The organism is Verrucomicrobiia bacterium (genome assembly GCA_023953615.1).
Lineage (GTDB): Bacteria > Verrucomicrobiota > Verrucomicrobiia > Limisphaerales > JADLHS01 > JADLHS01.
Genome location: JAMLJH010000001.1, coordinates 1441788 through 1499458 on the forward strand (window position 1 = coordinate 1441788; position 57671 = coordinate 1499458).

At 56.8% G+C, this 57671-nt stretch carries 46 protein-coding genes and 2 pseudogenes (2 of these 48 cut by a window edge); 18 read left to right on the forward strand and 30 right to left on the reverse strand.

The window, feature by feature from the left end; all coding sequences use genetic code 11:
* Positions 1–2416 carry the 3' portion of an alanine--tRNA ligase-related protein gene (locus M9920_06025; GenBank protein MCO5051843.1) on the forward strand. 1178 nt of this gene lie to the left of the window's left edge, so the window shows 2416 of its 3594 coding nt (coding positions 1179–3594); the start codon falls outside the window, past its left edge; the stop codon is at positions 2414–2416.
* Positions 2417–2436: 20 nt separating this feature from the next.
* On the opposite strand, the gene M9920_06030 is transcribed toward M9920_06025, so the two are convergent.
* The gene (locus tag M9920_06030; protein MCO5051844.1) at positions 2437–3636 is read right to left on the reverse strand and encodes an aminotransferase class V-fold PLP-dependent enzyme; all 1200 of its coding nucleotides are present in this window, start codon (positions 3634–3636) and stop codon (positions 2437–2439) included.
* 138 nt (positions 3637–3774) lie between these two features.
* Between M9920_06030 and M9920_06035 the strand changes: the two genes are divergently transcribed.
* Positions 3775–4800, forward strand: coding sequence for a glycoside hydrolase family 5 protein (locus M9920_06035; protein MCO5051845.1), 1026 nt, complete (start codon positions 3775–3777; stop codon positions 4798–4800).
* Positions 4801–4981: 181 nt separating this feature from the next.
* Here M9920_06035 and M9920_06040 read toward each other — a convergent pair whose 3' ends face one another.
* From M9920_06040 to M9920_06050, 3 genes are all read right to left on the reverse strand, one after another.
* On the reverse strand, positions 4982–6835 hold the full coding sequence (locus M9920_06040) for an ankyrin repeat domain-containing protein (protein ID MCO5051846.1): 1854 nt from the start codon (positions 6833–6835) through the stop codon (positions 4982–4984).
* 80 nt (positions 6836–6915) lie between these two features.
* Positions 6916–7251 (reverse strand): DUF5615 family PIN-like protein, encoded by a 336-nt coding sequence (locus M9920_06045; protein ID MCO5051847.1) that lies wholly within the window; start codon positions 7249–7251, stop codon positions 6916–6918.
* Positions 7251–7580, reverse strand: a complete 330-nt coding sequence (locus M9920_06050) for a DUF433 domain-containing protein (protein MCO5051848.1) — start codon at positions 7578–7580, stop codon at positions 7251–7253. The genes M9920_06045 and M9920_06050 overlap by 1 nt, the downstream gene beginning before the upstream one ends.
* A 287-nt stretch (positions 7581–7867) precedes the next feature.
* On the opposite strand from M9920_06050, the pseudogene M9920_06055 reads away from it, so the two are divergent.
* The 3 genes and pseudogenes from M9920_06055 to M9920_06065 all read left to right on the forward strand — a co-directional run bounded on the left by M9920_06055 (position 7868) and on the right by M9920_06065 (position 9366).
* Positions 7868–7954, forward strand: a pseudogene (locus tag M9920_06055) (prepilin-type N-terminal cleavage/methylation domain-containing protein).
* Positions 7940–8530 carry a DUF1559 domain-containing protein gene (locus tag M9920_06060; protein ID MCO5051849.1) on the forward strand — a complete coding sequence of 197 codons (591 nt, stop codon included), beginning with the start codon at positions 7940–7942 and terminating at the stop codon, positions 8528–8530. The pseudogene M9920_06055 and the gene M9920_06060 overlap by 15 nt, the downstream one beginning before the upstream one ends.
* 122 nt (positions 8531–8652) lie before the next feature.
* On the forward strand, positions 8653–9366 hold the full coding sequence (locus M9920_06065) for a hypothetical protein (protein ID MCO5051850.1): 714 nt from the start codon (positions 8653–8655) through the stop codon (positions 9364–9366).
* A 3-nt stretch (positions 9367–9369) separates the two neighbouring features.
* On the opposite strand, the gene M9920_06070 is transcribed toward M9920_06065, so the two are convergent.
* The 4 genes from M9920_06070 to M9920_06085 form a co-directional block, all read right to left on the reverse strand.
* Entirely contained in the window at positions 9370–10437 is a 1068-nt protein-coding gene (locus tag M9920_06070) for a 3-deoxy-7-phosphoheptulonate synthase (protein MCO5051851.1), read from the reverse strand.
* Between the two features lie 128 nt (positions 10438–10565).
* Complete coding sequence (locus tag M9920_06075) at positions 10566–12146, reverse strand: DUF1957 domain-containing protein (GenBank protein ID MCO5051852.1); 1581 nt, start codon at positions 12144–12146, stop codon at positions 10566–10568.
* A gap of 104 nt (positions 12147–12250) precedes the next feature.
* Positions 12251–12997: a DUF4912 domain-containing protein gene (locus M9920_06080; GenBank protein ID MCO5051853.1), complete on the reverse strand. Its 747-nt coding sequence runs from the start codon at positions 12995–12997 to the stop codon at positions 12251–12253.
* A gap of 538 nt (positions 12998–13535) precedes the next feature.
* On the reverse strand, positions 13536–14438 hold the full coding sequence (locus M9920_06085; GenBank protein ID MCO5051854.1) for a LysR substrate-binding domain-containing protein: 903 nt from the start codon (positions 14436–14438) through the stop codon (positions 13536–13538).
* 87 nt (positions 14439–14525) lie between these two features.
* On the opposite strand from M9920_06085, the gene M9920_06090 reads away from it, so the two are divergent.
* The 4 genes from M9920_06090 to M9920_06105 all read left to right on the forward strand — a co-directional run bounded on the left by M9920_06090 (position 14526) and on the right by M9920_06105 (position 16798).
* Positions 14526–15146, forward strand: a complete 621-nt coding sequence (locus M9920_06090) for an NAD(P)-binding domain-containing protein (GenBank protein ID MCO5051855.1) — start codon at positions 14526–14528, stop codon at positions 15144–15146.
* A gap of 33 nt (positions 15147–15179) precedes the next feature.
* Positions 15180–15884: a DUF1080 domain-containing protein gene (locus tag M9920_06095; GenBank protein MCO5051856.1), complete on the forward strand. Its 705-nt coding sequence runs from the start codon at positions 15180–15182 to the stop codon at positions 15882–15884.
* Positions 15885–15915: 31 nt separating this feature from the next.
* Positions 15916–16290 carry a cupin domain-containing protein gene (locus M9920_06100; protein MCO5051857.1) on the forward strand — a complete coding sequence of 125 codons (375 nt, stop codon included), beginning with the start codon at positions 15916–15918 and terminating at the stop codon, positions 16288–16290.
* Between the two features lie 76 nt (positions 16291–16366).
* Positions 16367–16798 (forward strand): DoxX family protein, encoded by a 432-nt coding sequence (locus tag M9920_06105; GenBank protein ID MCO5051858.1) that lies wholly within the window; start codon positions 16367–16369, stop codon positions 16796–16798.
* Between the two features lie 119 nt (positions 16799–16917).
* Here M9920_06105 and M9920_06110 read toward each other — a convergent pair whose 3' ends face one another.
* Entirely contained in the window at positions 16918–18036 is a 1119-nt protein-coding gene (locus tag M9920_06110) for a DNA adenine methylase (GenBank protein MCO5051859.1), read from the reverse strand.
* Between the two features lie 17 nt (positions 18037–18053).
* On the reverse strand, positions 18054–18887 hold the full coding sequence (locus M9920_06115; GenBank protein ID MCO5051860.1) for a hypothetical protein: 834 nt from the start codon (positions 18885–18887) through the stop codon (positions 18054–18056).
* Positions 18888–19342: 455 nt separating this feature from the next.
* Here M9920_06115 and fabD point away from each other — a divergent pair, with 455 nt between their 5' ends.
* Positions 19343–20269 carry an ACP S-malonyltransferase gene (fabD, locus tag M9920_06120; protein MCO5051861.1) on the forward strand — a complete coding sequence of 309 codons (927 nt, stop codon included), beginning with the start codon at positions 19343–19345 and terminating at the stop codon, positions 20267–20269.
* A complete protein-coding gene (locus M9920_06125; protein MCO5051862.1) occupies positions 20270–20986 on the forward strand; it encodes an HAD hydrolase-like protein in 717 nt (238 codons plus the stop codon).
* Positions 20987–21101: 115 nt separating this feature from the next.
* Here the strand turns inward: M9920_06125 and M9920_06130 are convergent, their stop codons facing one another.
* The 7 genes and pseudogenes from M9920_06130 to M9920_06160 form a co-directional block, all read right to left on the reverse strand.
* Positions 21102–22661, reverse strand: coding sequence for a c-type cytochrome (locus M9920_06130; protein MCO5051863.1), 1560 nt, complete (start codon positions 22659–22661; stop codon positions 21102–21104).
* A gap of 526 nt (positions 22662–23187) precedes the next feature.
* Positions 23188–23304: pseudogene (locus M9920_06135) on the reverse strand (prepilin-type N-terminal cleavage/methylation domain-containing protein).
* A 5-nt stretch (positions 23305–23309) separates the two neighbouring features.
* The gene (locus M9920_06140; GenBank protein MCO5051864.1) at positions 23310–24776 is read right to left on the reverse strand and encodes a hypothetical protein; all 1467 of its coding nucleotides are present in this window, start codon (positions 24774–24776) and stop codon (positions 23310–23312) included.
* 83 nt (positions 24777–24859) lie between these two features.
* Positions 24860–25858: an AraC family transcriptional regulator gene (locus M9920_06145; protein MCO5051865.1), complete on the reverse strand. Its 999-nt coding sequence runs from the start codon at positions 25856–25858 to the stop codon at positions 24860–24862.
* Between the two features lie 76 nt (positions 25859–25934).
* Positions 25935–28736, reverse strand: coding sequence for an alkaline phosphatase family protein (locus M9920_06150; GenBank protein ID MCO5051866.1), 2802 nt, complete (start codon positions 28734–28736; stop codon positions 25935–25937).
* A 74-nt stretch (positions 28737–28810) separates the two neighbouring features.
* Positions 28811–29536: a PEP-CTERM sorting domain-containing protein gene (locus M9920_06155; protein ID MCO5051867.1), complete on the reverse strand. Its 726-nt coding sequence runs from the start codon at positions 29534–29536 to the stop codon at positions 28811–28813.
* Between the two features lie 199 nt (positions 29537–29735).
* Positions 29736–30548 (reverse strand): FKBP-type peptidyl-prolyl cis-trans isomerase, encoded by an 813-nt coding sequence (locus M9920_06160; GenBank protein MCO5051868.1) that lies wholly within the window; start codon positions 30546–30548, stop codon positions 29736–29738.
* A 223-nt stretch (positions 30549–30771) separates the two neighbouring features.
* Here M9920_06160 and M9920_06165 point away from each other — a divergent pair, with 223 nt between their 5' ends.
* The gene (locus tag M9920_06165) at positions 30772–31623 is read left to right on the forward strand and encodes a rhomboid family intramembrane serine protease (protein MCO5051869.1); all 852 of its coding nucleotides are present in this window, start codon (positions 30772–30774) and stop codon (positions 31621–31623) included.
* Positions 31624–31625: 2 nt separating this feature from the next.
* Here M9920_06165 and M9920_06170 read toward each other — a convergent pair whose 3' ends face one another.
* From M9920_06170 to M9920_06205, 8 genes are all read right to left on the reverse strand, one after another.
* A complete protein-coding gene (locus tag M9920_06170; protein ID MCO5051870.1) occupies positions 31626–32663 on the reverse strand; it encodes a ketoacyl-ACP synthase III in 1038 nt (345 codons plus the stop codon).
* The gene (plsX, locus tag M9920_06175) at positions 32660–33694 is read right to left on the reverse strand and encodes a phosphate acyltransferase PlsX (GenBank protein MCO5051871.1); all 1035 of its coding nucleotides are present in this window, start codon (positions 33692–33694) and stop codon (positions 32660–32662) included. The genes M9920_06170 and plsX overlap by 4 nt, the downstream gene beginning before the upstream one ends.
* Before the next feature lie 48 nt (positions 33695–33742).
* Positions 33743–33931, reverse strand: a complete 189-nt coding sequence (gene rpmF, locus M9920_06180; protein ID MCO5051872.1) for a 50S ribosomal protein L32 — start codon at positions 33929–33931, stop codon at positions 33743–33745.
* A gap of 2 nt (positions 33932–33933) precedes the next feature.
* A complete protein-coding gene (locus M9920_06185) occupies positions 33934–34425 on the reverse strand; it encodes a YceD family protein (GenBank protein ID MCO5051873.1) in 492 nt (163 codons plus the stop codon).
* 5 nt (positions 34426–34430) lie between these two features.
* Complete coding sequence (coaD, locus tag M9920_06190; protein MCO5051874.1) at positions 34431–34919, reverse strand: pantetheine-phosphate adenylyltransferase; 489 nt, start codon at positions 34917–34919, stop codon at positions 34431–34433.
* 60 nt (positions 34920–34979) lie between these two features.
* A complete protein-coding gene (locus M9920_06195) occupies positions 34980–37238 on the reverse strand; it encodes an adenylate/guanylate cyclase domain-containing protein (protein MCO5051875.1) in 2259 nt (752 codons plus the stop codon).
* 90 nt (positions 37239–37328) lie between these two features.
* Entirely contained in the window at positions 37329–38162 is an 834-nt protein-coding gene (locus tag M9920_06200; GenBank protein MCO5051876.1) for a FecR domain-containing protein, read from the reverse strand.
* A gap of 405 nt (positions 38163–38567) precedes the next feature.
* The gene (locus tag M9920_06205; GenBank protein MCO5051877.1) at positions 38568–39536 is read right to left on the reverse strand and encodes a pepsin/retropepsin-like aspartic protease family protein; all 969 of its coding nucleotides are present in this window, start codon (positions 39534–39536) and stop codon (positions 38568–38570) included.
* Between the two features lie 459 nt (positions 39537–39995).
* Between M9920_06205 and M9920_06210 the strand changes: the two genes are divergently transcribed.
* From M9920_06210 to nadB, 3 genes are all read left to right on the forward strand, one after another.
* The gene (locus M9920_06210; protein MCO5051878.1) at positions 39996–41657 is read left to right on the forward strand and encodes a SurA N-terminal domain-containing protein; all 1662 of its coding nucleotides are present in this window, start codon (positions 39996–39998) and stop codon (positions 41655–41657) included.
* A 50-nt stretch (positions 41658–41707) separates the two neighbouring features.
* Positions 41708–42517, forward strand: coding sequence for an RluA family pseudouridine synthase (locus tag M9920_06215; protein MCO5051879.1), 810 nt, complete (start codon positions 41708–41710; stop codon positions 42515–42517).
* 62 nt (positions 42518–42579) lie between these two features.
* Positions 42580–44181, forward strand: coding sequence for an L-aspartate oxidase (nadB, locus tag M9920_06220; GenBank protein MCO5051880.1), 1602 nt, complete (start codon positions 42580–42582; stop codon positions 44179–44181).
* Positions 44182–44243: 62 nt separating this feature from the next.
* On the opposite strand, the gene M9920_06225 is transcribed toward nadB, so the two are convergent.
* On the reverse strand, positions 44244–45455 hold the full coding sequence (locus tag M9920_06225) for a type II secretion system F family protein (GenBank protein ID MCO5051881.1): 1212 nt from the start codon (positions 45453–45455) through the stop codon (positions 44244–44246).
* A 349-nt stretch (positions 45456–45804) separates the two neighbouring features.
* On the opposite strand from M9920_06225, the gene M9920_06230 reads away from it, so the two are divergent.
* Complete coding sequence (locus tag M9920_06230; protein MCO5051882.1) at positions 45805–47037, forward strand: porin; 1233 nt, start codon at positions 45805–45807, stop codon at positions 47035–47037.
* A gap of 460 nt (positions 47038–47497) precedes the next feature.
* Here the strand turns inward: M9920_06230 and M9920_06235 are convergent, their stop codons facing one another.
* The 4 genes from M9920_06235 to M9920_06250 form a co-directional block, all read right to left on the reverse strand.
* Entirely contained in the window at positions 47498–48475 is a 978-nt protein-coding gene (locus M9920_06235; protein ID MCO5051883.1) for a small ribosomal subunit Rsm22 family protein, read from the reverse strand.
* Positions 48457–49578: an SAM-dependent methyltransferase gene (locus M9920_06240; GenBank protein MCO5051884.1), complete on the reverse strand. Its 1122-nt coding sequence runs from the start codon at positions 49576–49578 to the stop codon at positions 48457–48459. Before M9920_06240 ends, M9920_06235 begins: the two co-directional genes overlap by 19 nt.
* Positions 49579–49748: 170 nt before the next feature.
* On the reverse strand, positions 49749–52826 hold the full coding sequence (locus tag M9920_06245; GenBank protein ID MCO5051885.1) for a DUF748 domain-containing protein: 3078 nt from the start codon (positions 52824–52826) through the stop codon (positions 49749–49751).
* Between the two features lie 98 nt (positions 52827–52924).
* On the reverse strand, positions 52925–54124 hold the full coding sequence (locus M9920_06250) for a bifunctional 3,4-dihydroxy-2-butanone-4-phosphate synthase/GTP cyclohydrolase II (protein ID MCO5051886.1): 1200 nt from the start codon (positions 54122–54124) through the stop codon (positions 52925–52927).
* Between the two features lie 359 nt (positions 54125–54483).
* On the opposite strand from M9920_06250, the gene M9920_06255 reads away from it, so the two are divergent.
* A complete protein-coding gene (locus tag M9920_06255) occupies positions 54484–57369 on the forward strand; it encodes a hypothetical protein (GenBank protein ID MCO5051887.1) in 2886 nt (961 codons plus the stop codon).
* 30 nt (positions 57370–57399) lie between these two features.
* Positions 57400–57671, forward strand: the start of a protein-coding gene (locus M9920_06260) for a PEP-CTERM sorting domain-containing protein (protein ID MCO5051888.1). Its footprint extends 349 nt past the window's final position; 272 of the gene's 621 nt are visible here — the first part of the coding sequence; it begins with the start codon at positions 57400–57402; its stop codon lies beyond the right edge, outside the window.

Here is a 57671-nt window from a genome sequence, read left to right on the forward strand (position 1 = left end):
GCCCGGCAACACGGATCGCAATTACGTCCTGCGCCGCATCCTGCGCCGCGCCGTGCGCTACGGCCGGACCCTCGATTTCCGTGAGCCGTTTTTCTACAAACTCGTGGACGTTCTGGCCGATACCATGGGCGATGTCTTTCCCGAAATTCGCGCCCGGAAGCAACATGTCCAAGCGGTCATTCACACTGAAGAAGAAGCCTTCAACAAGACATTGGATAAAGGCATTGCCCTCTTTAACGAAGAAGTCGAGAAATTAGCGGGAAGCGCCGCCGTCGGTTTGGGTGGAACAGGCTACCAGCCTGTTCCGTCGGGCAACCTGCCCGACGGTGTGCCGGGAGCAACTTACACGAAACGCAACCTGCCGCACTTCGAAAAACCTTGGGCCATTTACGCCGTTAATTTCCAAACTCACGGTGGCAGAGAACTCACCTCTGCAGCTCGAGATATTGCATTCGATTGCATCCTACACTGGCGCGAAAGTCGTTATCGCCTGATTGCCACCTGTGTAATGCCCGATCACGTTCACCTGATCATCCAGCCGGGGATCAAGGAGAGGGCAACAACCGGAGAACCAATCTTTTGGTCATTGACCGAAATTCTTCATTCGATCAAGTCGTTTTCGGCTAAAGAGATCAACAAATTAGATAATACTTCGGGAACGCTTTGGCAGGCCGAGCGCTTCGACCGTTACCTTCGCTCCGATGCCGAGTTGCAAGAGAAGTTTCATTATATTTGTAAAAACCCATGGACAGCCAAAATCGTGGACGAACGGACCCCGTATCGGTGGTTGTGGACGCAGGACATTGAGGCCGCTCAGCCCTACATCCCACCTTCCTCTTTGCCCTACGCTTCGACGACTGGGCAGGTTGCCCAGCCGAACAGGCCAGTGGCCTGTTCCACCCAAACCACCACATCCGCGCCTCCTTCAGATGGAACGAGTAACCTGCCCGCCGCCTCTCCACAAATCTCGGGTGCGTTTGCTTTCCGACTATACGACGAGCAGGGCTTCCCGCTCGATCTCACTGAGTTGATGGCGCGTGAGCGCGGTTTGACCGTGGACACGGCCGGCTTCGAGAAATTGATGGAAGAGCAGCGCGCCCGCGCCCGCGCCGCGCAGAAGAAGGAAGTCATTTCGCTCTCGCAAATCCAAACTACCACGCCCACCAAGTTTGTCGGATATGACACCACTGCGACCAAAGCAAAGGTTTTGGAAGTAGTGATGGAAAAAGGGAAAACCGGACTGATTTTGGATCGGTCTTCTTTTTACGCCGAGATGGGCGGACAGGTCGGCGACACGGGAAATGTCGTCAAGGATTCGTATGGTTTTATCGTCACGAACACGCAGAAGGTTGGCAACACTTGGGTTCACTGGCTTGAGGTCAATGATGCCGATCCAGCGCTTCCTCAAATCGGGAGTGAGGTTGATGTATTAGTGAACCATGACCGTCGTGCCGCCATCCAACGTCACCACACCGTCACGCATCTTTTGCATTGGGCGCTGCATGAAGTCGTCAGCCAAGAGGCGACGCAGAAGGGTTCCTTCGTCGGGCCGGACAAGTTGACCTTCGACTTCAACAGCGCCGCGCTCACCCCCGCGCAGATCGCCGACATCGAACAGCTCGTCAACGAACGCATCCTCGAAAACGCCGGAGTGAGCTGGACGGAAGTGCCGTTTGCCGAAGTGAAATCGCGCCCGGACGTGATGCATCTGTTCGGCGAAAAATACGGCGATACGGTGCGCGTGGTTCAGATCGGGGGCCAGGTGTACAAGCTCGATGGTTACTCGATGGAGCTTTGCGGCGGCACGCACACGCGCGCCACCGGCGAGATCGGTTTGTTCCGCATCGTGGGCGAAAACGCCATTGCCGCCGGCGTGCGCCGCATCGAAGCCGTCGCCGGCCTCACCGCTTACGACGTAATGCGGCGCGATCGCGAGTTGATCAAAACCGTGGCGGGCAAAATCAATTCGCCGATGCACGAGTTGGAAAAGAAGATTGAAGCATTGCTGGCGCAGCAAAAGAAACTGGAAAAAGAAATCAAGACCGCGATGCAACGCAACGCCTCGAACGCGGCGAGCGAACTGTTGGGTCGGGCGCAGACGGTGAACGAAATCCCCTTCATCGCGCACAACCTCGGCACGGCGGATGGCGATTTTTTACAAGCGATTGCCGACGCGCTCAAGGGCCGGTTCAAAGGCGTGGTGGTGCTGGGTGGTTACGGCGAAAATGCCGTTTCCCTCGTGGCGACGGTGACCCCGGAATTCACCGCGAAAATTCAAGCGGGCAAAATCATCCAACGGATCGCGCCCCTCGTCGGCGGCAAAGGCGGCGGCAAACCGGATCACGCGCGCGGCGGGGGCAAAGATGCCAGCCAACTGGACACGGCTTTGGCGCAGGCGAAAAGTTTGCTCGGATAAATCCAATTGCTCCACCCGCATCAAAGCTGCTCCAAAGCGGCGGCGAGATATTCGTAGTCGGCGGGCGAATTGTAAATTTGCGCCGACACGCGCACCCAACGGCGCTGCGGCTCACCGAAGCAATTCACCGGCACTTCGATGCCGAACCGATCGTAAAGCGCCAGTTGCAATTCATCTATCTTGCCGCGACTGCGCCGACCCTGAAACCGCTCGGGCAACGGCACGGCAGCCATGGACCCCAACATCGCTTCCGGCCCCGGCGGCGCGACGTGCCAATGCGCGCATAAAATTCGTCGCGCCTGCACCGCCAGCTCGTGATTGCGCCGGCGCAATTCCGGCCAGCCGCCCGGCAGCAATTGTCCCATCCAACGCAGCGCTTCGGGTACACACCACCACGGCGACGGATCGAATGTGCCGGGCCAATCAAAGCGATCCTGGAAACGGGTAAAACCGGGACGCCGGCGATTATTGCCGTGACTGATCACCGGCGGTTGGATTTGCTCCTGACGATCCGGGCGCACATAAAGAAACGCCGCGCCTTTCGGGGCGCAAACCCATTTGTGCAGGTTCGCCGTGTAGTAAGCGGGGCGCAGCCGACGCAGGTTCAACGGCAACATTCCCGGCGCATGCGCGCCATCCACCAACGTATCCACGCCGCGCGCCGCCAGCACTTGCACCACCTCGTTCACGGGCAGAATCAAACCCGTATTGCTGGTCACATGATCCAGCAACAACAAGCGGGTGCGCCGCGTCACCGCGCGCAAAATCGGGGTGATAATTTGCTCGGCGGATTCCAGCGGAAACGGAACGGGAACCACCATCACCTTCGCCCCGGCCCGCTGCGCCGCGGCCACCAACACGTTGCGACACGCATTGTAATCCAGGCTGGTGGTCAACAACTCGTCGCCCCGCCGCAATCGCAACGAACGCACCACGGCGTTCACGCCGGCGGTCGCATTCGGAAGGAAGACCAAATCCGCCGTATTGGCGCCGAGAAACTGCGCCAACGCCCGCCGCGCCGGCACCAGATGCGCCTCGTAATGTCGCCACAGAAATTGCACCGGCTCGGCTTCAAACGCGCGGCGGAATTGCATTTGCCAATCCAGGATGGGCTTCGGACAGGCGCCGAACGAGCCGTGGTTGAGAAAAACAATTCCGGGTCGAAGTTCCCAGTGACGCCGAAAGCGATTCGGTCGGGGTCGCACAAGTTTGCGCTGCATGGCCCGGCAACTTAACCAGATGCCTCGCTAAAAGCGACTCGTCACTTGGGCACCGGGGTCAGGTCTGCGCTTCGCGTTCCCGTGTCATCAATTTTTGCGATACCCGAAACGGACGAATCCCGTTAAGCTCGACCCGACATGAAAATCGCCAAAGCCCTCTGGCTCGCCGTCGCGCTCAGTTTCGGCCTGAGCAATGTCACCACATCCGCGGCCCCGAATCCGCCTCCCGACGCTTTCGCCTTGGTCAAGCGACTGGGCCGCAGCGTGAACATTTTGGGTTACGACCCGATCTGGCGCTCGCGTGATCAGGCGCGATTCAAAACCGAATACTTCGCAAAACTCAAAGCCGCCGGGTTCGATTCTGTCCGCGTCAATTTACACGCGTTCCGCCACATGAATCCCACCAACGATTGGACCTTGCGCCCCGCCTGGTTCGAGACCTTGGATTGGGCCGTTGCCGAAGCGCAACGTCAGGGCTTGGCGGTCATTCTGGACCTGCACGAGTTTCAGGCGTTGGGCCAAGACGCTGCCGGCAATCGCGACAAATTTCTGGCGTTCTGGCGACAGATCGCCGCGCATTACCAAAACGCGCCGGCGACTGTGTACTTCGAGATTCTCAATGAACCCTCGGAGCAACTGACCCCGGAATTGTGGAACGAGTACTTGGCCGCCGCCCTGGCCATTATTCGCGCCAATAATCCCACGCGCGGCGTGATTGTCGGCCCGGGACATTGGAACGCCATCAGCCATTTGGATAAATTACAACTGCCGGAAAACGACCGACATTTGATCGTCACCGTGCATTTTTACGAACCGTTCAACTTCACCCATCAAGGGGCGAGCTGGGCCAACCGCCAGGATAAAGTAGGCGTGGCTTGGAACGGCACCGCCGAGGAATTGGCCGCGCTCAATCGCGCGTTCGATCAGGCTCAAACCTGGGCCAAACAACATGAACGTCCGCTGTTCCTGGGCGAATTTGGCGCGTATGATCGCGGCGCCATGGATTCGCGCGTCCGCTGGACGGCCGCCGTGGCGCGCGCGGCGGAAGCGCGTGGCTGGAGCTGGGCCTACTGGCAATTCGACAGCGACTTCATCCTCTACGACGTGAAACGCGACGCCTGGGTGGAACCGATTTTGCACGCGCTCATTCCCAAGACACCGTGATGACAGGGCTTTAGCTTGCTTTAACCGCGAAACACCCGAACCACGCGAACGCAAAGCGCCAGCGGCGCGAAGTTGTCGGCGCACTTTTGGGAAAAATGCTTGAAGTTTCAGCAAATCACCTCGACGTGAACCGGCTTGGTGGCTCGATGAGATAAAGGCGTCGGTGGGGGAGTGGCAGCCATCAGTTCGTCACAAAGGCGACAGCTTCAAAGCTGTCCACTCCATACCCGGTGACTTCCACATCAAGCGTGCGCCCTGGTTCACAGTAAAAGCCGAACGCTGCAACCACGAACTTCTCCTGCTCCGCCAACATTACAAGCCGTTCTGAACTGCTCGGCTCATCTTCGTCGGTCTTGGACAATTGCTTCTTTGCCCAAGCTGGCGCTTCATCACCCATTGCTTCGACCATTTCTTCCAACGCGCCACGATCCCAACCTTGGTCTCGCGATTTCTTTCCGTCCGGCTCGACGCGCAGGATAGAGGCGGCATCTGAAGTATCGCTGTATTCGATTGAGAGCGCTGGCGCACCGCTTTTCTTGGCTAGTTCGGCGGTGAACTTTTCAGTCTTCTTCGTGTCCTCGAACCGCAGGCGTGGCGGCGCAACCTGGAAAACGTTGCACCATTCCATACCCGTTGGCCGAACCACAACGTAAGTGTTCTTGCCGGGCAACAAGGATTGCCCATAAACATTCATCTGAACCTTCCCGTTCACCATAGTTGATAATGCTTCAGCGACTTTCTTCACCGTCGCTTTCACCAGCAGTTCGCTGAAATCATTCCAACTCCCGACGCCGGGTTTCAGTGGTTTGGACTTCGCAGGCTTGGGTTTGCCCGCGCCAAGTGATTTCAAATAATCTGCAACTTCATGTTTCGAGTTCATTTCCGCCGCCGAATATGCGTTTTGCATGAACTCGCCGCTCACCTCTGCTGCGTGAATGTCCGCGCCAGCGGCAATGAGTCGTTTGACGATACCGAGGTAACCGCTGCGCGCCGCGCTGATGAGCGGTGTATGGCCTTTGGCGGATTTATTTGGATCTGCGCCTGCACGGAGAAGCAACTCCACGAGTTCTTCGGATGAAGCCCCCATCAAGGGCGTGCCTTCGACCGGCGGCGGGCAAACGCGATTTACGTCTGCGCCCGCTTCTATAGCATGCCGGACAGCCGTCATATCCTTACTTCGCATGGCCGCAAACAATTTTCCTGTTGCCCCACTACCCGGTGCGCCCGCATCGCGAAGGAGTTTTATGAACGTGTCATTTGGCACTGACCCGCTGCGTCCATATTCGAACTCGCAGTAGGAGATGGCGTCATTTCCATAATTGTCTGTTAGCGACGCATCTGCTCCGAGTTCAAGCAGCAACTTAATCACCTCGATGCATTTTGATTCGGACTCGGTGCGTTCGTGCCACTCCAACTGATGCGCGCACATCATCAACGGTGTGCGCCCGATAGCGTCTCTCGCGTTGATATCCGCGCCACACTCCACTAAAGTTTGGATAACGGCTATTTTTGTGCCTGACGCCGCGTTATGCAGCGGTGTTACCCCCAACTGTGCAGGATCGTTGGAGCGAACATTTACGTCGCCGCCGTGCTTGATGAGTAGCCTCAACATGGCGGGAGCGTTCTTCGGTCTGGACGCTAGGTTAAACAATTTGATGGAGATTTTTGGTTTTACTGTATCTAGGATCAGATCAAGCGCAGTCTCGCGTCCGTCGAACGCAGCCATCTTCGTGGCGTTCTCGACCGAGAAATCAGATGCCTGCTTCAATTCCAAAAGCTTCGCGAGTACCCGGCCTTGTTGGTGCTTCGCAGCTACAGCAAAAGGGGTGTCGTCGGGAAATGTATTTCGCTTTTCGGCAATCGCGCCCGCTTGGAACAAAGCCTCCAACACCTTGTCCGCCCCTTTCTCACACGCGTAGAGCAAAGGCGCTCGCGCGCCCGAGAGTTTTCGGTTGATGTCTTTGACTCCCTCGACTGCTTTGCGAACTGCTTCAGGATCGTTCGCCTCGATGGCTGCCTTGAGTGCTTTTGACATGAGTTCTCCGTTTCTGTTTTACGCTGTTGACCGATTGTCTTCCACTACTTTTGATTTACTGGGCGGCGGTTCGGATTTTTTCATGGCCGGTTCACGCGGAGCAGTTGACCCGTCAAGGAAGTTTGCGCGCTGACGACGGCGTGAATTCGTTCCGCTTGTCCCGCAAAATCCGGGTCAACCGTGCAGACAATGATGCCCGCGTGGGCCGGGTTTGTCTGGTGCAATCGGATGAAGTGGCGGCGGTTCAGTGTCAGCACCACGCGCTTTTCGGCGGTGGCAAATTCCAGTACCTTGTCATCCGGCAAGGCTTGGTCAGCTTTGCCGGTTTCTTGGATGGTCAGCACGTCATGGCCGAACGCGCGGAGCTTTTCGACAACGGGCAGCGGAAAATTTTCATTGGAGTAGAAGCGCGCCATCAATCGGCCTCGTTTTCTTCGATCTGCCGGCTGATTTCGTCGCGATGCGAGCGCGCATACGCCCAGGCGTTCGCCAAATCTTCCGCGCGCAAAGTCGGATAGGAACGCAACAGTTCCGCTTCGGAAACTCCGAGCCGGCGCGCCTGTGCCAGCATCCAGACGGGAATCCGGGTGCGCACGATGCACGGCTCGCCGCCGCAAACGCCCGGACGGCTTTCAATACCGGGGAAGGTATCGCTCAAATCGCTGGCCGCCCAACGCAACAATTGCGCCTTCTCGGCGCGCGTGAGTTTGGCGAAGATTTCTTCGGCTGCTTCCAATGCGCTCATAGAACGTTGGCAATCTAAAAGCGAGGGGGAGGTTAAGCAAGACCACTTCACGCCAGCGCCAGATTGTCTGCTAAAACCTTCGATTTACCAGATGGCGGTTCGGCGTCGTTGGCTGAGGACTGAGGGTGGTCAGCTAAAACCTCGATTGGCTCGTAAAACGGATCCTGTTGCCCCAGCGCGGGTTCTGACAGCGCACTTGAGGGAACGTGGAACGAATGCAGGATTTCCTCAAAAAAGAGTGGTGCAATTCCGGCAGGGCTGTGGTAGAAGTTTGGCTCGTCCGAGCCATGAAAACCACCAGCGCCTTTACGCTGATTGAATTGTTGGTTGTCATCGCCATCATCGCGATTCTGGCGGCGATGCTGCTGCCGGCTTTGGGCCAGGCTCGGGAAAAAACGCGCACGATTACTTGCTTGAACAATCTGAAGCAATGGGGATTGGGCACGCAAATCTACGCGGCGGAAAATAACGACTTCCTGCCGCAAGACGGATCGGCCAGTGGCTCATCCACGGAACACGGCTGGTACATTGATCTCCCGCGCGCCTTGGGAATCCCCACGTACGCCCAGGTCGCCTGGCGTACCAATGCCGCGATTGATCCGGGACGCACCATCTGGATTTGCCCGACCAATCCGCGACGCAGCAATGGCGCGAACCTGTTTCACTATTGCCTGAACCGTCACGTCAATCTGACGGGCGTTGGTAATCGGGTGAAAATTTCCTCCATTCCGCGACCGAGCGCGACCATCTGGTTGTTCGACAACGGCGGCGCGGCCCCGGTCGCACAACAGAACAACGTCCATTCCAATCTGCACTCGGCGGGCGCAAATTTCACTTTTCTGGATGGGCACTCGGCGCGGTTCCCCAACCGAGAGTATTGGGATTTTCCGCGCAACGTCGGTCGAACGAACAATCCGGATTTGGTCTGGATTCCTTACTCGGTTTGGTAATGGTCCGAAGCACATACACGGCATTGAACCAATCTTCGCCTTGGACAACTCGCCCCGGATGACGGCAACGATTCGCAAAACCGTTGGCATTTTCACGACACGGATTATGCTTCGCCCAGTCAATGACACTTCGCTACGCCAATGACATGCAAGTCATCCCAACGCCACACGGGCTGCGCTTCCAACAAAATAACGTGGTGATCAGCGAGCTGCGCACTTCGCCCGGTCCGACGCATAGCGTGTTCGATATTCTGGCCGCCCTGGTGGTTTTGCTTAAGCCGACGAGCGCGACGGGCCTGCTTGGTTTCGCTGGTGGCGGCATGATGGCGCCCTTGCAAGCCTTGGGCGGGACCACGCCGCTAACGGCAGTGGACTTGGATCGCGCGAGTTACGAATTGTTTTGCCGTCACTGTCCGCAATGGGTGGATCAAATCCACTGGCATCACGCCGAAGCCGCCGCCTGGTTACGCGGGCAAAAGCGAAAATTCCAGCTTCTCCTGGACGATCTTTCCATTCCCACCCACGACGACGTCATCAAACCTGAGATTTCCTGGACCGTTTTGCCCGGTCTGATTCAGGAGCACTTGGCTGCCAATGGTTGCGCTGTTTTCAATCTGGTCTCGCCGCCGCCCGGTGGTTGGAGCAATGGCTTGATGAAGATCGCGACGCTCTTTCCGCAAACGTACCTGCTGCACCTGGAGGAGTTTGAAAATCGTATTGCGGTTGCCGGGACCGGGCTGCCCGCGCCACGGCGCATGGGACGACAACTGCAAAATTTATTGCGTAAATTGCGCTCGCATCAGGCGGGTCGCGTACGGTTGCGTCGCTGGAAATAAACGTCAACCAGCGGCAGCAGCGGTCACCGCACCGAGTTGCTCGTGACCCCAGCGCAACATGCGTTCCGTCGTTTCCCAGTTGATGCACGCGTCGGTGATGCTTACGCCGTACCGCAACTCCTTGACCGGGCGCGGGAACGGTTGATTGCCTTCATTCAAATGACTTTCCACCATCATGCCGATCACCGACCGCGTGCCCTGCACCCGCTGGGCGATGACGCTGTGCCACACCTCTTCCTGGCGGGTGTGTTGCTTCTCCGAGTTGGCGTGACTGCAGTCCACCATGATCACTGCGGGCAGATTATGTTTCCGCAGGGCCGCCTCGGCGGCGGCAATGCTGGCAGCGTCGTAATTGGGGCGCGTGCGGCCGCCCCGCAAAATGACGTGTCCATCCGGGTTGCCCTCCGTCCGCACAATGCTCGTCGCGCCGTCTTGATCCATGCCCAAAAAGCTATGGTGATTGCGCGCCGCGCCCATCGCGTCAATCGCCACCTGCAAGCTGCCGTCGGTGGCGTTCTTGAAACCCACCGGCATCGAAAGTCCGCTCGCCATCTGCCGGTGCGTCTGCGATTCCGTGGTGCGCGCGCCAATGGCCGCCCAACTGATCAAATCCGAGATGTATTGCGGTACAATCGGATCGAGAAATTCCGTCGCCGTGGGCAGGCCCATTCCCATGATCTGCGCCAGCAACCGGCGCGCAATTTTCAAGCCTTCCTCGATGTTTTCCGATCCGTCGAGATAGGGATCATTGATCAAACCTTTCCACCCAATCGTCGTGCGCGGTTTCTCGAAATAAACCCGCATGACAATTTCCATGCGATCCGACAGCTCCTTGCGCAGGCCATTCAGGCGCTGGGCGTATTCGAGCGCACTCTTCTGATCGTGAAGGGAACAGGGGCCAACCACCACCAGCAGGCGCGGATCTTCCCGGCGGATGATGCGGATGATGCGTTCCCGACTCGTGACCACCGTTGTTACCGCCTCCGGCGTGGCCGGGAGCAGCGCCTTGATCGCATTCGGCGAGGGCAGGCGGACAATTTCGCGCACATGAATGTCTTGCGTCTTGAACATGGCGTCTCAATATACCCGGCCCGTTACGCGGAAAAAGAAAAGAAATCAGTCAGGGCGCTCGGACGGGCGGGCAAAAGAACTTGGGCGCACACCAATTCCAAACGGTTTCCGATGGCGCTTCCGGGCCGTCAGGCTTCCGCCCAATAGCGCACGTTCACGTCCGCAAACAGATTGTCGTGCGACTCCAACTCGGCGAGCCACGGTCGGTTTAACCGGCGCGCGCGAAGCTGGGCGTACAACTCATTGAACCGGCGCAAATGCGTGACCACGCGCCGGCGCGCATATTCCGCACTGGTTTTTGTGGACAACATAAAAGACCAGTCGCTGGCCTGAGCGAGCAATAATTCCCGCGCCGCCTGTTGCAATGCGCGCCGCTGCCAGACGCCCGGACGCGGATGCTTCCGGACCAGTTCACTCATCCGCTCTTGCGCCGGTTGCAGATGCCGGTGCATCCATTCGTTGCCGTCGTTCAACCAGACCCGATAGTAACCCGCGTCGCCCCAGCTCGAAGCGGAAGGCATGGCCACCTGGTGGGTGGAGTGCAGCTCCAGATATTGCCCGGGCGTGATCAGCCCGAGAATTTCCCGCTGCTTGACGGCGCGGCGAACCAACCGATCCAAAAACTCCGGCCCTTCATACCACCAATGACCGAACAGCTCCGCATCATACGGCGCAACGATCAGCGGCGGGCGATCCAACATCGCCCCCACCTTTTGTATTTGCGCCACCCGCGCGCTTAAAAAATGTCGCGCATGTTCGGTCGTGGCCGCACTGGCCGCCGCCGGATCGTAAGGTTGCTTCTCCTGGTGACTGCCGGTGATGCGATAATATTTGATCCCGGTAAAACCGCGATGCTCGGGCGAAGGCAGGAACGGTCGGACGTAATCGAAATCCAGATCAAAGCCGATGTCGCGATAAAAATCACGATAGCGCGGATCGCCGGGGTAACCTTCCGTTCGACTCCACACCTGGCGCGATGATTCTAGATCACGACCAAACACAGCAACTCCACTGGGCGTCAAAATAGGCGCAAACCCGCCGAATCGAGGCCGCGGTTTGGCGTGCAGCAAACCATGCGCATCCACAATAAACCAGCGCACCCCCGCCGCCTGCAGTTGGGTTTCAAGGCCATCGCCGTACGCGCACTCGGGCAGCCAGAACCCGCGCGGATCACAACCAAAACATTCGCGATACTGATCGCGCGCCACCATGATTTGCGCCCGGATTGACGGCGAATGATTCACCATCAATGGCAACAAACCGTGAGTTGCGCCCGTGGTGATGATTTCAATCTGCCCCCGCTCTTGCAGCCGACGAAATCGTCCCACCAAGTCGCCCTGCAATTGCCGGTAAAGTTTTTGGGCAGCCGTCAGTTGTGCGTAATACCCTTGCGCCAGCCGGTGAAATTTCGGTTCGCGACGCGTCCGCTGCAGCTCCTTTTTGGCCAGGGCGACGAGCGCTTCCAGCCGTTGCGCGTAACGCTCCTGCAATAGCGGGTCTCGCAACATGGCACATAACGTCGGGGATAAAGTCAGCGTCAAACGCGCGCTCAACCGGTCGCGATGCCAACCCTCCAAAACGCGCAACAGAGGCAGATACGATTCCGTGATCGCCTCGAACAACCAGCTTTCTTCCAGAAATTTCGGATGCTCCGGATGCCGAACGAACGGCAAATGCGCGTGGAGAACAATGGCAAGATAACCCGGCATGGCGACAAATTTACACGGCCATCATTACCCGAAATCCGCCACCGCCGGAATGAGAAAATCCATCTTGAACCAAAATCGCCATTGAGATCAGCGGTGTAAAAAATTCAAACCGCCCTGGACCAGGAGGAAGTCGTCGTGGAACTGAAGCCGCTCGAACCGAAACTTGTCGCCCAATCGGCCCAACTCGTCGGATTCGAAAAACCCATCAGCAAAGACGCAATGGCTGGAGTTGAACTGAGATATTCCCTCAGAGCTTGCTCTTGTTGCTCATCCCATTCCCGTTGGGGTTGAATCAAAGCGAACGGACGCCCGCGCGGGCGGATTTTTGCCAACGCCGCTTCCAACGCATGACTTTTTGTCGGGCGACGGTTCATCATGGGTTTTATCTCCGCGCGAGTCACCGGCCCGGGAACCTTGGCAAACCTTACCGTGGAGTCCGCAGCCATCTGCGCCGCCGGCGTGCGTTGCGGCATCGAAAAGAACAGCGACTTCCAGCGGCGTCCAGATCGGTAATAACCGAGTTCAACGCGATAAACCGCATCCGCGACTTCAACGTGAACGAACCAGTATTTGGATTCCGGATTTACGTGATACTCGGCCACGGGCGAAGTGGCGGGAGCCGCACCATGCACGCGCAACACCAGATGCCGATCCATCGCACGCGCGTTGTAGCGAAATTGTTCCTCCCGCGGCAGATCCCAATGCGCATGCAACCAATGTGGATCACGCACCGTCAGGTAAAGCTTTCTCGTGCCGTAAGATTCCGGCAAGGCCGACGCGGTTTGGCCCGTTTGCGACCCAGCCGTTAACCCGCCGGCCGCTCCGCTGAACTCGAGCGCGTCATCTTCCATCAGAAAATTAGGCAGCTTTTGTCGCGCAACTCTTCGTGTGGAACGCACCATTCGCGTCTGGCCGCGACCTTGAGTGAGTCGCCGCTTTGCCACCACTTTACGCGACTTGGTTTTGACTCGCGCGGACTTGGCGGTTTTAGTTTGTGATCGTTTCGTGCGTTTGAGCTTCGCTTGAATTTTGGCGTGCCCGGTTTTTTTAACCATCCGCCGAGGCGGTTGGGCCGCCGGGAACTTTGCCTTGGTTCGGGAACGGAGCGTGCGAGCGACGCGCGGCTTCCGGCTCTTTTTATTCGCCGCCCCGGCGCCTTTGGTTTTGATCTGGACACGGGAACGGCGTGCCGCCGACTTGGAGACTGGAAGGGTTTGCTTTCGCTTTGTTCCCACTGACCCGCGCTTCATGAAATTACGCACCGAGACTAAAGCCAGAACTCACCGGGTGCAATGTGAAATCCCAATACCTGCAGAATACTTCCTGAGGAAGAAACCCGTTACCTCCCGCGCCACTGGAGAAACGGGGGGCGGTAAAGCATCGCTGAGTTCAGTTCCCCGGTTTGCCCTTCGCGGAATCTCGCGCAACCCGCAAAAATTGTTCGGCGGCGGACGTTATTCGTTTCGGCAACCAAGCCGCGCCAATCACCAGCGGAGTGGGGGCGGGAGTGATGGGGATGAGTTTGATCCGCGGGCCCGCCGTCAACTCCAGGCTCTGCGGCAGGATCGCAACCCCCGGGCCGATCTCCAGCGCCGTCACCAAACCGACTCCGTCGTCACATTCTTCAATAATGGGTGGGCGCGCTTTGACTCCGCCAAACAGCGCTCCGAGATAGGCATGATATTCGGGATACTCTCTCCGGTTATACGCCACCAAGGAATGGTTTTTAATCTCCTTCACTGAAATCGAACGAAGCCGGGCCAGCGGATGATTGCTGCCGACCGCGAGTCGCAGCGGATCGCGGGCGAACTCCTCGAAGTGCAAGCCGCGCAGCATGGCGCGGGTCGGGCGAACGAGAAAGGCGAGCTGTAATCGGCCGCCGTGCAGACCGGCCAGCATTGCCTCGGGCGAGAGGTCATGCAACCTCACCCGGACGCCCGCGAATTGCTTTTGAAACGCGCGCAGGGCCGGCGGCAAAAATCTTACCGTGGGCATTGGGGCGTAACCGACGTTCAGTTCCTCGCGCCGACCGGAAGCGACGGCACGGGCGGCTTCAACCGCCTCATCGGCCCGCCGCAACACCGCTTGCGACTCGGCCAGAAAAACCCGACCCGCTTCAGTCAGGCGCACGGATTTGGCGCTCCGCTCCAGGAGGAGAAAGCCGAGTTCGTTCTCCAGGTCCCGAATCTGCCGGCTCAATCCCGGCTGGGAGACATGAAGTTTCAGGGCCGCTCGCGATACATTTTCCTCCTTCGCCACGGCGACGAAATAACGGAGGTGACGCAGTTCCATGCGCGATTGAGCATACCCATTGGTTATGCTGAGGCAAGAATCATGGTCTTTCTCAAAACCCGATCGGCTGCGGCATAATGCTGGCGTATGAAAAATATCGCTATCATCGGTTCCGGCAACATCGGCGGCAATCTCGCCCGCCTCTTTGCCGCGAAGCACAACGTCACCCTGGGTTCGCGTCATCCGGAGCAGACCCGCGCCAAATTCCCGGGCCTCTCGGTCACGGACTACGCCCAGGCTGCCAAGTCCGCCGACACTGTAATTCTCGCCGTGCCGTTTCCCGAGGTCGCGGCGGTGGCCGCCAACATCGGCGGTCTCGCTGGAAAAATCCTCGTTGATGTCACCAATCCGCTCACCCCGGACTTCATGGCGCTAACCATCGGTCACACGACATCGGCGGGCGAAGCCGTGCAGGCCGCCTTCCCGCAGGCGCACGTCGTCAAGGCGTTCAACACGGTGCTGGCTCAGGTGCTCGCGAAGGCGGTTTCCGGCGCGAAGTCGCTGCCGTCGGTTCTGGTCGCCGGCAATCATGCGGCGGCGAACGCCGAGGTTGTGCAATTGGCCCAGGATGCCGGTTTCAGCGCGTTTGACACTGGCCTGCTCACGAATGCGCGTTACCTCGAACCCGTCGCCGAGCTGACCATTCAACTCGCCTATGCGAAGGGTCATGGCGGCGAGGTTGGCTTCACATTCTCACCCGTCAAGTGAGGATCGTCATAACCCATAACCAAACCAAATCCCATGAACAAATTCATCATCACCACACTGGCCTTGGTCACTGCGAGCTTCGGCTCGTTCGGTCAAACCATCGAATGGGAAGGCAAGGAGTTTGAGCTTTCCCAGGTGAACGCCTCCATTGTCATCCTCAATGGCGAGAAGGTCTTGAAGGTGGAGCGCGACCTGAAGAGTTTGCCCTTTGACATCAAGAATCTCGCGCAGACCGTGGATGAGCCAACCTATGTGAAACTGAAGGGGCTGAAGTTCAAGGACGGTGTGTTCGAGGTGAAGATGTTGAGTCGGATTCAAACGCCCTCGCCATTTCCGATGGCGCAGGGATTCATCGGCGTCGCCTTCCGGGTCAATGAGAGCAATTCGGCCTTCGAATCCATTTATTTGCGTCCCCGAGTGGGCAGGTCGGACAACCCGGCGACCAGAAATCACACCGTCCAATACTTTGCCTACCCGGATTACAAATTCGACCGGTTGCGAAAAGAATCAAACGGCGAATTTGAAACTCGGGCGGATGTGGGACTGGATGAATGGATCACGATGAGAATTGAAGTTGCTGGCCGCCGCGCGACGCTTTATCTCAATGGGCAAAAACAGCCGACGTTGGTTGTGAATGAAATGAAAGGGAAGCCGGAGGCCGGCAGCATTGGCCTTTGGGTGGATATTGGAACGGAAGGTTATTTCAAGGACTTCAAGATCATCTCGACGACCGAGTAAACGTCGCTCAACCCTGCACTCAGAGTTCCTCATGCCAAGCTCGACCTTTCTTCAACTGTATGCCGACGAGAACGGAGTCTCTCGGGTCAACCTCGACTTCACCCAAGAGTTGGCGGTGGTCGAGTTTGCGCCGCCGGCGCCGCCCATGTTTGTCTCTCGCGCGGCGGATGCAAAAGCGTTCGTGACCGTCGAATTGCCGGTCGGCTGGCATGGCGGCTGGCATCCCAGCCCCACGGAACAATGGGTCATCTGCCTCGCCGGCGAGATGGGGTATGAAGCGGGCGACGGAACCAAGTTTACTCTGCGTCCGGGCACTTGCATCCTGACCACCGACACTCGGGGGCGGGGCCATGACAGTTGGAACGCCGGCCCAGCGCCCGTGCGCCTCGCCCTCGTGCAACTTTAGCAACCATGAGGCGTTCGTTTGCCCGGGCGACTGCTATTACCATGTCAGCCTGAATACACACTCAATCTTAAAATAAATGAAGATACGTAAACTCCTTCAGCTCGATTTTCTTCCGCGCAGCACCGATGTTGGCCTGCTTGTACTGCGACTGTGGCTCGGGCTGTCGCTCCTGCTTCTGCACGGTTGGACCAAGCTCAATAATTTCCCGGAGATGGCCGGCAAGTTCCCGGATCCGATTGGCCTCGGCGGCAGCCCCAGTCTGACGCTCGCCCTCTTCGCAGAAGTTGCTGGCGCGCTCTTGATCATCGTCGGTGCGTTCACTCGCGCGGCGGCCTTGGTCCAGACGTTCCTGATGAGCGTCGCCTTCTTCGTCGTACATAAGGCCGCCCTCTCCGGTCCCGCCAGCGGCGAACTCGCGTTCATCTACCTCGGCAGCTTCGTAGTGCTGCTGGTCGCCGGTGCGGGCCGCTTCTCACTTGATGCAAAGCTCGGAGCGAAGAAAGAGTGAGCCACAGCTGTCTCAAGCAAGAATCATAATTTTTCCCCATCGCAGGCAGAGGCCACCAGCGGTCACGCTGATGACGATAATACAATCCGACTGGGCGAAAACAACGCGATGGATGCGGTTCAGGATTTCTGAATTAAAAAAAGGAACTCTCTATTGGGCGTCTCGGCCTCAGAAATCCACTCGTTTGTCCAACGCATTCCGGCCATGACGTTCTTCCGGTAATCGATCTCCAATACTTCGACAACTCGACCAACTGACGAAATCACCTGGTTCAATTCCTCCGCAGTCGCGCGTCCGCCGGAACTATAGGAAAGGATGATGTGCTGTACGCGAACTTCGCGCAGCAATCGTGCAATCGCCTCGACCGCGAGAAAGTGGCCTGAGTCGCCACGCCGAAACTCCTCGAAGGGCGAACAAGCCACCGTGTCTGAAGTGTCCACACGTCGCTTGGCCTTGCCGAACACCGAGGGTCTGTCATTCAGGCAAATCGTCGTCCATAAATGGTAGTAGGCAGCGTAGCGTACCCGGGATGGGGGCATCTTCTCGTTGTTTGAGCCGTAGGGTGGATCGAAATAGGCGAGATCGGCTTCGGCTTGCGGCAGCACGTCAAAAATGTCGCCCCGGTGGACGGAATGCTTTTCCGTGTGCGGAATCAACTGCGGCACTTGCAGGTGCAGCTTGTTGTAGGAGCGCGGAGACCAGTCGTTGAGGTATGAGGCAAAGTGACCGAGTGTGCTTTCCACTTCGTCCAGTGCCAGAACCAAGCTCGACAGCAAGACGGCCCGCTCTATATCCGCGACCGGGAGCCGGTCAATTTCCTCGCGGATGGCATCCAGTCGCCTCGTGTTATGCTTTTGCCACGGCTTCTTGAGGCCGTCATCGCTCACCGAGCAACCGCCATTGGGTTCGCCACCGTAGTGTTCGGTGAACCAGCCATCTCGTCCAGGTAGTGCGTTGAGATGGTCAACCAGCGGTTGGTAGTGTTCTGGCGAATGCGTATTGAGCAGGTAGCACTTTCCAAAAATCTCCGACCACACCGAAAGATCGTTAGCGATGACACGGTGGCCAGTTTGCGCCAATGCCTGAGAAACCCGTGTTGTGCCGGAGAATCCGTCCAGCACGGTGTGCGGTTTTACCTTCCGAACCAGTTGCAGGATGTAGGGCAGCAGCTTGAGTTTTGAACCGGCGTATTTGATCCCTTCGGTCGTGGGGGCATCCACCACGATGTCTTGGAACAAGTTGAGGGTAGAGGTGCTCATGCCAATTTCGATTGCTTCTTCTGCTTCTCAATATCCTGTTTGAGCTTTTTCAGTGCGGCCGCATGGCCCTGGCTCGTGGCCACGAGAGCAAGAGAAAACAACTTCACAAGGACAAGATTGTGCGCGTAATCAATCCAGCCGTTGGTGACGCTTTCAAAATACTTCAGGCCGTTCTTCGTGTGAGTCCAGAGTCCGCGTTGCAGCGCGTTGGCTGTCGCACTCCCGTAGCGCACTTCGCAAACGTAGTCGCCATCGCCGTCATAGAATCGAAACACTGGATGCTTGCGCCCATGCCCAGCCTCCTCCAAGGCGATGCGCGTCACCTGATTTCTGGCAGTTTCGGAGTCAAAGACCAGGATGTTGCACCGCTGTTTTTTCTCGTCGTAGATGAGCGGCAAGACATTCAGGCTGCCAAACTCAGCAAAAACAGGATTGTTCCAAACCTTTACCAGTGCCCGGCCCTCAATCAGTGTTCCCAGCGCCTGGAGTTTTGGAAACATCTGAAAATTTTTGTCGGTGGAGAGTTGCAGTGGTCCATCTCCGTATGCCTTCAGGCTGACGGGAAACTCTGCCTTCGTGATTTCATTGATAATCTTGATGTCTTCTTCGTGCTCTTTGGCCCGATAGAGGTCTTTGCCGACATGCACCGACTTGAAGTCATACATGAACTGATTGATGAACTCGGCAATCGCAATTTCCGCCAAGTCGCCGTGCGTCTTGTTTCCAATCAATCGCATCGTGAAGATGTTGCTCAACGTCGTGGTGACAAGGCGTGGATTCTTGCCGATGAGCAGCTTCAGCCGGGCGGTGAAATCTTTATAGGGCGACATGAGGGAAGTTTTATTAAGTTCAAGCCTTTGCGTAAAGTTCGCCATCCTAGCTCACGAACTTGCGGAATTTTTCTTTCATTTTCTTCTACGGAGCTTCCTGTTCGGTTTCGTCTGGTTCAGCGGCGTATTCGCGGACATCTCCGATGATCTTCATCGGGCAAAAGTTAGGGTTACACACGGGGTAGAAGTCTGCGGCCTTGGCGCACTTGCTGCGGAAATGCCGAGTCCATTCTCCTTCTTAGAGACGATAAAATACTGACGGTGACGCAATTCCATCACCGCCAGTATTGCCTCAAGGTTGTGTTGAAACAAGGATCATGGTTTTTTCCATTGCGAGCCGCGGGCGCCGGTAGTCACGCTGATGGTGATGCAACAAATATCCCACTGTTGCGTCCGCCCTGTAAATCTCTCCTTTAGTTGCTCCTTACGTTTGTGTTTAATGCCCGCCCGATTTTATGAACAAAACCGCATTGCTGTTCGCCGGACAAGGCGCCCAAGTCGTCGGCATGGGCAAAGATTTGGCCGCCGCATTCCCCACCGCCCAAGCGTGGTTCGACCGCGCCAACGCCGCGTTGGGTTACGACCTGACCACCATTTGCTTTCACGGACCGGATGCCGAATTGACCAAAACTGAAAACGCGCAACCGGGAATTTTCCTGGTCAGTTGGATCGCCTTTGAACTGCTCAAGGAAACCGTTCCGAACCTGAAGTTTGACGCGACGGCCGGTTTGTCGCTGGGTGAGTTTACCGCGCTGACGGCGGCGGGCGGATTGAGTTTCGCCGACGGGTTGCGCGTGGTGCGGCAGCGCGGGCAATTCATGCAGGAGGCTTGTGAAACCACGCAAGGCGGCATGGCGGCCATCATTGGTTTGGACGCGGCAGCCACGCGCGCCGCTTGCACGGAAGCGGGAGTGACTTTGGCCAATCTGAATTGTCCCGGCCAAATCGTCATTTCCGGAGCAACGGACCGCATCAGCAAAGCCTGCGAACTGGCCAAAGCCAGGGGCGCGAAGCGCGCGATCCCGCTGCCCGTGGCGGGTGCGTATCACTCGCCACTCATGGCCGGCGCGCAACCCAAATTACAGGCCGAACTCGAGCGCATCACTCTTTCCGCGCCATCAGTGCCGGTGATTTCCAACGTCACGGCGGAGCCACACACCACTCCCGATCAGGTGGCGGCGCGTTTGATTGAACAAGTGACCTCTTCCGTGCGCTGGGAGGATTCCATGCGTTACCTGCTCGCGCAGGGATTCACGCGCTTCATCGAGCTGGGGCCGGGCACCGCGTTGTCCGGTTTCATGAAGCGCATCAACAAAGAGGCGCAACTGCTGAATGTCGCCGATGTCGCCAGCCTGGAAGCCACGGCACGAGCACTGAGCTAAATGGTCAAGCTTGTTCTCTTCGATATTGACGGCACGCTGGTTCACACCGGCGGCGCGGGCGTCAAAGCTTTTGCCAAAACCTTCGCGACCGAATTTGGCCTCACGCAGGGCATGGAACACATGCGTTTTGCGGGCGGCACGGACATCGGCCTGGTGCGAAAGTTTTTTCACTTGAACGGAGTTGCTCCGGACGCGGCACACTTCGAGCAATTTTTCGCGAGCTACGTTTTCTGGCTGGATCACATCTTGGCGCACAGCGAAACCGCCACCTGTCCGGGCGTCTGGGAATTGATCCGCGGCCTCCAGTCCCTGCCGGACGCGCCCACGCTGGGTTTGCTGACCGGCAACATCCAGCTCGGCGCGGAAATCAAGCTGCGACATTTCGATTTGTGGTCGGAGTTTGTCATCGGCGCGTTCGCCGACGATCACGAAGCACGCGATCAAATTGCGCGCGCGGCGCAGTGGCGCGGCTCAAATCTGCTGGGCCGCCCACTACGGGGCGAGGAAATCATTGTCATTGGAGACACGCCTTTGGACATCAAATGCGGTCGGGCGATCGGCGCAAAAGTTCTCGCCGTGGCTACCGGTGGCGCAACGCGATCCGAACTGCAACTCCATGCGCCGGACTGGTTGGTGAACGATTTGCGGGAATTAACCGCTGCGGAAATCTGTCGTCCGTCGGCGGGAACTCCACCTCCGTTACAGTTCGAACCATAGCCGCGACGGATCGCGGGGACTGGACGACAGACCACATCTGAGGTTCCGGTAACCCGAAGCGTCAGCGGTCTGGCACTCAACGGCTCCGGCAAAATTATGTCAGGCGCGCGCCAAGTCAGGGTTGGGCAGCGAGGGTTGGCGGTAATTCCGGCGGGCGCATCCGCTGACGCGTCTCGGTGAGTGATTCCAAAAATGCTTTCAAATCGGCCAAGTCCTGCGAGTTCAAGCCCAAAGATTGCAGATGGGGTGATTTGACGGGGAACAGCGGGTCATTTTTTTGATTCGCGCGCGGACGTACCGTGGGCATTCCGGCGTTATACATGTTTAACACGCCATCGAGATCAAACAGGCCGTTGTGCATGTACGGTGCGGTGCGGGCAAGGTTGCGCAGCGACGGCGTTTTGAATTTGCCCACGTCCGCCGGATCCTTGGTGACTTCGTAACGTCCCAAGTCCTGGTACTTTCGTCCGTAATAGGTCAGGCCCAGGTTGTGGAATTTGCCGTCAGTGAAGTTAGGCCCGTTGTGGCAGTTGGCGCAGCGCGCGTCGGTACGAAACAAGTGCAGGCCGCGGAGGGCTTCATCGCTGAGTGCGTTGGTATCCCCGCGCAGAAAGGTATCGAACTTGTTGCCGCGACTCGTCACGGTGCGCTCAAACGTGGCAATGGCTTGGACGGAGCGTTCGAGCGTGACTTCGGGGGAGCCGAACGCGGCGGTAAATTCATCCCGATAACCCGGAATTTTATTGAGGTTCTCATAAACAAAATGCTCGCTGGAGTGCATTTCGTCGGCGTTGTTGACCACGTCTGCTGCCTGCTTTTCAAGTGACCCGGCGCGACCGTCCCAGAACAAGGTTGTGTTGAAAGCGCTGTTCAAGATGGTGGGTGCGTTGCGCTTAAGCTCCAGGCGTTCGTGTCCGAATGAAACCGTGCGCCCATCGGCAAAACCCAGGTCAGGATCGTGACAGCTCGAACAACTGATTTGTCCCGAACCGCTCAAGCGCGGATCGAAAAACAGTTTTTTGCCCAGCTCAGCCTTGGCAGTCGAGTAAGGGTTGTTCGTGGGAAAAACCACGGGCGGGAGCAATCCCAGCTCTTCAAAGTACGGCTTCACGTCCTCATCCAAGGTGGGCGTTGGCCAGTTTGCGATCGGTTGGGAATAGGCCGCTCTCAATTCGCGAGCCAGGTTGCGGTAGTCGTCATCCGATAATAATTTTCGCGGTACTTTACGAGTGGTCGGAGTTCCGTCCACGTCCGCCCCGGCGTTCGCGTCCTCTGACGATGCGGAATCCGTGATTGGTGTTCGCGACGCGGTCGCGCCGACCCGGGCTTGACGCTCGGCCGCGCGCAATTCCGTTAAACGCTCCTTCTGCGCGGATGTCAACAATTCGGCGATGCGCCGATTCGCCAGGCGCGACTGGTCATTCAAGTTCAACTGCGCGGCGCGCAATTTATCGGGTGGGACATTGGTGGCTGCCGCCGCGCGCACCGCGGCTCGCGCCGCTTCGTAGCTGTCGCGAATTTCAAACAAGGTGTCGCGCTGAGTGCTGGTCAATTCCAGTTCATCAGCAAGATCCCAGACCTGTCGGGGGGCGGCGGTTTGTGGTGTGGCCGTGGTCTGACTGAAGGTGGTGAGCGCCAGCCAGAGCGGGAGCATCAGTAGAAAACGCAGCATCATGATTCAGTGGGGTGGATGGTTGGGTGGCACTTCAGAGTTCGCGATTTTCAGTGTGACCGTCGAGGTAAAGCCAATTGATGCGCTTCTTACTATTGTGGGGGTAATACCAGTTGACCCGGTTGGCGACGGGCGGGCCGCTGTTGATTTCAGGAATATTATAGACCGAGGGCTGCGTGTAACAGTAATTGTCCCACACGACAAAGGTCTGCGACATTTTTAAAAATGCCGCCTGGCTGCCGCTCTCGCGCACGACGTTTTGCGCGCGTGACCAGGCATAGTTCACGCCATTGGTGAGAACCTTGCGCCCGGCGGGACACATCCAGACACGATTCGTCGGGCAATACGGTCTAAAGTAATACGGCAGGCTGTTGGTGTCCGTGCTGTAACGGTAGTTCGACTTTCCCAACATGACGCTCGTTGGCAGCTTACCGTCGAAATCCTCGTTGTAGAGGTGATACACGATACCAATCTGACGCAGATTGGATTGGCAATTAACCTGATAGGCCGCGTCCTTTGCTCGCGCCAGCGCCGGCAACAGCAGGGCGGCCAGAATGGCAATAATGGCGATCACCACCAGCAACTCAATCAACGTGAAACCCGGTCGCGCCGAAGGGCGACCGGGTGACACAGCAATGGACCGCATCCGTCTCATGGTTGACCGATAACCTGATAATACGCGGCGCCATTGGTGGCTGGCAACACAAGGAAGTGATCCGTCAAACCTTGCGCCACGTCCACCCAATCTCCTTCCACCAGATCGGTCCGCTGCTGCACAGTGAACGGCGGGTAACCGCCATCCCAAGAGATGCGAATCTGCTGATCTGGCTCGGGCGCAATTTTGATGCGAAACGCAGCCAGATCAATACGAATAATGGTGCCATTATTGTAAGCTCCACCCGCGGTCAGCGGATAGTAGATGTAGTGCCGCCCGTTTTCCTCGACGAGGGTGCCGCTGCCGAAAAAGCCGGAGGCGCTGCCAAGTGATTCAGGTCCCACTGGGCCGCCCAAATCAGCCAGTTTGGTGACGGTATTGGAAGCGATGTTGTACTTCATCACCGTCCCGGCGGTGGAGGTTGGACTGGTGGCGTTGGCGCCGCCCAAGCGATTGATGAAATACAAATCACCACGAAACTCGGTCAACCCGCTGTAACCGGGGCGCGAGCCAATTTCGAGCGCCGTTGCCTGAGGAAAGCTGAACAGATTCGTCCAGGTGTCGGTATCAATATCGTAACGAATGATCGCTCCGGGAGAATCGTTGGGACCGGTGGTGGTGAAGTAAAGCGTGTTGTCGCCGACCAAGGTGGGGGCCAACGCGGGGAATTGCGTGTAGCCGCCCGGCAAATCAATTACCCGGGAAATCACCGCTTCGCCTTCGGCATCGAAAGTCAGCCGTCCCAAAATTCCCGCTCCCAGCGTCAGTCCCTCAGTGGCAAAAGTGCTGCCACCAGTAAACGTGGTGAAATACCACCCGTTTGTTCCCGCCGCCGTAAAGCCGTCAAATGCCTGTCCACCAAGCTGCGGACCATCAAGATTGGTTACGAGCGACGTCAGGCCGCTGTTCAAATCGTATTTTACAATTGTGCCACGATTAGAAATACCGCCACCCGAAGTCGTGGCCCACAATTCATCTCCGATTCGGATCAGGCCGCTGCGCGACGTGGCCCCGGTTTGCACTCCGTTCGCACGGTTCTCCGCGTTGTTTTGCGGAAAGTCGTAAAGCACGGTGACGATGCCATTGGTCAGGTTGATTTTGGCAATCGTCCCAGCGTTTCCCGTCCCACCGCTCTTGGTGGTGAAGTAACCTTCATCATCAATGACCAACAACGAACTTTCTGGCGAGGCCCCTTGATCGTTGCCCAAACTGGCCACCACCTCCACCTCGTGTGTTACCAAATCGTAACGCGAGATGGTGCCACGGGGATCAAACACACCGCCCTTTTCCGTAGTGAACCACAGGTTGGTCCCGACCTGCGTGAGTCGGTCCAACGGCCCGCCCGGCCCACTGTTCGCAATATTCAAATCCGCCATCTTCTCGACAATTTGCGCCGGGCCGGTCAACGGGATGAAATTCAAACCCAAGGCCATCAGCGCAACGTGTAAAAACAACTTTCTCATAAGTCCGGAAGCTTAAAAAACATCCGGCGTCCCGGCTTCTGGTGAATTGCGAAAGGTTGTCGCCTCCTTGCGCCCGAAGAATTTCAGCTCCCCGGCTTCTTGGCCGCGACCGATTTCTGCGTGGTGGTCGCCAGCGGGTATAATCCGGGACAACAACCAAAAGTTTCCTGAAACGTGGTGCTAAAGTGGCTTAAACTGCTATAACCCACCTCATACGCCGCTTCGGTTACGTTATACTCGCGGGATTTCAGCAACTCGGCGGCGCGTTCCATGCGCAATTGTCGCAAATACTGGGTGATGGTCTGGCCGGTTTGCGCCGAAAAGATCCGACTCAGATAGAAATGACTGCAACCGATCTTCTTACCGAGTTCCTCCAAGGCTGGCGGCGCGGCGAGATTTTGTTTCAGTAGAAATATGACTTGCTCCACCCGTTCCTGGGCCAGCCGCTGTTGGCGCGTGCAGAACAATTCCTGCTCGGGTGGCGGTTGAACAAAAAAGGTGACGGCCAGTTCCAACGCCTTGCACTGATACCAGATCGGCTGCGCGGCGGCATAGACGGGCGGTTGCCGCAACGTAGCGATCAACTGCAATTGTGGAGCGGTCAAGCGCTGCGGCACGCCGATGGTGGTTTTGCTCGTGCGATCCTCGACGGCGGCACGGACCAGCGGATGCAACATGGCCTTGGCCTCGGTCAAATGCTGCGTCAAAAATGGGCAGGAGAACTCGACCGTAAGAAAAGTGTGCTGCTCCCCAGCCGTCCGGCGTGCTTCCAAGGCGTCTTGCTGTCGGAAATAGAATCCGGCGGTCTTCGGAGCAAAATTGGCGCGCTGCCGCCCGGCGGTGACGTAGCCGTGCCCGTGAAGATTCAGGCAGAGTTCAACACAGTTGGGATGAAATGTTGCCGCCCAATCAAATTCACGACGCGCCATGAAATCGTGCCACTCGAAACTGTAGCCAACGCCATGGAAGCTGCCAAAAAGCGGCTGCCAGCCACTGCCAATATCCCGCCAGGCGGCGGATTCCGAGAAATCTTGCGCCGGCGGGTTGGTCGCGTTTGAGTGGGAATTTTGGTTTGCACCCATGATGCCAATGTAGCGCATCTTCCGTGAAGAACGGGGCGCTGGCAAGCAACCAAAATTAAACCGACCCGACGCGCCCTCAATGGCGGCGTAATTCCGGACGCACTGCGGCTACCGCACGATCCCGGTCAAAGGGCGCGCCGAGAAATTCCGCCAACCCTCGGACGGCCACACCCACGTCCGCCAGCAGTTCGTCATAGTTCAAGGCCCACCAGCGGATTTCCGGGCGTTGATTCATTTGTTGTCGCAACAAGGTGAGTTGCCGTTGATACGTCTCGGCAAGTTGTTGCGCTTCCAACCGCGCACCGTGACGGCCTTGTCGGGTCAACATGGCCTGTTGCGAAGCGATGACGGCCTCCAGGTTGCGTTCCATGAAAACGATTTCGTAATGCTCATGGCGCGGCAGATGCGGAAGCAACTGCGCCACGACTTTGACCACCTTGCCGCGCGCCTGCGGCAGCCACGAGGCGTCCTGGGCCAGCGAAAGCACCGGAGCGAATTCGTAATACCCGAGCGCGTTGTCTGCGTCGGGGCGCCGCTGATCGTCGCTCAAAACCGCGCGGCCAGCCGCGGCCAGCATTTGCATCATCAACGAGGTCCCGCTGCGCGGCAGGCCCGAGACCACCGTTATGATTTGCTCGTGCCGTACGGGCGTGGGGAATGGTGGCGGGATTATTCCCCGCGCGGATTCCTTCCAGGTGATGTACGGAGCGGACGGAATCGTGTTGAATGGCGCGGCAGAATCCTGGCCGCCGTTGCGTTGGCGCTCGGTCAGCTCGTTGCGGAGTGATTGCGCGCGACCTTCGTGGGCAAAAGCGGCTTCAGGTCGCGACAAATGACGTCGGTATAACACCGCCAAGGTTTCGTGCGCGATCAAATGCCGCGGACTTTGCGCCACGGCGACCAGCAGTTCCGATTCAGCTTCCGCAAAGCGATGTTGCTCCAAAAGTGCGCGGCCCAACAACGCGTGAAGCGCAGGTTGAAAATATAACAAGCTTAGGGATTCGGTGGCAGCGGCGATGGCGCGATCAAATCTTCCCGCGCGGAAATGCAATTCCGCCAACTGCGCATGAGCCACGGGATTCTCGGTGTCCGCGAATAGAATCTGGTTCAGCAACGCTTCCGCCCTTTCGACGTCATCCAGCTCCATCAAAGCGTTGACGATTCGCGGCGTCCAGTTGGGATGATTAGACGCCATCGGCAGAAACTGGCTCAAGCGTTCGCGGGCTTCGGCGCGGCGTCCTTCCAGCAACGCCTGAGACAGTCTCAGCCATTCCAACAACAGGGGCGCGCCTTGCGCCAGCTCCCATCGTCGTCGTTCGGCAAGTTGCGTCCGCCGATCCTCGGTTTGCTCCTCCGAGGGGACCGCCTGTTGCGACTCCAGTTGGGCGATTTCGCTTTGAGCCTGGCGTTGATGTTGTTCCACGCGGTGAGCCAAAGTTTCAACGGCGGCGCGGCGGCGTTCCGTTTGCTGCAAGGCGGTGAGACAATCTATCAACAAAATGCCGAAGCGATGTTCCGCCGGCCAGCGCGTCCAAAGCTTTTCCGCCAGTGCGGCGGCGGTCGCGCAATGGTTTCCGTCGCGATACGATCGCGCCAGATTGTATTCCAGTTCGCGCACCCCCTCGGCCACCGTTTCCTGGATCCGGTCGGTGGGCGGCGCAATGTAGCCCAATTCCACGAGTTGCTGGAAAGCGGCCGCGGAAGCGGAAAAATCCAATTGGGTTTCTGGCGGATGCAACCCCGCGTCGCCCGGAACCGCATCCCAACTTTTAATGGGTTCGAGTTTGGGCGCGTGTTGGAAAATGGAGTGTAGAACCTTACCCTCCATGTCGCGTCCGGGCGGCAGTCCGAACAGCGACAACACCGTCGGACAAATATCCAACAGGCTTGCGCCATAAATCGTTTCGTTGCGACGCAATCCCGGTCCCCGCAGACCAAGGATGCCAAAGTGCCGATGCTCAATCGCCGGACCGGCTGGTTCAGCGGGGATGTATTCCGGACGTTGCGCGTCGGGATGAAAACCGTGATCGCTCATCAAGATCACGGTGGTTTGTTCATCCACCAATTCCAACAGGGCGCCCAACATCGCATCGTGGTAGCGGTAGGCGTTGTTGATAACCGTTTGATAAACGGCGAAATCAACTTCCGAAACCCCGGACAAACGCGGCGGATGATAGCGCATGAAACCGTGACCAAAATGATCCAGGCCACTGTAATAGAGCGCGGCGAAATCCCATTCCTGGGTTTCCAATAACTCGGTGCCCACGGCATGGACCGACATGGTCTCGGCAATGATTTTGCCCAGCATGTGCAGGCGTTTATCCTCCTTTTGATTGATGCGCTCGTAATCCGGCACGAACGGGCGCAAAAATTCGCCGGTTAATTCCATGGGATTGATCCGCAAATCGCTGAGGGTGCGGGCCAAGGATGGCGGATGAATTGTGCCAACCGGCAGCGGCAACATTTTCCCGGGCATACCTGAAGGCAGTGAAAAATGGTTTGAAACCATGACCCCATTGATCGGCTCCGCCGGATGCGAAGGCCACCAACCGACGACCAACGAACGGTATCCGTTTTGATTGAGGATATTCCAGAGCGCCTTGGTGCGGCGGGACAGGATTAAGATGGGCCGTACGCCGGAGCCATCCGGCAATGGTTCGATGAAACCGTGGATACCATGTTGATAAGCGCGTTTACCCGTCGCGATGGAGGTCCACAACATCGGACTGAGTACGGGATAAAGGGTGGCGATGTTTCCGCTCACGCCTTCGCGAAGCAGTCTGGCGAGATGAGGCATTTCACCAGCTTGCAACAACGGCCGGATGAGCTTCCAATCCGCCGCATCCCAGCCGATGAGTAAGACGCGCGGTTTGGACATGCGAGACAAAACAAAAACGGATTGGCTCTCAGTCCGGCCAATCCGTCGAAAAATCCATTATCCCAAGGTCGGCTTCAGACTGACGGCTTCGGCTTCCGATCTTGGCGCCACTTCCGCACGCCACGCGCGCCGAGCGCCATGGCTCCCAGAGCCAACAACGCGGTCGAGGTAGGTTCGGGAATCGCCTGCCCCATCGTGAGTTTGGCGCCGGTATCATCGTAAGCGTACCCCCAAACAGTCAACGTGGGGCCACCGGCGTTGTAACCCGCCATTGCCAGGCTGACTTCCGCCCAACCGTATCGCGCCGCGCCGCCTTGCGTACTGTCGTTGAAGGTCCAGGCATAATACTGGTGGTCAAAATTGCTTGTGGCGCTTTGTCCGCCGACATCATCCACCCACGCCACGGGTACGTTATAGAGTAACGCGGGGTTATCCCAGGCGGCCCCAAATGGTTTGGGAGTGGCCACATCGGCACCATTGAAACCGCCACCAGCTCCTCCACCCAAGTCGCCGGCCAAGACCAGCCGGATGTTGACGGTGTTGGACTGTGGCCCGACGTAGGTCTGTAAAGCCTCACGCCTAAAGCCGATATTGGCGTTTCCCGGAATAACAAATTGCAAACTCTCCTGTGCCGAGAAACCAATGGAATAGCCGCTCGGCCCAAGACTGGTGTAAATGATGTCGGCCTGACCCGCTTGCGGTAATGCCACCGCGCCCGCTGCCAATGCCAGCAAGGAAGTAAGCTTTGCCGCCTCCCGAGAACCCGGCGCAATCTGTTTTTCCAGTTTGGAATTTTGCATGATGAACTTGAATTTACGGCTTCCTATGCGTGGCAGTTTCCGCCGCCCGACCACTTTGTCAAGCGTCTTATTTAGGCGTAACGCCACAAAAGGAGCGGAATTTTACAGTTGGTCCCGACCGGCAAAGTCCGGCTGCGGATTAAATTCCACTGTCCGCTCAAATGCTCAACGACTCCACTGAGAAGCGGAATCAGTTCTGTCAGTTCTTTTTCTCCTTTTGAAGCTTTTCGACCTCTTCAGGTTTAATGGTCTCAATTTTGGCACCCTTCTTCATGTCTTCGAGCGACGGAACTTTAATGATGTCGCTGGTCAGAGGCGCAGCCGGAGCGGCTGGCGGTGGTGGCGGCGTGAAGGAAACCAACTCGACATCGAACAACAGCACGTTGTTCGGACCGATGTTGCGATTGCCGTGTTCGCCATAGGCCAAGTCTGCCGGGATGAAGAGTTGCCATTTGGCGCCCGGTTTCATGTGGGTCAGCGCCTCGGTCCAGCCTTTGATGACGCGGTTGGCCGGGAAGGTTGCCGTGCCGTTGGGCTGACGTTCCGAGCTGTCGAACTCCGTGCCATTGATCAGCGTGCCCCGATACTTGACGACGCAAGAATCCTCGGGTTTGGGCGAATCACCACTACCCTCGGCCAGCACCTTGTATTGCAAGCCACTCTCAAAAACTTTAACTCCAGATTTGGTTTTATTTTCGGCCAGAAAAGCTTCGCCCTCGGCCTTGTTCTTTTCGCCCAATACCGCGCGTCGTTCGGTTTGATATTTGCGAATGGTTTCAGAGATTTCCTGCGGGGTCAGCGCCGGTTTGTCGCCCAAGGCGTCTTTCATGCCCTGTTCAAACGCGGCGGCATCGTATTCCAAGTTGCTCTGTTTGAAATTTCCCCCGACGCTCAGGCCGATGGCGTAGTTGGCTTTCTCCTTTTCGTCCTTAAAAGTTTTGCCAGTGTCCGCTTGGGCGAAGGTCAAGCTTACTGCCGCGATCAACGCAAACGCAGGTAATCGAGTATTCATGTGGCGCAAATAATGAAAATTTAACGGTTAAAAGACAATACGAATTTGACGGTTGCGGATTTCGACCCGCAGATGCGAAAATTGTTCAAATCTCAGCAAAGATTTCCATCGTCACCGCTGAGACCGTTTATTTAACGCCACCCAGCCCATCAAATCAGTCTCGGCGGATGAAGGCGCATAAGAGATTTGAAAACCAGACGCCAGCCCTCTAGCTTGGCGGCGGATGCTGGATGATCGAGATTACATGCGCCCCGAGAGGACTTATGGCCGGGCGAGTCGTTGGCAAACGGCGACCGCCGCCATTTTAATCTTCAACGCCGCCATTTTCCTGACCGAATCAATCGCCGCGCGCGGGTTTCCGACCGAGTATCTCAGCCTGAGTTGGGTCGGGTTGCGGCACGGCTACCTATGGCAATTACTCACCTTTCAGTTCTTACACGCGGGTTTTTTGCATCTGGTGCTGAATTCCGTTGGCATTTTTTTCTTCGGGTTCGCGGTTGAGGAAGCGCTGGGCACAAAACGTTTCCTTTGGCTCTACTTGGCGAGCGGGGTGATTGGCGGATTGGTTCATGTAGCCGGCAGCCTCATTTTGCCGAGTCGGTTTGGCGTGATCATCCATGAGGGCTTGCGCCTTTACACGCCGGTGGTGGGAGCGTCGGCGGGTTTGTTTGGGTTGATCACCGCTTACGCAGTGATGTTTCCGCATCGGGATCTGACGGTTTTGTTGTTCTTTGTCATTCCGATCACCGTGAGTGCGCGGGTGTTGTTGTGGGTCAGTCTGGGGATCAGTCTGGTGGGGATTCTGATTGATAATGGGCGCGTGGCGCACGGCGCTCATGCCGGCGGTATTCTGGGCGGCTGGTTGATGTTGCGCTGGCTGACGCGCTCAAAGTCCAGGCGAAGGGAAGAGGTGGAAATCCCCTCGCCCAAACCCGCATCGAAGTCAGAACCGGAATTTTTCAGCGAGGAAGTGGACCCGATTCTTGAAAAGATTTCCCAGCATGGAATTCAGAGTTTGACCGCGCGCGAACGCAATGTTCTTGATGCGGCTCGGAAGCGCATGGAGCGCCGTTAAAGTCACCACTCGAGGACCACCGCGCCCCACGTCAGGCCCGCGCCAAAAACCACCAGCAACACCAGGTCGCCGCGTTGAAACCGGCCCGCACGCGCCGCCTCGTCCAGCGCAATTGCCACCGAAGCGGCGGAAGTGTTGCCGTAACGGTCCAGGTTGCAAAACAACTGTTCCGGCTTCGCTCCCAACCGTTCACCAACCGCATCCAAAATGCGGCGGTTCGCTTGGTGCGGGATGATGCATTTGATCTGCGCGATCTCCACCTGACAACGCCGCAGCGCTTCGGTGGCGGCGCTGATCATCGCTTGCACCGCGTGCTTGAACGTTTCCCGCCCCTCCATCCGCAGGAAGTGCAAACGCGACATGACGGATTGCGTCGTGGCCGGGCAACGGCTGCCGCCGCCGGGCATGTAAAGTAATTTTGACTTGTCCCCGTCCGCGCCCATGACGGTGGTCAATAATCCGCGCGCTCCGGGGCGATGTTGCAAAATGACCGCCCCCGCCCCATCCCCAAACAGCACGCAGGTGTTGCGGTCCTGCCAATCCACCACCGAGGACAACTTTTCCGCGCCAATGACCAGGATGGTGTCATACGTGCCGGAACGCACAAACTGTTGCCCAATTTCCAATCCGTAAATAAATCCGGAACACGCCGCTTCCAAATCAAAGGCGGCAGCGCGCGCCGCACCCAATTTTTGCTGAACCAGACAGGCGGTGGAGGGAAACACCATGTCCGGCGTGATCGTAGCGACGATGATGAGGTCCAGTTGATCTGCGGTGACGCCGGCCGCCGCCATGGCGCGCCGCGCGGCCTGGGTGGCCAGATCGGAAGTGAATTCATCCGGGGCCGCAATCCGACGCTCCTTGATGCCCGTTCGGCTCGTGATCCACTCATCCGAAGTCTCGACGATTTTTTCCAAATCGAGATTGGTGAGGACTTTGGCGGGCACGCAAGCGCCAGACCCGACGATGGAAACGCTCCGCCCCGGCGAAACGCTGCCGCTGGCCGGAGGTGCGGGTGAGGTGGAATCGGGAGAACTCATGTCAATGCGGAAGCGCGCGTCAGGGCGGCGATCTGTTGATTGGCTTGGTGAATGTCCGCAGCGATCATCTGTTTCAGGCCACGGCCGAATTCATCAGCGGCCACACGGACCGCACTGGCGAAGGCACGCTCGCGCGAAGAACCGTGAGCCTTGATGACAATGCCGTTGACGCCCAAGACCGCCGCGCCGCCGTAAACCTCGGGGTCCAAGCGCTTCTTCAAGGCGCTGAAGGCGCCGCGCGCCAACGCGCCACCGACCACGCGGACGGGATTGGCCTTAACCTCATTTTTGAGCAAGCGACTAAACGTCTTGCTCAAGCTCTCGCAGGTTTTGAGGACGATGTTCCCCGTGAAACCATCACAAACCACCACGTCCACTCCGTCGTTGAACAGATCAAACCCTTCACAGTAGCCGATAAAATTCAGATTAAGTTGGGCGCAGAAACGCGCGGCTTCCCGAGTCAATTCCGTGCCTTTACCCGCTTCCGTTCCGTTGCTGAGCACGCCCACTCGGGGGTTTTTTACGCCTAAAATTTCGCGCGCATAGATGCGGCCCATTACGGCAAATTGAGCCAGATGCGACGGCTCGGACACGGTGTTGGCGCCGCAATCGAGCATGATGAAATCCTGTGAAAGCGAGGGGAAACGGCAGGTAATGGCGGGACGCTCGACCCCTTCGATTCGACCCAGCTTCATCGAGCCGGCCACCAGCGCACCCGTATTGCCGGCGGAAATGATCGCGTCCGCCTTTTTATCCCGGACGAGTTCAATGGCGCGGACCAAGGAGGAATCTTTTTTCTTGCGGATGGCCTCAAGTGGCTTGTCTTTCATCGTCAACACCTCGGAGGCATGGACGATTTGGACGCGTGAATCCGTTAGGTGAACTTCCTGAAGTGCGGCGCGAATTGCCTCCTCCTGCCCGACCAGCATCAACTCGGTGATGCGTTCATCGGTATCGAGCGCGCGTTTGACACCTTTGATGGCGACCACGCACCCGTGGTCACCCCCCATGGCATCCAACGCAATTCGCATAGTGAAGGGACACGGCAACGCCCGGGCGGAGCCGCCGTACGCCCGTGGTTAGGCTCCGGTTTTCACCGTTACCACCTGGCGGCCTTTGTAGTATCCACACGCCGGACAAACGCGATGCGGCACGTAAGGCGCCGCGCATTGGGGGCAGGTGCTCAACTGCGGCAGCTTCAACACGCTGTTGTAGGCTCGTCGCATCCGCATGCGACTGGTTGACGGTTTACGCTTGGGAACACCCATAATTACTCTTTCCTAAATTTAACTTTGTCCAATATCGCCCAAGCCGATGCGGTTTTTTGATCGTCCGGGGACTTCTTTTTCGATCTACCATGAAGCGGTGGTTTGAGACCGCCACAATCCGGGTTGCACAACGGATGTTGCGGCAACTCAAGGAGAATATCTTCTCGCAAAAAGGGCGTCAAGTCCACGGTATCCCCATCTCGCGTCACTGCGTCTTCGCCGGTCAAGGGGATCAAACAGGACCAATCCGGCCAGTCCAGCTTGTGAATGAAGGGCTTCAGGCAACGCACGCATTGGCAATTCAGCGGCAACGATAAACGCCCGCGCACCAACAATCCGTCCGGCAACCCCTGGACCGCGATCCGAAACTTCAAGGGCTTTTGCAGCACGATCATTTCGTCGCGAGTATCAATGTCCAAATCCGCCACCGGCAGCTCGCCCGCGAGCCGCACGTCGTGTCGCTCCAAATGACGAAGATTGACCAACAACGGCATGGTTATCAGGCTTTTGCAGTTCCAAACTTGGCCAACAATGCCGCTTGGATGTGCGCGGGCACAAACGCGCTGACATCGCCACCCAAACGCGCGATCTCCTTCACCAGCCGGGAGCTGAGAAACGTGTAGGCGCCTTTGGGCATCATAAAAATCGTTTCAAAATTGTCATTCAACTTGCGATTCATAAGCGCCATCTGGAACTCGAATTCAAAGTCGGATACCGCCCGCAGTCCACGGATGACCGCTTGCGCATTCTGCTTTTCGACATAATTGGCCAATAAACCGTCCAACACATCGGTGGTGACGTTTGGAAGATCGGCCACCGAGCGTTGGATAAAAGTCCGCCGTTCCTCGCGCGTGAATAGCGGCGCTTTTTCCTCATTCTGCGCCACGGCGACGATGATACGGTCGAACAGACGCGCCGCCCGTTGGACCACGTCGAGGTGTCCGTTGGTAAAAGGGTCAAAACTGCCGGGATAAATCGCCGTCCGCATGTTCGCAGATTGAAGCAGGCGTTTCGGTTTGACGAGGAAGAAAACGGACCGGGGTGGCGATTACCACGGCACCTCAAAATTTCTCACAGGTTTCCGGAAGCCTTTCAAGCGAGCCGTTTCCAATTCGACACAGGTGGCCGCCAGTTTTGCGTCCGCTTCTTTCAAAGCTTGGTAAGTGCCTTCACCAATCACAATGCGGCCATGACCCGAGACCCCTTCCAAGCGGCTGGCCAGGTTCACTTCCCGGCCAAAAATTGTGTAATTCAAAATGTGCGCGTTGGAACCCATCAGCCCCACCGTGACCATCCCGGTGTTGATGCCCGTGCCCAGAGTCAAAACTGGCAAAAGTGGTTTGGGCGCGAGTCCGTTGGTGGCGCGGGACTGATTTTCCATTTCAATCCGCCGATTTTCTTCCTGGCGTTCAGTGTTGAATTTTTGGATGGCGCGTTGCGCCTCGATCGCGGCCCGCACGCAAATTGAAGCGTGATCCGGCTGCGCGGTGGGCGCTCCCCAAAACGCCATCACGCAGTCACCGATGTATTTATCCAATGTCCCATTGTGCGTCTTCACAATGTCGGCCACGATCGCCAGATAGGCATTGACCGTGTGCAGGATTTCCCGCGCCGATTCATTATGCACGGATTCCGCCTGCCTGACGTCCAAGCCGTGGCGCTGAATGTAGTCCACCGCAGCGGCCTCTTGTTTATCGGTCAGCTCGGTGAAGCCGCGAACGTCCGCGAACAGAACCGTCACCGCCACGCGTTCGCCGCTCAGGGACAGACTTTTCCGACCGAGTAATTCTTTGGTGACATTGGGCGACACCACCTTGGAAAAAATTCCTTTCACCCGCCGTTGCTCGCGCTGCTCAAACAAAGCCCGATAGGCAATTTGTAAGCCGTAATTTACGACGATCGCGCCGACCAAGGGTAAAAATAACGGCAGCCAGAGCCGTTGTTGAATGTAGAGCCCCAGCGAAATCAGTGCATAAGTCAACGCCAGGGCGAGGACGGCAAGCAGCCCGATCCCGATGCGCAAGCGCGTGGCGAAAACGGCGGTTAACCCACCCAACAAAATGATCAATACCACTTTTTGTCCTGCGGAGATCGGTTGGATGAAGCGCCCGGTGATGACCGAGTTGGCGACGTTCCAGTGTTTGCTGACCAACAGGGTGCTTTTGTCCAATGGAGTTGCTCCCAAATCAGTCAAGTCATTGCCAGCGGCACTCGATCCAACCACCACCAGTTTATTGCTCCAATTGACGAGACTCACCAATGGCGCCCCCAAGGCGCGCGCCCGTTGTTCGCGCAGCAACTCCTGGACGGGTCCGGAAGTGAGCCGCGGATCATCGGGTCGCAGCAACCAATCCACATAGAAATAGCCCTCGTGATCCACGGGAATAATCCTTTGCAAATGATCGGGGCCGTTCAGGGTGATGCGACCATGTTCCAGATCCACCAGGGCATTGGTGAGATCGAGTTTGAGATGCCAGGCGGCCAGTCGAATCCCCATGTGCCAGACGCGCTCCAGCGTGAATGCGGGAAACTTCTGACTGGTTTGATCAGGCGCGTCAGCAGGTGGCGTAATCGTAAAGTTATTGTCGTCGTCCAGAGGAATTTCCACCTGATCCTCGCGGGAGTCGTACAATGGGATAATTAGTTTTCGCCCCTCTGCTGCCGTCTCGACGCGCGCGTGGCGCAGGCTGATGCGTGAGTTGGGTTTGGTTTCCAACTCCCGCAACGCGGGATGCCAAGCGCGATGCAACGTAAAGGCACGGGCGCGACGTAAAATTCCATCTGCATCTTTGTCGGTGGAGATGTCGCCCAATCCGGCGGCGGCGCTGGTGAACAATTCAGGGGGCGTCAGGTTGGTGGTTGCGGCGAGGAGCACGTTGCCGGCACGCCGCATCTCCGTCGCAAAGTAATCGTCGGAATCCACGTAACTGCCATCCGCCATTCGCACGCCCTTGTGGTCTTCACGCCGTTCGCCGAACAGCACATCGAAAGCGATGGCTTCAGCGCCCTGCTGCTTCAGTTCATTGACGATCCGGCCATAAACCTGACGCGGCCAATAGAGTCCAAACCCATAACCCAACGATCCATTTTTAACCGTCTCGATGGTTTCATCATCAACTCTGGCAAATGCCAGATCGGGATAAACCGCCGCCGGAAAGCGCAGCGCCAACCGGGCGCGCCAGTCGTACGTCATGCACTCCTGGCGCTCAAAAAAATCCACTGACACACAGGCCAACAGACTGGTCAAAAGGAGGACTCCCGCTGTGATGAGCAGCGGGATCTGTTTGAAGCCGGAGAAGAGTTTCATTCGGGTGCAACCAAATGAAAAAACCAGAGCAACCTAACGCTGCTCTGGTTTGTAAAATGTTCCAACCGCGACGAGATCGGTTGATTTAGCTCAGGGCCGGGTTGGAGAGACAATGTCCGGTCCGTGATCATGATGCCCGTGACCGCTCCCGCCGCCACCGGGCAATCCGCCGGGGCCGCCTGAGGAGTAGCTGCACTGCTGCGCGATGGCCAGTATCGTATTGTTCAGGGCGGTGGAGATAAAGCTCAAGACTCCCGAAGAAATACTATATTGCTGCCCGGCACCAATGGGCTTGGTCACCACGTTGCCATTGGCATCAGCGTGGGCGGCCACAACGGAGCCTTGCAGACAGGCAATGTTACCATTGGCGCTGATCATGAAAATCGTGCCACGGATTCCGGCGACGCCATTTGGAATCTTCACTTCGTATCGGGAAGTAGCGGCCTGCTTTTTAACCGTTCCAAAAATGGAGCCGCGCTTCAAATCCAACAAAGTTTCAGTGACCGTATCCGCACCCGTATCCGAAGCGGATAGAGAGTCAAATACCAAGTAGCTATCATCCAGCACGCGGATGACATCCTGATCCGGAGCCGGCAGCAACCCGCCACCGCCGCCACTGGCGGACGAACTGGCGCTGTATGCCGCCACAGGTTTAACGACGACTGTGGCCGCTGTTTCTTCCTGGCTCAATACGATGTCCACATACGAGTCGGTGCTGGTTTGCACCACGGTACCGGAGCGCAGGATGGCGCCAACCTTGAGCGGCTGCCAAACTTTATTGCCAGTGGAATAACGGGCTAATCCTTTGATGCGAACCACCTTGCCGGTGCGTTGCTTGACGGTGTCCGCTTGACTGCCGGAAATCAAGGTCAGTGATAATACGGTTGCGGCCAGCCAAACGAGGGACTTGTTAATCGTTTTCATATATTTTTTTCTGGTTACCAGACGGCCTATTACCGCTTTAGTCTAAAAATAAGTGCCTGTCTGTCAACTGAATTTATAAATTAGTTTCCCGCAAATTTAAGGCCAGATTTCTGGCCCTGTTGCCAAGCTAATGGTTTCGCCGCGATTTGAAAGGCCAAAGTTGTAACACGAAATTCAACGGCACGATTGAATTTTTATACTTTGGGAGCAAAGGCACTGATTATTCGTGATCAAATTCGGCTCGTTGGCCGGGTTAATTTACGAAGATGTAGCGCCAAGTCTGGAAGTTCCTCCGGGAAAAATTGTCCTAAAATCTGGCGTAAACCGCCTATCGAACCCAAATCGAGATAGAATCGCCAGCCATCCAATCGTTGGAACATGAGGGAATTGCTCAAGCGGATTCGATTACGGAGACGATTTCAACCACAGTTTTAATTGGCCACAATCCAACCACGCTTCGGTTGTTAATAGTTCCGAGCCGCCCAAAATTCCTTCCACCGACGGAAAAAGTTTCGCTCTGACACCAAGCCCCCAGTCCGATAAATCTAAAACGGCGGCGGAGCATCCCTTCATTGGTACCGTTCCCAGCGACCAAGATGCCAAATCGGCAACGGCAAAACTTCGCTGGCCGCTGGCGCCAGGACCGAAAATCCGCTGAATAGATCTCGCGGATGAAAGCTTCGCCCGCCGCGCAAATTCGGAGTCGAGGCAACTCCACATGGCCCCGGAGTCAATGAGGAGCTGCGTATTGATTTCACGAATGGTCGCCACCGCAGTGAGTGCGGGTGGATGCTGCAACTGCACCGCAACGGCGGTGCGGCCAGTCGCGGACAGAGCCTCAGCGAGCGCGCGATTCTGAGCACCGCTTGAAGGCGGGCGGCGCAAGTAAAGCCGGGCGTTGCGAAAGTCCATAAGCGCTTGATGCGCCAATAAAAAATCGCAACCGAGCACAACCGCATATCCGGTTGACTGGCCGTTTATCTGGAGATCCACCATCCGAACTGGAACGCGACTCAAAACAAGGTCACCCACTTTAAGTTGCTCAATTTGGTTGGTGGACGTTAGTCGGGGTGCCAGCGAGCGCGAAATCGAGGTGTAGGCCCAACCCGTATCTATCAGGCAACTGCGACGTTGCCCCTCCACTTGTCCGAAGACAAACCAATGGTTCTGCCCCGTTCGACGCAAAACAACAGATTCATAACCTTGCGCGGCCAGCGTCGCTCTCAACTGGGCCGCCGGAGATTTTGCGGAGGCCGGCGACGTCAACAGCCCACATAGGATGATTAAAGGTAAAGCGATTGAACCCCTAAGCCACATTACGAAAATGGCGGGACAAATCCGGGCGTTTGTCGAGTTTCTTTTGCGCCAGTTCATGTCACGTTAGCAGTTGACGGTTCAGCCGACGGCGTCGGCCATGCCAAAGCGTAAAGTTAAACTCAGCCTCGTTAACTGATTTTTCTCGTTTCGCAGAAGCTCAGTAAAGAAGATGCTATCCTCGGTGCGGCCCAACACTTGAGGCCGTTCACTCCAGTTCAGCAAACTGATAAAGTTATGGGAATCGTACTGGCGTAAAACCACTGGACCAATCAACTCGCACGTCAATCCGCTGACTGAGTCGCGCCGAATTTCTGAAGTCTGAATCCGGGCAAAGTGTCCATAGCCACAATCGGACCAATCCGAACCATTACTTTGCCAAAACCAGCGAATCATGCCGAGGTTCGCAGCGACTTGTACTTTCAGTGGAATTTTGCATCTCTTTTTGGATTTGACCCGGAAAGGTAAAGGCCGCTAGGGTAAGCCTCTTTATTTAAGCCAGTTTTTATGATTGGAACGATGCGGAAACATTCAAAGGCGATGTGGTGGATCATCATTGCGGTCATCGTGGTGGCCTTCGTCTTTTGGGATACCGGTGGCGGATTCGGCAGCGGTGGTGGTGGGAGTGGCGGCTTGGGCAGTATGAATGGCCGTAAAATCACGCCCACCATGTACGAAAACGCGCGCAATGAGGTATTGCTGTACCACTTGTTCGCCACGGGAGATTTTCCCGGCCGTAGCAGCCGCGCCATTCCCGGGTTCAACGTGGAGCGGGAAACCTACAATCGCATCTTCGTGATTTTGAAAGCCGAAGAGTTGGGGATTCATGTCAGCGACGAGCTGGCGGGCAAGGTCGCGGCGGAACGCTTGCGCGCCATCGGTGGCGGGCGTCCGGTGTCGTATGCGGATTTTGAAGCGCAAGTGTTGGCGCGGGAGCGGCTCACGGCAGCGGATTTTGCGCGCTTCATCCGGCATGATCTCGCCATTCAACAACTGGTTGCTTCCATCGGTTTGTCGGGACAAATGGTGCCGCCCGCCGAAATCGAAGCTCTTTACCGGCGGGATCATCAGGAGGTTGCCACTGAAGTCGTTTTCTTCCATGGCGCGAGCAATCGGGCGGCAGTCGTGGTGACGCCGGAGAAGGTGAGTGAGTTTTACACCAATCAGATGGCGCGGTATCGGTTGCCCGAGCGCGCTGTAATTAGTTACGTGTATTTCCCAGTTTCCAATTATCTGGCACAGGGCGAGCAAAAGCTGACCCAGATGACCAATTTGAATGAGTTGCTTGAGGAACATTTGACCCAGTTGGGAACGAATTACACTTCCCTAGGCGCGACGCCTGAAGCCGCCAAGCTCAAAATGCGCGAGGATTATTTGAAGAACGCGGCGTTGATGGCGGCCAACGAGGACGCGAAGAAATTTGATAATCAGCTCTACGACCTCACCGATCCACTGACGCCGGAAATCTTCGTCAAGCTGGCGCAAGCGGCGGGATTGACGGCGCATGTGTCCGCGCCGTTTGCGCGCGGCGAATCGCCGGCGGGACTGGAGGCCGGCTCCAATTTCGCGCGCACCGCCTTCAGTCTTTCATCGGAAGAACCCCTGGCCGAGCCGTTGGTTGGCGATGATGGAATTTATGTGGTGGCCTACAACCATCACCTGCCCAGCGCCCAACCTGAATTTGAATCGGTTCGAGCCAAGGTGACGGATGATTTCCGCACGGTGGAGTCCATGCGCCTGGCGGGTCAGGCCGGTCTGGCTTTTCAGGAAAAGACGACGAACGGACTGGCCGCCGGACAAAGCTTCACCGACCTTTGCGCCCAGCAGGGGGTTAAACCGGTGAAATTGCCTCCGTTGGCGCTCAGCACGCGCAGCGTTCCCGCAGTTGAAGGAGCCGTGGATTTATCGGTTTTGAAACGCGTAGCTTTCGCTACGGCACCCGGGCACCTCAGCCCGGTGATTCCCAGCGCCGACGGAGCGGCGGTGGTTTTTGTGGAGACGAAACTGCCTCTGGACGAAACCCAAATGCGCACCAATTTGTCGGCCTTCGCTCGTGAGGTGCATCAAGTGCGCAGCGGCGAGGCGTTCAACGAATGGTTCCGGCGCGAAGCCGAACAAGCCTACCGCACTGTGCCTTACTTCCAGCGGGAAGCGCAGTTGGAGAGCGCCTCCGCAAATTGACCGGATGGAGGGGCGCGGTTGAATCGCGCCACGGAAGCTGGCGTGTTGTCATGGTGGAAACGATCAAACTCTCCGCTCCCGCCACGCGCGGTTTTTGGGAAATCCCCGTTCTCTTTGAAGATGAATGGTTGTTGGCGCTGGCCAAGCCCGCCAATCTGCTGTGTTCTTCCAGTCCAACGGAAGTGGATCGCCCAAGTCTGACGCAGTTGCTTCACGCGGGTATCACCGCGCAAAAACCGTGGGCGCAGCAACGTGGTTTATCTTTTCTCGGGCTGGCGCGACGGTTGGATTTTGAGGTCGGTGGCGTGGTCTTGTTCGCCAAAAGCCAGGCGGTGCTTGCCGAGCTCGCGAATCTGTTCGGAACGGAAAAACCGGCGGATGATTATCTGGCCTTGGTTGTCGGCACGCCGGAAGCAGATCAATTTGAAGTAACCGTCAAAATCGCTCCCGATCCGCTGCGTCCGGAATTAAGTCGCGTGGATGCCCGGCAGGGCAGAAAATCCAAGACACGCTTTGAAGTGGTGGAAAAATTTGCCGGCTACACGCTGTTGCGGTGTCGCCCGTTGATCTGGCGCGAACATCAGATTCGGGTGCATCTCAAATCCGCGCGGCTGCCGGTCGTTGGCGATCCGTCCTACGGCGGAAAACCGTTGTGGCTTTCGCGATTGAAGAAAGATTATCGGCTCAAACCCGGTCGAACGGAACGGCCTTTAATTTCGCAGCCTGCCTTGTATTCCACGCAACTTCACCTGCCTCATCCGGTCACGCAACAACCGTTACTGGTCACCGCACCGCAACCCAAAGACCTGCGCGTGGCGTTGCGCTACTTGCGTGAATTCCGGGGCGGCCAGACCCCCTGACGGTGCCGCCGGATGAAGGCGACGATTGCCTCGGATTTTAATTCCGGGCATCGTATTTGGGAATGAAGCGATTTGACTTCCTCGTGCTCGGTAGCGGAATTGCCGGGCTTTTCTTTGCGCTCAAAGTGGCGCCGCACGGTAAAGTGGCAATTGTCACCAAGAAAAACCGGGCGGAATCCAACACAAATTACGCCCAAGGCGGCATTGCTTCCGTCACCAGCAAGGAAGACTCCTTTGAACTGCACGTGCAGGACACTCTGGTCGCTGGCGCCGGGTTATGTCGGGAGGAGGTGGTGCGCACCATTGTCGAGGATGGACCGGCGCGCATCGCGGAGTTGATCCACCTGGGCATGAAATTTACCGAACGGGAATTGCCCGACGGCAACGGAGGACGTGAGTTGGATTTGGGTCGGGAAGGCGGCCATTCCAAACGGCGGATTTTGCACGCGAAGGATATCACCGGCCACGAAATCGAACGCGCCCTGCTCAATGCCGTCGCCGCCGAACCCAACATCACCATTTTTGAAAACCACCTCGCGATTGATTTGATCACCAGTCAGAAACTGGGGCAGCCCGGGCCGAATCGCTGCGTGGGAGTGTACGTCTTCGATAAAAACCAGCAACGGGTTGAAACCTTCATCGCCAACGCCACGCTGTTGGCCACCGGCGGGTGCGGGAAGGTTTACCTCTACACCACCAATCCGGATATCGCAACGGGCGACGGTGTAGCGATGGCTTACCGTGCGGGCGCGGCGGTCGCAAACATGGAATTCGTCCAGTTTCATCCCACCTGTCTGTACCATCCCAAAGCGAAGTCGTTTTTGATCAGCGAAGCGGTTCGCGGTGAAGGCGGAGTGTTGCTATCGCTGGCCGGCAAACCGTTCATGGATGACTACCATCCGCTCAAGTCACTGGCGCCGCGGGACATTGTGGCCCGTGCGATTGACAGTGAGATGAAAAAGAGCGGCGCGGATCATGTGCTGCTGGACATGACGCACAAGCCCGCCCGCTTTGTGATTGATCGTTTTCCCAACATTTATCAAACCTGCCTGGGCTACGGCATTGACATCACCAAGGAACCCATTCCGGTGGTGCCGGCCGCGCATTATCAGTGCGGCGGAGTGGTGACGACCGTGGACGGCGAGACTGAGATTGCGGGATTGTTCGCCGTGGGCGAAGTCGCCTGCACTGGATTGCACGGCGCCAATCGGCTGGCGAGCAATTCACTCTTGGAAGCGCTGGTGTGTTCCAATCGCGCCGCCCAGCGGATGACGCAACTCAAATTGCCCGAAGTAAGTTTCAACATTCCCGTCTGGCAATCCGGCCAGGCGAACAATTTGGATGAGTTGGTGGTGGTGGCTCACAACTGGAATGAAATCCGGCGCTGCCTATGGGATTACGTCGGCATCGTTCGCACCAACAAACGCCTGCAACGAGCCGAGGCCCGTCTGGCCAACCTGCAACAGGAAATTCACGAATACTATTGGAACTTCATCGTAACCGCGGATTTGCTGGAGTTGCGCAACATCGCCACGGTGGCGGAGTTGATTGTGCAATGCGCCCTGCAACGACCGGAAAGTCGCGGACTGCATTACAATCTGGATTATCCGCAACCCGATCCGGCCTGGTCCCAGCGCGACAGCGTGGTGCGAAAACCGGGTTGAGTCGGGACAAAAAAACTGCCGCCAGACCAGGAGTCGGCGGCAGTTGCGATGGATAAAACCCGTCAGCGCTTGGGATTGACGATTTCCGCCATCTTGAAAATTGGCAGGAACATACAAATCACCATGCCCCCAATCACCACGCCCAGAAATACGATCAAAATTGGCTCGATCAGCGAGGTCAGACCGGAAAGGGTCGTTTCAATTTCTTCATCCAGAAAATCCGCAATGCGTTCGAGCATGTTGTCAATTTTACCAGTCTGTTCGCCAGCGGTGATCATCCGAATGATCATGTTGGGGAAGATGGGGTGTTTGCTCAACGCTTGAGAAATGCTTTCGCCACGCTCGATGTCTCCCGAAGCGACGCGGATCGCTTTTTCCATCACCACGTTGCCCACCGTTTGAGCCACGATGTTCAACACCTCAAGGATGGGCACGCCGCTGCGTACCAGCGAAGCCAGCGTCCGGGTAAAACGAGCGAGACAAATTTTATGCGCAATCACTCCGAAAATCGGCAACCGGATCCGATTTCGATCCCAAAATTCCCGACCTTTCTTGGTTTTGATAAAGGCGAACCAGCCATAGACTCCGCCCCCCAAGGCCATCAAAATCAAGATGAAAAATCGTTGTACGACTTCACTCAAATTGATAAGGAATTGCGTGGGACCAGGCAGTTTGGCGCCGAACCCAGAATAGATTTCACCAAAAACAGGAATGACCTTGACCAACAGGAAGATGGTAATCGCGATCGCGACGACCGTGACGACGGTGGGATACATCATCGCCGACTTGATCTTCTTACGAAGGCGGGCGGTGTTTTCCAGATAAAGCGCGAGCCGCGCGAGAATTTCCGCCAATAAACCGCCCTTTTCACCGGCGCCGACCATGGCCACGTACAACCGATTAAAAACCTTGGGATGCTTTTGCAGGGCTTCGGAGAAGCTGTCGCCCCCTTCCACGCGCGTGCAGATGTCCTTAATCACGTCACGCATTGCCTTGTTTTGCGTCTGTTCCGCCAGCCCTTGGAGCGATTGTACCATCGCCAGACCGGCGTCCACCATCGTCGCCAATTGACGGGTAAAGACCACCAGATCGGCCAGCGGCACACCGCCGCCGCTGGTGCGACCTTTGCGCGCGACCTTTTCCTTGATGGAAATGACGAGAAGGTTGCGGTTCAGCAACGCAGCAATGGCGGCCTGTTCCGTGGCGGCCTCCAGTTGGCTGCGGATTTCTCGCCCGGTTCCAGTTTCACGCGCAACGTAAGCAAATGACGGCATAAATGATTATCCTGATCTCGGGATGCGGCCTCGACCGGATTGCGGTCTCTGATTCACGGCTGCCAGCATCACGCCCCCGAACTTAGCAGTCTCCATTCCATTTGTTTGCGCCGGTGACGAAAACCCACGGTTTCCGCGAGTGCCAGCCAGGCTTTGGTGAGGTCGTCTTGCGTTAGGACAAAGACTGCCCGTTTTATGGAAAATTAAAGATTGTCATTCCTTTAGTGTTTCCATACTTTTCGTCGAAAATGCACCGAGTGGTGCCGAGGGTAAACCGGGTTTATTCTCGCAATGCATAAGAGAAATAGAACAAAAACTGGCGCGGAACATAAAAATAAATCAACGCGCGATGGACAAAATAAATAATAGAAGACACATCGGAGGAACCAAAATGAAGTTGAATAAATGGACATTGGGTCTGGCAGCACTGGGAGCGGTCAGTCTCGCTTCAGTCGCTCAGGCTGAGGAAAAGGTGCTGTTGGATACCAAGGCCGAACTTACTTCGACCACCATCAGCGGTTACGTCAATACATCGGCAGCGTGGGATTTCGGTAAGAATGCCTCGCGGGCCAACACCCGTGGTTATGCCTTCAGTCAAGGCAAGGGGGACGGCTTTAATCTGGATGTGGTTGATTTAGCTCTGGAAAAAGCTCTCGACGAGAGTGAGTGGGCCGCTGGTTACAAGGCGGAATTCTGGTTTGGTCCCGATGTGAACCTTTTGGGAACAAAAAATGCGCTGGATACGGGCGGGGCCGCGATCAAGCAAGCCTATGTTTCACTCCGGACTCCCGTAGGAAATGGCATTGATTGGAAGGTGGGCGTATTTGACACGATCACTGGCTACGAAGCTACGAATGCCGGCGACAACCCCAACTACAGCCATTCTTGGGGCTACTCGATCGGAGCGCGTCAACACACGGGTATTCTCGCCAGCTATCGCTTCACCGAGAACATCTCTGCTTCAGCAGGTATCGCCGATACTTGGGATTCGGTAATCAATAATCGGGTCGCAAATGTGTCAACTGGATCTACCCAAGATTCCGTGAAGACCTATATGGCATCCATTGCCCTAACCGCTCCGGAGAGCTTTGGCTTCTTGGAAGGCGGCACGCTCTACGCTGGCGTGGTTAGCGGTAAAGTCGGTAGCGCCGCTGGTTCTTCAGCGCGCACCTCTTGGTATGTCGGAGTCACCGTGCCCACGCCATGGGAAAGCTTGAAAGCTGGCGCGGCCTTTGACTACGTGCATATTGACAATCGTGTTGGTAACAGCAATGGAGACTCTTCGGCATTGGCGCTCTATGTCTCCCATGCCACTACCGAGAAACTTACGTTGCACGGTCGTTTGGATTACATCCGCGTTGGTGGTGATGGTCTCCCGGCCGGTGGTGGCATCCTCGGCGCCGCCTATGCTCCGACGACTGAGATCCTCTCCACTACGGTGACGGCAGACTACCAATTGTGGCGGAACGTCATCTCCCGTGCGGAACTTCGCTGGGATCATGATCTTGACAGCCGTACCTTGCGCACCGCTACGACGGACGACGAGTTCACGCTGTTGGCGAACATCATCTACAAGTTCTAAGCTGAGTTGAAAATTTCAGCCCCTTCCGGGAAACCGGAAGGGGTTTTTGTTTTACATCTGGATTCTTTCAGGGCCATAAAAAGCTTGAAGTGGGTGGGGTAGGGAGTCCTCCGTCCGCCGTTGCCTGTTACGAAAACCGGTTTCACAGCCAAGGCTGCGGAGCAGCGTCAGACGGCAACCCACGGCGCCGGCCAGAAACTGGTAGTCCCAGCAAGCCCCGCAGGGGCGGCTGATCCAGGCGCGCGACAACAGTTTTCCATCGTGCCTACCGGGCTTATGAACCTATCCGACCAAACCCACAGCTCACGCTGTAGGCTGCCTTCGGTTGCACCTCTGATACTTAAAAATCCCCCTGCCGAACATTCCGTTGCCGCGGAAATAGCAACAACGCGTGAAAATGAAGTTGAAACTCAGAAAGCCAAAGCGAACGTCTTTTTGCGTTCGTGAGTTTCGGCTCCGCTTACAGCGTTTCCAGTCGCTGAATTTCACCTCCTTCGCATTGCCATTGTAACAGCGACCCATGCTTTCCCTTTTTGAAGGCTTTGAATTCTTTGACAAATTTTCGTTGAGACAGCCGCTGCTCGGAAACTCCGTTAGCGTCGCAGCCAAGTAACAGCGCGTGTCCTTTGTAGAGGCGCGGCCGTCCAATCAAATGGGCGGTGCCCGCGGGTAGCGGAGGCACGGGACGTTTATCCAATACGAGGAAACTCAATGGCAAAGCGCGTAAATCAATACCGAGGAAATTTGCAAAGCGCGCCCAATGGCTGTCGGTGAATACTTCCGGCGGTGGCGAGGCGAAGTGATGACACCAATGGCGTACATTTTCTGGCGCCAAGATGCCGCAGCGTCCTTGATGGGTACACGGCGCGATAATTCCAAATTGATCACGTAATCGCTCGCGAATGGCAATCAACGTCAGGCTCGCCTCGTAGGTTCCCGGTTCAACCCACAAAATGCAATCTGCCGTTGCGACTGCCGCTACCAGAGCTTCGATTTGTGCGGGACTCAGTTCGGTCAGCACATGACTGAGTAATACCGTACCTCGACAGGAAGTCGGAGCGGTCGAACAAGCGCTCGCCGATAGTCCCGGAGCATATTCTCGGGCTCGCTTTAAGGCGAAATCCATGGCTCGAACAGACCGATCCCAAACGTGCAGAGGGTTCATGCTTTCCGAACGGAAAGACTCCAGGAATTTGCGCGTCGCGATCCCGCTGCCACAGCCCCAATCCAGCAACGCTCCGGCCGGTGGTGACCAGCCGCGGCGTCGCAGTTCGCGCAAAACAAAATCCCACTTCCAGCCGATCCGCTGCGCGAACGTGGCGTCGTAGGCGGCCAGATCATTATCGGATTGCCAATAATCAGCCGTGGTCGCCGTTCCGGTGAGAAACGCCTGGCGCATCCGTTCCAAGGCATCCCAGTCTATGGTTTCCCAGGACATGATTGGTGATTCAGCAGGTCATCAAGAGCGTGATGTTTGATGCCCAAAAAATTTTTAAGCGCGATGATCTGCTCGCGTTGCCTGACGGAAGTGAACGGCGGACGCTCGCGGATGGCCGCCAACATCAGATTTTTTGGGGTGTGTTCGCTGCTCACAAATTCCATGAGTTTCGTGCGGTAACCCGCCCACTCCAAGACCATCGCGCGCAACCCGTCGGTGACCCATTCCGCCAGCCGCTCCGCCATGATGCCATGTTGCAGCACCGATGCGAAGACCTCGGGCTTACCAAGCTGAGAGCGAAGCTCCTTGTGACAGCACGGAGCGACAATGATCAACTTGGCCCCGCCGGCAATTCCGCGACGGATCGCATCGTCGGTGGCCGTGTCACACGCGTGTAAAGCAATCAAGGCATCCACTTTGGTCAGGGGCGCGCTCGCAATTTCGCCCGGCAAAAACTTCAGCCCGTCCGCGTGAAGTTTTTTCGCCAATTGGTTGGTGGCCAGCACCAAATCGCGTCGCGATTCCACGCCCGTGACGCGAACGGGTTGTTTCCAAATGCGCGTCCACAAATGCCAAAGCCCGAAAGTGAGATACCCTTTGCCGCAGCCCATATCCACCCAATGACGAATCGGTGCGGGGTCGGGGATTGCGGCATTGGACGACTCATCGGCAGTGGCCGATCGTTCCCCGGGTTGCCAACCACACTCAGCGACCAGATGGGAAATAATTTCTAGGTAACGGTTGATCTGGCGGAATTTCCCCGCCCGCGCCGGACGGACCCGGCCGTTGGCATCCATCACTTCCAAAGCGGACAGCCAGTCGGTGGCGGTGGCATCCAGTAGGCCGGCGCGCTTTTGGTCGTGTTCCGCTTGGGGCTTGGTGGTTTGGGCGGGCCGATGATCCACCAATCGCGCCCCTCCATTGGCATTGGTGATCAGTTGCCAGTCGCGCTGCGTAGTGCCAAGCAGTGCGCTGCGATAATGATGTTTGAGTTGCTCACGCAGCCAGGCGCCCACAGCGGTCAACTCGAGATTTTGGGTAATATCGCGAGTGGGGTGACGCAACGTGAGAGAGAGCTGCCGCCGGCCGCGTAGAACCACCATGCGCCCCAGAATTTTGCGCGGCATTTCCGGGGTGACCGGTGTTGACAGGATCAAGCGGACGAACGAACCCTCCTGCAAACTGTGGCAAGTTCTGGCGACAAAATCTTCAGTTGGGTCCGATGGACTCACTCAGGAAAAGTATGGGGCGGGCGGCAGCGGCGGGCGAGTCATCAATCCAAAGAGAATTCGACGCGCGCGGTACCGGGGATGACGGACGCCGGAGGACTGTCGGTGGTTGGCAGAATGCGATCCGCCGAAATGCCCGCGTCCATGATCATAAACTTTTTCACCGTGACGATTCGTTGTTCCGTGAGCGTTTGCAATGCTTCCGGCGGCACGGGATTCAAGGTCAGCAGGCGTTGCTCCATTTCGGCGCGCACCAGTTCGGGTTGCAACTCTGAAGCCATCGGGTTCGTCGCGGTGGGGCCGCCCTCGGCACTATTTGCGTCCGATGTTGATGACGCCGACTTCGACTCCAATAAACCCGTTGCTCCTTTCTGCGGATTGCGAGCGTTCGATTCCACCACCGATCCGCCTTTCCAATTGGCACGGCCAGCGTTGGTGATTCCGTGCAATTTTTCAGCGAGCGCCTGTTCAGGAGTGGTGTTGAACGCAGCTTGATAGGCTTCCCGCAACCAACGGTCATAGTCCGCATCGTTAAACGTCGCTTCCTCGGGAGCGGTTCCGCCAGTTGCGGTGCCGGTAGATTCAGGCTTCCGCGAATTCTCCATTTGCCGTCGAAGTTGATTTCGACCCAACGCCGCCACGTCGAGTTGGGGATCATACGTCGCGCGGATTTCCAAGGTGAGTTCGGTGCGTTTTTCCAAGGCAGCGCCGAGTTTGACCAGTTTGTTGGTTTGATCGGAGCGAAGCGAGAAATCGCCCGGATCAAATTCAACAAACTGCAATTCCGATCCGCCACCGACCAGCGCCCCCAATAAGGAGAACGGTGCGGCGGCAGCCTTGACGACCAGATTTTGCAAGGTTTGCCCCACCAACCGCCAGATGCTGAACTTGGGATCATCCAGGCTGCCGGACAGCGGCACGTTCAGCACGATGTGTCCATCCATATCTTTCAAGAGGCCGATGGCCAGTTTGATGGGCAATTTCAGAGCGTCAGGACTTTCCACACGCGCGCCCAGGGTGAGTTGAGCCAGGTCGGCGAAATTTGTCGCGACGAGCTGGCGCGCTTCGATCTGATAATGCAGCGCGGTGGTGAGTTTGCCTTTGGTCAGCGGCCGGCCAACGAACTTTTCCGTATAAGGACTGAGCGCGGTCAAATCCGTGTTTGTGCAGGCGATCGTTAAATCGGTGAATAGATTTTGCGGATCCGGAGTGAGCGCGCCGGTAATCGCAAACGGAGCGAGCGGAGCAACTTCGCCATGCAGATCAATCTGTGCTTTTTGTTGTCCAGGGAGAACGATGTTGCTGACGCTGCCGTTAATATCGGCAATGGACCACTCGAAGCGGCGCGGCAGGGAATCATCCACCAAGCGCAGGGAATTATGCTCCAACGTCATCGCGCCGATATGAATGGGAAAGGCGTCCAGACCCGAGTGATTGGTGCGCGGGCGGGTCGTGGAATTGGTGCGTTCGGGCAGCTTGGCCAGACTGGCGACATTGAATTGCCGGTTGGAATTGATGACGAGATTGTTGCGCGCCCCGGTGAATTTGAGCTGTTCAATGCTGATCTGATTGGGACGCAGCGTCAGGTTCACTCCGCGCACAATATGCTCCTGCCACCGCGCAAGTTCGTGACCGGAAAGGGTATCGGTCGAGGCAAAATCCGTCACGCTGCCCGAACCGGTGAATTGCAACAGCGGTTCTGCGTTGGGATCAAACTTCACCTGTCCTTGCGCGCTTAACTTGCCCGACTGCACGGCGAGGTTGAGGTATTGACTGAGGTAAGGCTGCGCGGATGGAATGGCCCAATCCTTCACAGCGATTGAGGCCGTTTGATTCAGTGGCCATAAAGTTCCATGCGTTTCCAGAGCTAACGCGCCGCCGTCCCGCCAATCCCCCGCCAGCGTCAGACTAAAAGGAACATGGGTCTGGGTGGTAAAATCTTTTAGCGCCAACGCCAAATGCTCCAGGCCGAGACCAGCGGGCGGTGTGGTGGAAAAATCGGTCGCCGTGAGGTTGAAGTTGGTGACGGTGAACTGATCCAGTTGCAGTTGCCATGGCGCGGCTGGCGCGGCGGATGATGTCGCGGTTGACTTTAAATAACTGACGGCCACCAGGGCGCCGTTGGTGGCGCGCTCGACCAGCGCCGCGCCGCCCGAAATAGACACGCCGCCGAGTTGAAGCCGGCGTTCCGCCAACTGCGCGACGGCGTTGGTGATTTGCAGTCGGTCCAGCGTCAGCAAAGGATCGCTGCGTTCAGGCGGATTGACCGCGAGATTGCGCAATTCCACCGCGGCGTTAGTGACCTCGAGTTCCAATGACTGGCGCGCAAAATTCAACCGGTAGTCGGTGTTGACTTCAAGGCTCCCGCGCGCAACGGTGGCGGTCGTCAACAGCGACAGATAGGGATTGTATTTCGTGAGTGAAAGCCCGCTGAGTTTGAAGTGACCGTCCGAAGCGCGTTGCGCCAGCGAGAATCTGCCGGACCATTCCAGCCGCTCGCCATCACTGGCCGTCGCGGTGATGTGATACGGCTCAGCGGCGTCACCGTGCGTGGAGAAATCGGTGAGCTGGATGTGGATTGGTTCGTAGCGTGCGTGAAAAACCGGTTCCGTCGCCGCATCGGTTAGCGTGACCAGGGCGTTCGTCACCAGCAAAGACCGAATCTGCAAGGCCGGTAACGCGTTGGAAAAGTTGGTTTCTATTGTGTTGACGGCAACAAGATCGGAAATGTTGAAAGCTCCGTTCGTAAAACGGCTCAGTTGCACTTGCGGACGAACCAGTCGGATTTGATCAAACGTCCAGGCCCGCTGCCACAGCGAGGACAGTTGAAAATTGGCGTAGAACTCCTCCATCGAGGCAAAAGGCGTTCCGTTGGTTTCCATCAGGCTCAAGCCGCGAACCGTCAGCGAGAGCGTGAACGGATTGGCGCGCACTTGTTGTACGGTCGTCGCTCGGTGCGTCCGTTCGGCGAGTTGTCGCGGCAGTTGCCACTTGATGATGACCGGCAGAAGCAAAAAGCCGATCAAAGCGTAAAGCCCAACACCCAGCGCCAGCCAGTTGCGCCAACGCTTCGCGCGTCGCGACCGGTGGGACGCGGGAACTTTAGCGGATGCGGCGGACATGACTTTGATTTGCAGACAATTGTCGGGGCGCGGAAATTTTTAGCGGATGTAAAGCCGTCGGAGTCAGTCCGTTTGCGCGGGTTGTGCGACGGAACAACTCACAGCAGATGCCCCAATTTCTTCTTCTTGGTTTTCAGGTATTTTGCGTTATGCGGATTCGGCGGCACGCGGATGGGTAATTGCTCCACCACTTTCAAACCATATCCCGCCAGCCCGACGATTTTCTTCGGATTGTTCGTGAGCAATCGGATGGTTTTCAATCCCAGGTCAGTGAGGATTTGCGCGCCCAAACCGTATTCGCGCAGGTCGGTGCTATAACCCAATTTTTGGTTCGCTTCCACGGTATCATAACCCTGCTCCTGCAATTTATACGCCTTGATCTTCGGGGCCAGACCGATGCCGCGTCCCTCCTGCCGCATATAGACAATCACGCCATGGCCGGCCTCGGCAATCTGCCGCATCGCCTGATGCAATTGCGGCCCGCAATCACAGCGGCGCGATCCAAAAATGTCGCCCGTGAGACATTCGCTATGCACGCGCACGAGGACGTTTCGCTTACCCGCCACCTCCCCGCGAATCAACGCCAGATGATGCTGTCCGTCAACCTTCGAGCGATACAACGCCAGCTCAAAATCTCCGTAATCCGTCGGCATCTTCACCGTCTCGATTCGCTCCACCAGCTTCTCGCGCGTGCGCCGATACTCGATGAGATCGGCGATGGTGCAAAGTTTCAGCCGATGTTTTTTGGCAAACTTTCGCAATGCCGGCAACCGCGCCATCGTGCCGTCGTCATTGACGATTTCCGCAAGCACTCCGGCGGGACGCAATCCCGCAAGTCGCGCCAGATCAATCGCCGCTTCCGTGTGCCCCGCTCGCCGCAGCACGCCGCCGTCGCGATAACGCAACGGAAAAACGTGGCCGGGCCGGACGAGATCATCCGGCTGCGTTTTGGGATTCGCGAGCAGTTGAATCGTGCGGGCGCGGTCGGCGGCAGAAATGCCTGTGGTGACCCCGCGCGCCGCGTCCACGGAAATCGTGTAGGCCGTGCGCATCCGCTCCATATTTTGCCGCGTCATGAGCGGCAATTCCAGCCGGTCGAGATCACCGCCTTCCATCGGCACGCAAATCACGCCGGACGTGTAACGCACCGTGAAGCTCACGTTTTGCGCCGTGGCCTTCTCGGCGGCGAAGATGAGGTCGCCCTCGTTTTCGCGGTCGGCATCGTCCACCACGATGACCATTTTCCCTTTGCGGATGTCGGCGATGACGGACTCGATGGAATCAAAACGGCTCTTCATATTGCCGCTCCCAAGCTAGGGGAAGTAACGGTGAAACTAAAGGCGCAAAAGTCTCGAGCGCAAACGCGAGATTATTCTGCCGAAATGCAGATCCCTGCTTGCGTGAATCTGACGCTTGAGGTTCAATCGAAGGCGTTCGGTAAGGAAATCATGTAGTCAGAAACAAGCAATACATACGTAGCTTTTGGCTGCGAGCTTGCTAGAATACCACGAATTTTCCTTGCCCGTCCAGACACTGCCAACCGCTCGGCACGGCTTGGCGTGCTGTCTGGACAGGCGCTTAGCGGTGCCTCTAGGAAGGGGGCGTTGAGTCCGCGCCCTTTCATTGAGGAAAAGGGAGGCCGCAGGGAAAACGGAATATGATGGATCCTTTCAGAAAGTCGTACGGAGTCGGTCTGTTCTTGGGCGTTGGCTTGCTTCTTTTGACGAGTCTTGGCTGGAGCCAAATTTGGAGCCGCATTGTTGCAGGGAACAAATTGCAGATTCAGGCTGTATCGCCAGACAAAATCCCAGCCTACGGAACATTCTGGTCGCTTCAGCGTACGAACATGCCGCCGTGGCCATTCTGCCGCTATCCCGATTTGCCGGTGTACTATCTCGGTTACGGCAACTCCTATCTGATTGATGATTCTTCCGTGGATTACGAGGCGATTTACAGGCAACGCGAGGAGGAACGCGCGTTGCGAAAGCTAGAATGGGAAGCAGGCTTGATAAGCGACGAAGAATACTTTTCGCTGGAACGCACCTCTGTCGCGATGATGAGCAGTATGTTGACGAGTTATGCCTACGGTAACGGCGTGTATATAGTGGACATGGCGGCAGTGCTCACAAACGGACTTGCCACTGCCAGTTTCAGCATCGTCGGTGGGACGAACAACGTGCCCTACGATATTTTGATGGCCACCAATGCCGCGGCAGCGGTTGCGGATTGGAACTGGATTGGTATCGGTTACACGTCGAATCGCTACACGTTCTCTAATCAGCCGGCAGAGCAGGCTTTCTACATCCTCACCAAGCCGCAAAAGACGATGACGCTCGGATGGGGTAATGACGTTGTCGACCAATGTTCCGTCCCGGCCGGCCTGAGTAACGCGCTGATGGTTGCGGGTGGTGGTGGTCAAAGTCTTGCGTTGCTGAGTGACGGGACTATCGCGGCGTGGGGACAGAACAGCTACGGCCAAGGTAGCGTTCCGACCAATCTCACCGGCGTTACAATGATTGCCTCCGGCTGGTATCACAACGTAGCCCTGCTGACCAACGGCAATTTGACTGCGTGGGGACTGAACGCCGCAGGCCTGTACAATCTCACCACGATTCCAGCCGACGCCACGAACGTGGTCGTAATCTCGGCCCAAGCCCTCCACAGTCTGGCGTTGCGCAGCAATGGAACGGTCGTCGCGTGGGGCTATAGTCCGCAGGGAGAAACGAATGTTCCCTCGGGTTTATCGAACGTCGTGGCGATTGCCGCAGGTTATCAACACAATCTCGCTGCCAAGGAAGACGGCACAGTGGTCGCGTGGGGCAACAACGGTGATGGCCAATGCAATGTTCCAGCAGGATTAAGCAACGTTTGGGATGTCGCAGCAGGTGTCGCTCACAGTTTGGCGCTGAAAAGGGACGGGACGGTTGTCGCTTGGGGACGCAACACCTACGGTGAAACCAACGTACCTGTTGGATTGAGCAATGTCGTGGCGATTGCCGCCGGCGGCGATCCGCTCAATAATTCTTCGTATTCCATTGCGCTCAACAGAGACAACACGCTTGCCATCTGGGGTTCAGGAGAAGTTGTGACCGCTCTGAGCGGGATGAGCCATGTAATCGCAATTGCTAACGGTGCGGATCACGCTTTGGCCATTCGCACCGGCCCAAAAACTCCCGTCATCACCCTTGCGCCGACCGACCAGTTCCAGATTGCAGGTGGAACTGTCACTTTCACTTCCCGAGGAGCGGGACTTTACGGCGTAGGCTATCAGTGGAAAACTAACGGTGTGAATCTGGCTGGAGCCACCAATGCCACCCTGACGTTGACCAACGTGCAAGCGGCGCAAGCGGGCAGTTACGCCGTAACCGTCAGCAACGAGGTCGGCATCATTACCAGCCCGACCGCCACGCTGACGTTGGTCACAGCACCTATCATTCTCACGCAAACACCGCTGCCGACGGATCAAGTCGCAATCTTCCAAGAGAATTTGACCTTGAGTGTGACCGCTAGCGCGCCGGGACAAAACAACGGTTTCCCCTTGAGCTACCAATGGAAGTTCAACGGAACGAACATCAGTGGTGCTACATCGAACTCGTACACCTTGCTGGGCGGTCCGAGCACGGTTGGCGCTTACACTGTGGTCGTGACGAACGCCGCCGGAAGTGCCAGCGCAAACTGGCAGGTAACGAACTTCACCTACGTTGGCAGCTACGTTGCGCCAGGAACACTTGCTTACCACTTGGCGACCAATTTGGTCGCACGAACGAATGGATTCTCGCCGGGCGCGAACATGGTGGAGGTGTCTGACTGGACATGGGCGTTCTACTATCCAACGAATTTGCACCTGCTCACAAATGCGGTCTGGTCAACGAATTTCTGGCTCAAGGGAGTGCAAGGCTTAAGCGCCACGGCCATTGGATTCCTCAACAGTCTTGGAGGCCAAGGGCTGGTAACAATGGTTTCGCCCCGGCATTGTCTCTTCGCCAACCACATGCATTATCCACCGGATCGTTTTGTGGCCGCTTTTCTCGACACGAACAACGTGATCTACTGGCGGACCAATGTGGAGACGGTGTTCATCGCCAACGATCTCTCGGTGGGGATTCTGAACGAAGATTTGCCATCATCAGTCGGCTTCTTGCCGGTAGTGCCGACGAATCTCATGAATTATCTTCCAACCAACGCAACAAGTGTCGTTCAAGGAATCGGGATGAACCAAGCTTTGAAACTGTTCAGTCAGCCCATTTCGTTTGGGTTTCCGCCGAATCTTAGCTGGGATAGTAGCCGTGTCATTCCTTTCGGTGTCGGGACAAATTGGGGTATCTCACTTGGTGGTGGTGATTCCTCGTCACCTGAAAGATTGCTCGTCGAAAACCATTTAGTCTTACTCTCACACCACTTTGGACCATTTAGCGGACCGAATTACACATTTTATTTTGAGACTATTAACCAGCATATGCACTACCTCTCAACAAACAACAGCGTGGGCACAGATTACCAATTGTCGCCATTCACTCTAACGAACTGGCCGACTATTCACTGATCGCCGAAACATAAATAATGAGACCACAACATGAAAACAAAAATGAAACTCCTCTGCATCGCAGCTCTTATCTTCGTGGGAGTTGTGCCATCATATTCGCAAGGTTACATTGTTCCAAACGGCGTTGTTTATTCCGGATATAACCCTGGCTTTGGCTATGAAATTGACGTGTTACATGATCCAACCAACTCGTATTACACTGGCTTTGGATTGGATCCCATGGGCAAAACGCTGCCCACAGTCTATACAAACACGTTTAGGTTCGGAGCCATCCTTGATGTTAGCGTGCGCGTTTTCTTGGT

Bases quoted from the DNA above. Each gene is read 5' to 3' on its own strand.
- M9920_06160 (MCO5051868.1), bottom strand. From the start codon at position 30,548: ATGAATACTCGATTACCTGCGTTTGCGTTGATCGCGGCAGTAAGCTTG.
- M9920_06045 (MCO5051847.1), bottom strand. From the start codon at position 7,251: ATGGCGCGCTTCTACTCCAATGAAAATTTTCCGCTGCCCGTTGTCGAA.
- M9920_06210 (MCO5051878.1), top strand. From the start codon at position 39,996: ATGCGGAAACATTCAAAGGCGATGTGGTGGATCATCATTGCGGTCATC.
- M9920_06125 (MCO5051862.1), top strand. From the start codon at position 20,270: ATGGTCAAGCTTGTTCTCTTCGATATTGACGGCACGCTGGTTCACACC.
- M9920_06255 (MCO5051887.1), top strand. From the start codon at position 54,484: ATGATGGATCCTTTCAGAAAGTCGTACGGAGTCGGTCTGTTCTTGGGC.
- M9920_06155 (MCO5051867.1), bottom strand. From the start codon at position 29,536: ATGCAAAATTCCAAACTGGAAAAACAGATTGCGCCGGGTTCTCGGGAG.
- M9920_06075 (MCO5051852.1), bottom strand. From the start codon at position 12,146: ATGCCGGGTTATCTTGCCATTGTTCTCCACGCGCATTTGCCGTTCGTT.
- M9920_06150 (MCO5051866.1), bottom strand. From the start codon at position 28,736: ATGTCCAAACCGCGCGTCTTACTCATCGGCTGGGATGCGGCGGATTGG.
- M9920_06145 (MCO5051865.1), bottom strand. From the start codon at position 25,858: ATGGGTGCAAACCAAAATTCCCACTCAAACGCGACCAACCCGCCGGCG.
- M9920_06090 (MCO5051855.1), top strand. From the start codon at position 14,526: ATGAAAAATATCGCTATCATCGGTTCCGGCAACATCGGCGGCAATCTC.
- M9920_06250 (MCO5051886.1), bottom strand. From the start codon at position 54,124: ATGAAGAGCCGTTTTGATTCCATCGAGTCCGTCATCGCCGACATCCGC.
- M9920_06165 (MCO5051869.1), top strand. From the start codon at position 30,772: ATGCTGGATGATCGAGATTACATGCGCCCCGAGAGGACTTATGGCCGG.
- M9920_06105 (MCO5051858.1), top strand. From the start codon at position 16,367: ATGAAGATACGTAAACTCCTTCAGCTCGATTTTCTTCCGCGCAGCACC.
- M9920_06200 (MCO5051876.1), bottom strand. From the start codon at position 38,162: ATGAAAACGATTAACAAGTCCCTCGTTTGGCTGGCCGCAACCGTATTA.
- M9920_06140 (MCO5051864.1), bottom strand. From the start codon at position 24,776: ATGAGAAAGTTGTTTTTACACGTTGCGCTGATGGCCTTGGGTTTGAAT.
- M9920_06070 (MCO5051851.1), bottom strand. From the start codon at position 10,437: ATGTTCAAGACGCAAGACATTCATGTGCGCGAAATTGTCCGCCTGCCC.
- M9920_06195 (MCO5051875.1), bottom strand. From the start codon at position 37,238: ATGAAACTCTTCTCCGGCTTCAAACAGATCCCGCTGCTCATCACAGCG.
- M9920_06170 (MCO5051870.1), bottom strand. From the start codon at position 32,663: ATGAGTTCTCCCGATTCCACCTCACCCGCACCTCCGGCCAGCGGCAGC.
- M9920_06225 (MCO5051881.1), bottom strand. From the start codon at position 45,455: ATGCCGTCATTTGCTTACGTTGCGCGTGAAACTGGAACCGGGCGAGAA.
- M9920_06230 (MCO5051882.1), top strand. From the start codon at position 45,805: ATGGACAAAATAAATAATAGAAGACACATCGGAGGAACCAAAATGAAG.
- M9920_06050 (MCO5051848.1), bottom strand. From the start codon at position 7,580: ATGAGCGCATTGGAAGCAGCCGAAGAAATCTTCGCCAAACTCACGCGC.
- M9920_06065 (MCO5051850.1), top strand. From the start codon at position 8,653: ATGACACTTCGCTACGCCAATGACATGCAAGTCATCCCAACGCCACAC.
- M9920_06235 (MCO5051883.1), bottom strand. From the start codon at position 48,475: ATGTCCTGGGAAACCATAGACTGGGATGCCTTGGAACGGATGCGCCAG.
- coaD (MCO5051874.1), bottom strand. From the start codon at position 34,919: ATGCGGACGGCGATTTATCCCGGCAGTTTTGACCCTTTTACCAACGGA.
- nadB (MCO5051880.1), top strand. From the start codon at position 42,580: ATGAAGCGATTTGACTTCCTCGTGCTCGGTAGCGGAATTGCCGGGCTT.
- M9920_06115 (MCO5051860.1), bottom strand. From the start codon at position 18,887: ATGTCGCCCTATAAAGATTTCACCGCCCGGCTGAAGCTGCTCATCGGC.
- M9920_06085 (MCO5051854.1), bottom strand. From the start codon at position 14,438: ATGGAACTGCGTCACCTCCGTTATTTCGTCGCCGTGGCGAAGGAGGAA.
- M9920_06040 (MCO5051846.1), bottom strand. From the start codon at position 6,835: ATGTCAAAAGCACTCAAGGCAGCCATCGAGGCGAACGATCCTGAAGCA.
- M9920_06035 (MCO5051845.1), top strand. From the start codon at position 3,775: ATGAAAATCGCCAAAGCCCTCTGGCTCGCCGTCGCGCTCAGTTTCGGC.
- M9920_06030 (MCO5051844.1), bottom strand. From the start codon at position 3,636: ATGCAGCGCAAACTTGTGCGACCCCGACCGAATCGCTTTCGGCGTCAC.
- M9920_06240 (MCO5051884.1), bottom strand. From the start codon at position 49,578: ATGGTGGTTCTACGCGGCCGGCGGCAGCTCTCTCTCACGTTGCGTCAC.
- M9920_06130 (MCO5051863.1), bottom strand. From the start codon at position 22,661: ATGATGCTGCGTTTTCTACTGATGCTCCCGCTCTGGCTGGCGCTCACC.
- plsX (MCO5051871.1), bottom strand. From the start codon at position 33,694: ATGCGAATTGCGTTGGATGCCATGGGGGGTGACCACGGGTGCGTGGTC.
- M9920_06245 (MCO5051885.1), bottom strand. From the start codon at position 52,826: ATGTCCGCCGCATCCGCTAAAGTTCCCGCGTCCCACCGGTCGCGACGC.
- M9920_06215 (MCO5051879.1), top strand. From the start codon at position 41,708: ATGGTGGAAACGATCAAACTCTCCGCTCCCGCCACGCGCGGTTTTTGG.
- M9920_06100 (MCO5051857.1), top strand. From the start codon at position 15,916: ATGCCAAGCTCGACCTTTCTTCAACTGTATGCCGACGAGAACGGAGTC.
- M9920_06205 (MCO5051877.1), bottom strand. From the start codon at position 39,536: ATGAACTGGCGCAAAAGAAACTCGACAAACGCCCGGATTTGTCCCGCC.
- M9920_06095 (MCO5051856.1), top strand. From the start codon at position 15,180: ATGAACAAATTCATCATCACCACACTGGCCTTGGTCACTGCGAGCTTC.
- fabD (MCO5051861.1), top strand. From the start codon at position 19,343: ATGAACAAAACCGCATTGCTGTTCGCCGGACAAGGCGCCCAAGTCGTC.
- M9920_06185 (MCO5051873.1), bottom strand. From the start codon at position 34,425: ATGCCGTTGTTGGTCAATCTTCGTCATTTGGAGCGACACGACGTGCGG.
- rpmF (MCO5051872.1), bottom strand. From the start codon at position 33,931: ATGGGTGTTCCCAAGCGTAAACCGTCAACCAGTCGCATGCGGATGCGA.
- M9920_06060 (MCO5051849.1), top strand. From the start codon at position 7,940: ATGCTGCTGCCGGCTTTGGGCCAGGCTCGGGAAAAAACGCGCACGATT.
- M9920_06080 (MCO5051853.1), bottom strand. From the start codon at position 12,997: ATGGAAGATGACGCGCTCGAGTTCAGCGGAGCGGCCGGCGGGTTAACG.